General features: G+C 36.9%; 58 protein-coding genes (2 of these 58 cut by a window edge). 36 read left to right on the forward strand and 22 right to left on the reverse strand.

What is annotated here, in order from left to right; translation table 11 throughout:
* From FJ651_RS00525 to FJ651_RS00540, 4 genes are all read right to left on the reverse strand, one after another.
* Nucleotides 1–297, reverse strand: partial view of a rhodanese-like domain-containing protein gene (locus FJ651_RS00525; RefSeq protein ID WP_140988448.1) — the 5' portion only. It extends 105 nt beyond the left edge of the window; only the first 297 of its 402 coding nucleotides appear in the window; the start codon lies at nt 295–297; its stop codon lies off the left edge, out of view.
* Nucleotides 298–303: 6 nt separating this feature from the next.
* Nucleotides 304–621, reverse strand: a complete 318-nt coding sequence (locus FJ651_RS00530) for a rhodanese-like domain-containing protein (protein WP_140988449.1) — start codon at nt 619–621, stop codon at nt 304–306.
* A 102-nt stretch (nt 622–723) separates the two neighbouring features.
* Nucleotides 724–1,335 carry a thioredoxin family protein gene (locus tag FJ651_RS00535; protein ID WP_140988450.1) on the reverse strand — a complete coding sequence of 204 codons (612 nt, stop codon included), beginning with the start codon at nt 1,333–1,335 and terminating at the stop codon, nt 724–726.
* 12 nt (nt 1,336–1,347) lie between these two features.
* On the reverse strand, nt 1,348–1,890 hold the full coding sequence (locus FJ651_RS00540; RefSeq protein ID WP_140988451.1) for a TlpA family protein disulfide reductase: 543 nt from the start codon (nt 1,888–1,890) through the stop codon (nt 1,348–1,350).
* Between the two features lie 130 nt (nt 1,891–2,020).
* Here FJ651_RS00540 and FJ651_RS00545 point away from each other — a divergent pair, with 130 nt between their 5' ends.
* The 20 genes from FJ651_RS00545 to FJ651_RS00640 all read left to right on the forward strand — a co-directional run bounded on the left by FJ651_RS00545 (nt 2,021) and on the right by FJ651_RS00640 (nt 16,281).
* Nucleotides 2,021–2,473 carry a MarR family winged helix-turn-helix transcriptional regulator gene (locus FJ651_RS00545; protein ID WP_140988452.1) on the forward strand — a complete coding sequence of 151 codons (453 nt, stop codon included), beginning with the start codon at nt 2,021–2,023 and terminating at the stop codon, nt 2,471–2,473.
* Nucleotides 2,474–2,490: 17 nt separating this feature from the next.
* Nucleotides 2,491–3,060, forward strand: coding sequence for a YceI family protein (locus FJ651_RS00550; protein WP_140988453.1), 570 nt, complete (start codon nt 2,491–2,493; stop codon nt 3,058–3,060).
* A gap of 308 nt (nt 3,061–3,368) precedes the next feature.
* A complete protein-coding gene (locus FJ651_RS00555; RefSeq protein WP_140988454.1) occupies nt 3,369–4,769 on the forward strand; it encodes an anthranilate synthase component I family protein in 1,401 nt (466 codons plus the stop codon).
* Between the two features lies 1 nt (nt 4,770).
* Nucleotides 4,771–5,340, forward strand: coding sequence for an anthranilate synthase component II (locus FJ651_RS00560; RefSeq protein ID WP_140988455.1), 570 nt, complete (start codon nt 4,771–4,773; stop codon nt 5,338–5,340).
* Nucleotides 5,337–6,332, forward strand: coding sequence for an anthranilate phosphoribosyltransferase (gene trpD / locus FJ651_RS00565; RefSeq protein WP_140988456.1), 996 nt, complete (start codon nt 5,337–5,339; stop codon nt 6,330–6,332). The genes FJ651_RS00560 and trpD overlap by 4 nt, the downstream gene beginning before the upstream one ends.
* Nucleotides 6,333–7,118 (forward strand): indole-3-glycerol phosphate synthase TrpC, encoded by a 786-nt coding sequence (gene trpC, locus FJ651_RS00570; protein WP_140988457.1) that lies wholly within the window; start codon nt 6,333–6,335, stop codon nt 7,116–7,118.
* On the forward strand, nt 7,115–7,753 hold the full coding sequence (locus FJ651_RS00575) for a phosphoribosylanthranilate isomerase (RefSeq protein ID WP_140988458.1): 639 nt from the start codon (nt 7,115–7,117) through the stop codon (nt 7,751–7,753). Before trpC ends, FJ651_RS00575 begins: the two co-directional genes overlap by 4 nt.
* Complete coding sequence (gene trpB / locus FJ651_RS00580) at nt 7,750–8,931, forward strand: tryptophan synthase subunit beta (protein ID WP_140988459.1); 1,182 nt, start codon at nt 7,750–7,752, stop codon at nt 8,929–8,931. Before FJ651_RS00575 ends, trpB begins: the two co-directional genes overlap by 4 nt.
* A gap of 14 nt (nt 8,932–8,945) precedes the next feature.
* Nucleotides 8,946–9,710, forward strand: coding sequence for a tryptophan synthase subunit alpha (gene trpA / locus FJ651_RS00585; RefSeq protein ID WP_140988460.1), 765 nt, complete (start codon nt 8,946–8,948; stop codon nt 9,708–9,710).
* A gap of 374 nt (nt 9,711–10,084) precedes the next feature.
* The gene (locus FJ651_RS00590; RefSeq protein WP_140988461.1) at nt 10,085–10,513 is read left to right on the forward strand and encodes a hypothetical protein; all 429 of its coding nucleotides are present in this window, start codon (nt 10,085–10,087) and stop codon (nt 10,511–10,513) included.
* A 295-nt stretch (nt 10,514–10,808) separates the two neighbouring features.
* Nucleotides 10,809–11,162 (forward strand): cupin domain-containing protein, encoded by a 354-nt coding sequence (locus FJ651_RS00595; protein ID WP_140988462.1) that lies wholly within the window; start codon nt 10,809–10,811, stop codon nt 11,160–11,162.
* A 64-nt stretch (nt 11,163–11,226) separates the two neighbouring features.
* Entirely contained in the window at nt 11,227–11,787 is a 561-nt protein-coding gene (locus FJ651_RS00600; protein WP_216746051.1) for a helix-turn-helix domain-containing protein, read from the forward strand.
* 426 nt (nt 11,788–12,213) lie between these two features.
* Nucleotides 12,214–12,369 (forward strand): lmo0937 family membrane protein, encoded by a 156-nt coding sequence (locus tag FJ651_RS00605; protein WP_140988463.1) that lies wholly within the window; start codon nt 12,214–12,216, stop codon nt 12,367–12,369.
* Between the two features lie 43 nt (nt 12,370–12,412).
* The gene (locus tag FJ651_RS00610) at nt 12,413–12,700 is read left to right on the forward strand and encodes a YtxH domain-containing protein (RefSeq protein ID WP_140988464.1); all 288 of its coding nucleotides are present in this window, start codon (nt 12,413–12,415) and stop codon (nt 12,698–12,700) included.
* A 108-nt stretch (nt 12,701–12,808) separates the two neighbouring features.
* The gene (locus FJ651_RS00615; protein ID WP_140988465.1) at nt 12,809–13,153 is read left to right on the forward strand and encodes a phage holin family protein; all 345 of its coding nucleotides are present in this window, start codon (nt 12,809–12,811) and stop codon (nt 13,151–13,153) included.
* 1 nt (nt 13,154) lies between these two features.
* A complete protein-coding gene (locus FJ651_RS00620; protein ID WP_140988466.1) occupies nt 13,155–13,538 on the forward strand; it encodes a hypothetical protein in 384 nt (127 codons plus the stop codon).
* A gap of 200 nt (nt 13,539–13,738) precedes the next feature.
* Nucleotides 13,739–13,978: a hypothetical protein gene (locus FJ651_RS00625; RefSeq protein WP_140988467.1), complete on the forward strand. Its 240-nt coding sequence runs from the start codon at nt 13,739–13,741 to the stop codon at nt 13,976–13,978.
* 63 nt (nt 13,979–14,041) lie between these two features.
* Nucleotides 14,042–14,230: a type II toxin-antitoxin system HicA family toxin gene (locus tag FJ651_RS00630; RefSeq protein WP_140988468.1), complete on the forward strand. Its 189-nt coding sequence runs from the start codon at nt 14,042–14,044 to the stop codon at nt 14,228–14,230.
* A gap of 4 nt (nt 14,231–14,234) precedes the next feature.
* Nucleotides 14,235–14,627 (forward strand): helix-turn-helix domain-containing protein, encoded by a 393-nt coding sequence (locus FJ651_RS00635; protein WP_140988469.1) that lies wholly within the window; start codon nt 14,235–14,237, stop codon nt 14,625–14,627.
* Between the two features lie 133 nt (nt 14,628–14,760).
* Nucleotides 14,761–16,281, forward strand: a complete 1,521-nt coding sequence (locus FJ651_RS00640) for a carbon-nitrogen hydrolase family protein (RefSeq protein WP_140988470.1) — start codon at nt 14,761–14,763, stop codon at nt 16,279–16,281.
* Between the two features lie 1,074 nt (nt 16,282–17,355).
* Here the strand turns inward: FJ651_RS00640 and alaS are convergent.
* On the reverse strand, nt 17,356–19,986 hold the full coding sequence (alaS, locus tag FJ651_RS00645; protein ID WP_140988471.1) for an alanine--tRNA ligase: 2,631 nt from the start codon (nt 19,984–19,986) through the stop codon (nt 17,356–17,358).
* Nucleotides 19,987–20,118: 132 nt separating this feature from the next.
* On the opposite strand from alaS, the gene FJ651_RS00650 reads away from it, so the two are divergent.
* From FJ651_RS00650 to FJ651_RS00675, 6 genes are read left to right on the forward strand one after another with little or no spacing between them, the layout of a single operon-like run.
* Nucleotides 20,119–21,090 (forward strand): M23 family metallopeptidase, encoded by a 972-nt coding sequence (locus tag FJ651_RS00650; RefSeq protein ID WP_140988472.1) that lies wholly within the window; start codon nt 20,119–20,121, stop codon nt 21,088–21,090.
* 2 nt (nt 21,091–21,092) lie between these two features.
* The gene (locus FJ651_RS00655) at nt 21,093–21,422 is read left to right on the forward strand and encodes a MerR family transcriptional regulator (protein WP_140988473.1); all 330 of its coding nucleotides are present in this window, start codon (nt 21,093–21,095) and stop codon (nt 21,420–21,422) included.
* A 12-nt stretch (nt 21,423–21,434) separates the two neighbouring features.
* A complete protein-coding gene (locus FJ651_RS00660) occupies nt 21,435–22,034 on the forward strand; it encodes a LemA family protein (protein WP_140988474.1) in 600 nt (199 codons plus the stop codon).
* Between the two features lie 9 nt (nt 22,035–22,043).
* The gene (locus tag FJ651_RS00665; RefSeq protein WP_140988475.1) at nt 22,044–22,484 is read left to right on the forward strand and encodes a TPM domain-containing protein; all 441 of its coding nucleotides are present in this window, start codon (nt 22,044–22,046) and stop codon (nt 22,482–22,484) included.
* 5 nt (nt 22,485–22,489) lie between these two features.
* Nucleotides 22,490–23,326, forward strand: a complete 837-nt coding sequence (locus tag FJ651_RS00670; RefSeq protein ID WP_140988476.1) for a TPM domain-containing protein — start codon at nt 22,490–22,492, stop codon at nt 23,324–23,326.
* A gap of 19 nt (nt 23,327–23,345) precedes the next feature.
* Nucleotides 23,346–24,038 (forward strand): sialate O-acetylesterase, encoded by a 693-nt coding sequence (locus FJ651_RS00675; protein WP_140988477.1) that lies wholly within the window; start codon nt 23,346–23,348, stop codon nt 24,036–24,038.
* A 9-nt stretch (nt 24,039–24,047) separates the two neighbouring features.
* On the opposite strand, the gene FJ651_RS00680 is transcribed toward FJ651_RS00675, so the two are convergent.
* Together FJ651_RS00680 and der are read right to left on the reverse strand one after the other, a co-directional pair.
* Nucleotides 24,048–26,831 carry an outer membrane beta-barrel protein gene (locus FJ651_RS00680; protein WP_140988478.1) on the reverse strand — a complete coding sequence of 928 codons (2,784 nt, stop codon included), beginning with the start codon at nt 26,829–26,831 and terminating at the stop codon, nt 24,048–24,050.
* Nucleotides 26,832–26,992: 161 nt separating this feature from the next.
* Complete coding sequence (der, locus tag FJ651_RS00685) at nt 26,993–28,297, reverse strand: ribosome biogenesis GTPase Der (protein WP_140988479.1); 1,305 nt, start codon at nt 28,295–28,297, stop codon at nt 26,993–26,995.
* An 81-nt stretch (nt 28,298–28,378) separates the two neighbouring features.
* Here der and FJ651_RS00690 point away from each other — a divergent pair, with 81 nt between their 5' ends.
* Both FJ651_RS00690 and FJ651_RS00695 read left to right on the forward strand, forming a co-directional pair.
* Nucleotides 28,379–28,876: a GTP-binding protein gene (locus FJ651_RS00690; RefSeq protein ID WP_140988480.1), complete on the forward strand. Its 498-nt coding sequence runs from the start codon at nt 28,379–28,381 to the stop codon at nt 28,874–28,876.
* A gap of 92 nt (nt 28,877–28,968) precedes the next feature.
* Nucleotides 28,969–29,703: an SIMPL domain-containing protein gene (locus tag FJ651_RS00695; protein WP_140988481.1), complete on the forward strand. Its 735-nt coding sequence runs from the start codon at nt 28,969–28,971 to the stop codon at nt 29,701–29,703.
* Here FJ651_RS00695 and era read toward each other — a convergent pair.
* Entirely contained in the window at nt 29,700–30,581 is an 882-nt protein-coding gene (gene era, locus FJ651_RS00700; protein WP_140988482.1) for a GTPase Era, read from the reverse strand. The genes FJ651_RS00695 and era overlap by 4 nt on opposite strands.
* A gap of 133 nt (nt 30,582–30,714) precedes the next feature.
* Between era and FJ651_RS00705 the strand changes: the two genes are divergently transcribed.
* Nucleotides 30,715–32,382 carry a formate--tetrahydrofolate ligase gene (locus FJ651_RS00705; RefSeq protein WP_140988483.1) on the forward strand — a complete coding sequence of 556 codons (1,668 nt, stop codon included), beginning with the start codon at nt 30,715–30,717 and terminating at the stop codon, nt 32,380–32,382.
* Between the two features lie 33 nt (nt 32,383–32,415).
* Here FJ651_RS00705 and FJ651_RS00710 read toward each other — a convergent pair whose 3' ends face one another.
* Complete coding sequence (locus tag FJ651_RS00710; protein WP_246085276.1) at nt 32,416–32,901, reverse strand: transposase; 486 nt, start codon at nt 32,899–32,901, stop codon at nt 32,416–32,418.
* A gap of 188 nt (nt 32,902–33,089) precedes the next feature.
* On the reverse strand, nt 33,090–36,554 hold the full coding sequence (locus FJ651_RS00715; protein WP_140988485.1) for a methylmalonyl-CoA mutase family protein: 3,465 nt from the start codon (nt 36,552–36,554) through the stop codon (nt 33,090–33,092).
* 171 nt (nt 36,555–36,725) lie between these two features.
* On the opposite strand from FJ651_RS00715, the gene FJ651_RS00720 reads away from it, so the two are divergent.
* Together FJ651_RS00720 and FJ651_RS00725 are read left to right on the forward strand one after the other, a co-directional pair.
* Nucleotides 36,726–37,439 carry a DUF4197 domain-containing protein gene (locus tag FJ651_RS00720; RefSeq protein WP_140988486.1) on the forward strand — a complete coding sequence of 238 codons (714 nt, stop codon included), beginning with the start codon at nt 36,726–36,728 and terminating at the stop codon, nt 37,437–37,439.
* Between the two features lie 214 nt (nt 37,440–37,653).
* The gene (locus FJ651_RS00725) at nt 37,654–37,833 is read left to right on the forward strand and encodes a Lacal_2735 family protein (protein ID WP_246085277.1); all 180 of its coding nucleotides are present in this window, start codon (nt 37,654–37,656) and stop codon (nt 37,831–37,833) included.
* Nucleotides 37,834–37,838: 5 nt separating this feature from the next.
* Here the strand turns inward: FJ651_RS00725 and FJ651_RS00730 are convergent, their stop codons facing one another.
* The 10 genes from FJ651_RS00730 to FJ651_RS00770 all read right to left on the reverse strand — a co-directional run bounded on the left by FJ651_RS00730 (nt 37,839) and on the right by FJ651_RS00770 (nt 49,595).
* On the reverse strand, nt 37,839–39,074 hold the full coding sequence (locus tag FJ651_RS00730; RefSeq protein WP_140988487.1) for an outer membrane beta-barrel protein: 1,236 nt from the start codon (nt 39,072–39,074) through the stop codon (nt 37,839–37,841).
* Nucleotides 39,075–39,129: 55 nt separating this feature from the next.
* The gene (locus FJ651_RS00735) at nt 39,130–39,906 is read right to left on the reverse strand and encodes an ABC transporter substrate-binding protein (RefSeq protein ID WP_140988488.1); all 777 of its coding nucleotides are present in this window, start codon (nt 39,904–39,906) and stop codon (nt 39,130–39,132) included.
* A gap of 32 nt (nt 39,907–39,938) precedes the next feature.
* Complete coding sequence (pyrF, locus tag FJ651_RS00740) at nt 39,939–40,769, reverse strand: orotidine-5'-phosphate decarboxylase (protein ID WP_140988489.1); 831 nt, start codon at nt 40,767–40,769, stop codon at nt 39,939–39,941.
* 125 nt (nt 40,770–40,894) lie between these two features.
* Entirely contained in the window at nt 40,895–41,971 is a 1,077-nt protein-coding gene (gene prfA, locus FJ651_RS00745) for a peptide chain release factor 1 (protein WP_140988490.1), read from the reverse strand.
* Nucleotides 41,972–42,057: 86 nt separating this feature from the next.
* Nucleotides 42,058–43,050, reverse strand: coding sequence for a DUF3078 domain-containing protein (locus tag FJ651_RS00750; protein ID WP_246085278.1), 993 nt, complete (start codon nt 43,048–43,050; stop codon nt 42,058–42,060).
* Nucleotides 43,022–44,203, reverse strand: a complete 1,182-nt coding sequence (locus FJ651_RS00755) for an AIR synthase related protein (protein ID WP_140988491.1) — start codon at nt 44,201–44,203, stop codon at nt 43,022–43,024. Before FJ651_RS00755 ends, FJ651_RS00750 begins: the two co-directional genes overlap by 29 nt.
* A gap of 167 nt (nt 44,204–44,370) precedes the next feature.
* Nucleotides 44,371–45,972 (reverse strand): S8 family peptidase, encoded by a 1,602-nt coding sequence (locus tag FJ651_RS00760; protein WP_216746052.1) that lies wholly within the window; start codon nt 45,970–45,972, stop codon nt 44,371–44,373.
* A 216-nt stretch (nt 45,973–46,188) separates the two neighbouring features.
* Nucleotides 46,189–46,854 carry a Curli production assembly/transport component CsgG gene (locus tag FJ651_RS00765; protein WP_246085279.1) on the reverse strand — a complete coding sequence of 222 codons (666 nt, stop codon included), beginning with the start codon at nt 46,852–46,854 and terminating at the stop codon, nt 46,189–46,191.
* Nucleotides 46,855–47,062: 208 nt separating this feature from the next.
* The gene (locus FJ651_RS15830; RefSeq protein WP_262710574.1) at nt 47,063–47,197 is read right to left on the reverse strand and encodes a hypothetical protein; all 135 of its coding nucleotides are present in this window, start codon (nt 47,195–47,197) and stop codon (nt 47,063–47,065) included.
* Between the two features lie 211 nt (nt 47,198–47,408).
* A complete protein-coding gene (locus FJ651_RS00770; protein ID WP_140988492.1) occupies nt 47,409–49,595 on the reverse strand; it encodes a glutamine synthetase III family protein in 2,187 nt (728 codons plus the stop codon).
* A gap of 187 nt (nt 49,596–49,782) precedes the next feature.
* Between FJ651_RS00770 and FJ651_RS00775 the strand changes: the two genes are divergently transcribed.
* On the forward strand, nt 49,783–50,799 hold the full coding sequence (locus FJ651_RS00775) for a glutamine synthetase beta-grasp domain-containing protein (protein WP_140988493.1): 1,017 nt from the start codon (nt 49,783–49,785) through the stop codon (nt 50,797–50,799).
* A 47-nt stretch (nt 50,800–50,846) separates the two neighbouring features.
* On the opposite strand, the gene FJ651_RS00780 is transcribed toward FJ651_RS00775, so the two are convergent.
* The gene (locus FJ651_RS00780; RefSeq protein WP_140988494.1) at nt 50,847–51,797 is read right to left on the reverse strand and encodes a calcium/sodium antiporter; all 951 of its coding nucleotides are present in this window, start codon (nt 51,795–51,797) and stop codon (nt 50,847–50,849) included.
* 153 nt (nt 51,798–51,950) lie between these two features.
* Here FJ651_RS00780 and FJ651_RS00785 point away from each other — a divergent pair, with 153 nt between their 5' ends.
* The gene (locus FJ651_RS00785) at nt 51,951–52,310 is read left to right on the forward strand and encodes a BlaI/MecI/CopY family transcriptional regulator (RefSeq protein WP_140988495.1); all 360 of its coding nucleotides are present in this window, start codon (nt 51,951–51,953) and stop codon (nt 52,308–52,310) included.
* Nucleotides 52,311–54,539 (forward strand): M56 family metallopeptidase, encoded by a 2,229-nt coding sequence (locus tag FJ651_RS00790; RefSeq protein ID WP_140988496.1) that lies wholly within the window; start codon nt 52,311–52,313, stop codon nt 54,537–54,539.
* A 54-nt stretch (nt 54,540–54,593) separates the two neighbouring features.
* Here the strand turns inward: FJ651_RS00790 and FJ651_RS00795 are convergent, their stop codons facing one another.
* Nucleotides 54,594–56,552 (reverse strand): endonuclease, encoded by a 1,959-nt coding sequence (locus FJ651_RS00795; protein ID WP_140988497.1) that lies wholly within the window; start codon nt 56,550–56,552, stop codon nt 54,594–54,596.
* 600 nt (nt 56,553–57,152) lie between these two features.
* Between FJ651_RS00795 and FJ651_RS00800 the strand changes: the two genes are divergently transcribed.
* Nucleotides 57,153–57,305: an SsrA-binding protein gene (locus FJ651_RS00800; RefSeq protein ID WP_140988498.1), complete on the forward strand. Its 153-nt coding sequence runs from the start codon at nt 57,153–57,155 to the stop codon at nt 57,303–57,305.
* 37 nt (nt 57,306–57,342) lie between these two features.
* A protein-coding gene (locus tag FJ651_RS00805; RefSeq protein WP_246085280.1) for a carboxypeptidase-like regulatory domain-containing protein crosses the window boundary here: on the forward strand, nt 57,343–57,671 show its 5' end (the start). It continues 646 nt past the right edge of the window; the window shows 329 of its 975 coding nt (coding positions 1–329); its start codon is at nt 57,343–57,345; its stop codon lies off the right edge, out of view.

Here is a 57,671-nt window from a genome sequence, read left to right on the forward strand (position 1 = left end):
TTCTGCGCTTCTGCGTCCGGTTTTACAATACAATAAAACGGGTCTGTTTTTGTCTAATCTGCTCACTTCGTCATCGAATGTTGGCGAATTAAAATCGATATTCTGTGAGTTAGGAATGGCTTCAAGTGTATGCTCTGTAGAGGTTCTCACATCTACCACCTGAACTGACTTATCATTTTGAAGTTCTAACATTTCTTCGGGCGACACCAGTTGAACCGCTCCTTTATCTTCTTTAATGCAGGAAGCCAGCGAGAACGTCAGAAATAAGATAGTGAGATGTTTTATTTTGAAATACATTTTAAATTATTGTACTGAATCGATATCGCCTTGCCATTCCATAATACCACCCAACAAATTATAAGTTTCCTTGAATCCTAGCTTTTGCATCACATCGCAAGCCTGTGCACTTCTTCTGCCCGATCGACAATACACAAAATATGTTTTATCCTTAGGCAGTTGTTCTAACTCATCAATAAAACCTTGACCTTTAAATATGTCTATATGAATGGCATTGGGAATCACACCTTCAGCAACTTCGTCTAAAGTTCTAACGTCTAAAACCACAGCATTATTACTTTGATTGAGTTGATTTGTCCACTCTTTTTGAGTTAAATCGGCCATATTTTAATAAATTGTTGAACAAAATTAACACTTTTTAATAACTTTAGACGTAAAAAAACCCGAGTTGTTACATTCGGGTTCATAAAAAATTGAAAGCTTTACTTATACTTTAATTGTGCAACCTATGGCTCTGGTTTTGGTTTCCGACACTTCTTTTCCTTTAAGCAAGGCATCAATGGCATTTTCAACATATTTAACCTGTACTGCGGATGCATCTTGATAATTGTCGTCTATAGCACCAATATATTTTACCTGATTGCCTTTATTGGTTTTTTGCAATATGTATACGTGAGGTGTTTTGGTAGCACCGTACTGCGGATAAATTTTTTGACCGGCATCCATTAAATAAGGAAAGGTAAAGCCTTTGGCCTTTGCTCTGGCTTTCATATCTTCCATGCTGTCTTTTGGCTGTACTTCGGGATTGTTGGGCATGATGGCAATTACCGGATAGCCAAGTGAAGCAAATTTTTTGTCTAGCTCAATAATTCTGTCTTCATAGGCAACGGCATACGGACAGGTATTACAAGTAAAAATAACAATAAAGCCTTTGGCGTTTTTGTAATCGGACAAGGACACCATTTTTCCGTCAATATTTTCAAGAGAGAAATCGGTGGCAATGTCGCCAATATCATAACCTTCGTTATCGTTTAAATTAGCAAAAGACAGTGTTGCAAAAATGGCTACAACACCAAGTAATGTTTTAAATACTTTCATAATTTTAAAATTTTAGTTTATAAATTGTTTTAACAGCGTTTGTAATTCTTGCTTGGAAAACGACTTTTCAAAAAATTGTCGTTTGCCTTGCCTGTATATGAGTGTTGCAGGAATGGCACCACTCCAACTTTCGTCTACTTGCGGAATCCAGCTATTCATATCCATATCGTTCAGCGCAATAACTTCAGATTGTAAATTCTTGTCAGCAATGAAGGGTTTTAACTTGCTTTCAAACTGCCTCGGAAAATCAAGACTTACCAAGATAACTTCAACCTCTTTACCTTGATACTGTTTGGTAATCTCTTCAAAATAGGGCAACTCTTTAACACAAGGCGCACACCAGGTGGCCCAAAAATTAATGATGTAAGTTTTATCGTCGGTTTTATTTAAGTAAGGTTTTAACCCTTCAAAGTCAACGATTTTTAATTCCTCAGTTTGAGCGTTAACTGCAACCTGTGCCATGTTTTCCTTTTTATCGTTACAAGAAAAACCCGCCAATAATAAAATTCCTATGAACAGTGTACGCTTAAATAAATCCTCAACTAAATCAAACATTACAATTATAATTTGTACCCATAAAATTAAAGCCTCCTTTGCACTTGTTTAAAAGTTTAACAAAAAATTAGGTTGTTAAATCTTGTTTGAACAGATATTCATCATACATTTGTATATACAAATATTGTACATGCAACAATTAGAAGATATATTGAAAACAAAACAGCCAATGCCGCTTTCGAGAAAAACGGTTTTGAATGTGTTTCATTTAAATTCTATTATAAAAGACAAATTATTATTGAGTTTAAAGCCGTACGATTTGTCAATTGAACAATTTAACGTGTTGCGCATATTAAGAGGTCAGAAAGGTCAACCTGTGAATCTGCAGGATATACAAGACAGGATGATTAATAAAATGAGTAACACCACCCGATTGGTTGATAAGCTTATTATAAAAGGTTATGTAGAGCGTTTTGTTTGTGAAAACAACCGACGAAAAGTTGAAATTTTTATTACCGAAACGGGTTTAAAGCTCTTAAAAAACTTAGATCCTGTTGTTGACGAAACTGAAAAAAGTATTACGGCTGCACTCAACGCCGAAGAACTAAAAATATTAAACACTTTAATCAATAAATTAAAATAAACAGTAAATTAAAAATTATGAACAAGAACATTCTTAAAAGCGCATTTGTTGCCGTATTGGCACTAACATTTTTCTCTTTCACCAACCTATTGGTAAAAGAAGTAAACGTAAAAGACAGTAAAATTACCTGGAAAGGTTATAAAGTAACCGGTGATCACGAAGGCACCATTAACTTAGCATCAGGAACTCTAATGTTTGAGGGTGATAAATTAAATGGTGGTAAATTTACAGTAGACATGACTACAATTACAGTGACCGATTTAACAGATGATTCTAAAGGAAAATTAGAAGGTCACCTAAAATCTGACGATTTCTTTGGGGTTGAAACTTTCCCAACTGCTTCATTCGTAATAACCGGTGTTAAAGGTAGTGCGGGTAAATATGTTGTAACAGGAGATTTAACCATCAAAAACAAAACAAATCCGTTAACTTTTGAAATGACCGTGGCCAACAATCAAGCCAATGCCACTTTAAAAATTGACAGATCTAAGTTTGACGTAAGATATGGCTCACCAAGCTTCTTTAACGACCTTAAAGACAAAGCCATTTACGACGAATTTGATATGAACGTTACTTTAATGTTCTAAAATACCCAAATGATTAATAGCACCACAAAAGAAATCCTGCCAATCGGCAGGTTTCTTTTTTTTTGATTTGTTTTAATTAAAATTCGTTTTATATTTGACCTGCGAATAAAACACATGAAAACAACAATTAATAATACTTGGTGGTGGTACCCAACAAACTTCGGTTCGTGAGGCGCATTGCATTGTATTATTCAAAATAATAAGGCTTGTCAAATCACGACAAGCCTTTTTTAATTCCTGTTAAAAAGGAAAATATAATAACGTATGATGGCAGAAACGAAAGCTTTCAACAAATTTTGACAAAACAAATGAATACATTCAGTTTACACACTCATTACAAACATATCTTAGCAGACACCATTACACCGGTAAGTATTTATCTCAAAATTAGAGATCAATACCCCAACAGCATTTTACTGGAGAGCAGCGATTATCATACCAGCGACAATAGCTTTTCGTACATTTGCTTTAACCCCATTGCTTCCATAGAAGTTAAACATGAGAAAATCTTTCAGTCCTTCCCCGACGGTAGTTTTGAAATTGGCGATACTACAAACGTAGATGTAGTAACTGAAATTCACAAATTCACACAACGTTTCAAAGTACATTCCGAAGCTACTTTTAAATTTATCAACAATGGTATTTTTGGTTTCACGGCTTACGATGCGGTTAAATATTTTGAAGATATTGATATTTCAAAAAAACCAAATCATCTCGACATACCAGATATCTATTACGCCGTTTACCAAAACATCATAGCCATTAATCATTTTAAAAACGAAGCTTATATCTTTGCGCATTGTTTTGATACAGAGCACAATTTAGAGGATATTTTGCAGCTCATTCAATCAAAAAATTATCCAAGTTACGAGTTCAGCACGCATGGTGAACCAAGCTCTAACCTCACTGATGATGCGTACATAGAACTGGTAAACAAAGCCAAAAAACACTGTAATCGCGGCGATGTCTTTCAACTGGTATTATCGCGTAAATTTTCTCAAGATTTTAAAGGCGACGAGTTCAATGTTTACCGCGCCTTGCGAAGTATCAATCCGTCGCCCTATCTGTTCTACTTTGACTACGGCAATTTTAAAATATTTGGCAGCTCACCAGAGGCACAGCTAATTGTAAACGAAGGTCTTGCCGAAATTCACCCTATTGCCGGTACTTTTAAACGCACCGGTAATGACGAGCAAGACGCCGAATTGGCTAAAAAACTCACCGCCGATAAAAAAGAAAACAGCGAGCACGTGATGTTGGTGGACCTGGCCCGAAACGATTTGAGCAGACACGGCAGCCAAGTAACTGTGAATACCTATCGCGAAGTGCAATATTTCTCACATGTGATTCACCTGGTAAGTAAAGTCACTGCTAAAAAACACACTGAAAGTTCTACCATGCAAGTGGTAGCCGACACTTTTCCGGCAGGAACATTAAGCGGTGCTCCCAAACACATGGCTATGCAGCTTATTGAAAGATATGAAAACACCAGTAGGGAATTTTATGGCGGTGCCATTGGTTTTATGGATTTTAACGGCAATTACAACCACGCCATCATGATAAGAACTTTTTTAAGTAAAAACCATCAATTGCACTGGCAAGCCGGCGCCGGTTTGGTAGCCAAATCCAATCCAAACGACGAATTACAGGAAGTATTTAACAAATTGGGCGCCTTAACCAAAGCCATTGAACTAGCAAAAGATATTTAATATGAACGTATTAGTTATAGATAATTACGACAGCTTTACCTACAATTTGGTGCATTACCTGCAGGATTTAGGTTGCCACGTTACCGTTAAGCGTAACGATCAGCTTAATCTGGAAGATGTTAAACCTTTCGATAAAATATTGTTGTCACCCGGTCCGGGTATTCCTGATGAAGCAGGATTGCTAAAACCCATTATTAAAACCTACGCCGCCACCAAAAGTATTTTGGGTGTTTGCCTCGGGCAGCAAGCCATTGGAGAAGTTTTTGGTGGCAGTTTAACCAATCTCGACGAAGTGTTTCACGGCGTGGCCACAAAAGTGCACATCACTGTTGATGATGAGTCGCTTTTTAAAGACTTGGACAAAACCATTGAAGTGGGTCGTTACCATTCTTGGGTAGTCGATGCTAACTTACCGGATGTACTGGAAGCTACTTCCTTTGATGACAACGGACAAGTAATGTCGTTACGCCATAAAACATTTGACATTAAAGGGGTACAATACCACCCGGAGTCGGTTTTAACACCACAGGGCAAACAAATATTAAAAAACTGGATAGAACATAAAGCATGAAAGCCATACTTAACAGACTGATCAATCACGAAAGCATTTCGAGCGAAGAGGCCAAAGAAGTTTTGGTCAATATTTCAAAAGGAGCTTATAACCAGAGTCAGATTGCCTCTTTTCTCACGGTTTATATGATGCGCAACATTACCCTTCAAGAACTTAGGGGGTTTAGAGAAGCACTGCTGGAACTTTGTATTCCGGTGGATTTATCAGATTACAACACCATCGATTTGTGTGGTACAGGTGGCGATGGAAAAGATACGTTTAATATTTCAACACTCGCTTCGTTTGTAACGGCGGGCGCGGGAATTCACGTGGCTAAGCACGGTAATTACGGGGTGTCTTCGGCTTGTGGCTCTTCAAATGTCATGGAATATCTGGGAGTGAAATTTTCAAACAATCCCGATTTTTTAAAATTAAGCATAGAAAAAGCCGGTATTTGTATTTTACATGCACCGCTATTTCATCCTGCCATGAAAAATGTGGCACCCATAAGACGTGAGTTAGGTGTGAAAACTTTTTTTAACATGTTGGGTCCAATGGTAAATCCGGCCTTTCCCAACAACCAAATGGTTGGTGTATTTAATTTAGAATTGCTAAGGCTTTATGCCTATTTATATCAAAACACCAACATTAACTATAGTATTGTACATGCGCTGGACGGCTATGACGAAATTTCGCTCACCGGAAACACCAAAATCGTCACCAATCGCCAGGAACAAATGCTTTCACCCCAAGATCTAGGATTAGACAACCTTGACCAAAATAGCATTCACGGCGGCAATTCTATTGAAAGTGCCGCTAAGATATTTTTAAATGTTATAAGCGGTCATGGCACCGAAGCACAACAAAATGTGGTTTGTGCCAATGCAGGTTTGGCCATTGCCACGGTTAAAGGCATGTCGCATCGGGACGGCTTCGAACTGGCCAAAGAAAGTTTAATCTCAGGCAAAGCCAAAAAAAGTTTAGAAACACTTATTCAATTAAGCAAGAATTAAATGACCATTTTAGATAAAATCATCTTTGACAAACACAAGGAAGTGGCGCTTAAAAAGCAACTGATTCCGGTAAAACAATTGGAAGCCTCTGTATTGTTTAGCAGAAACACCTTGTCGGTTACTCAGCGTATTAAAGAAAGTGACACCGGTATTATTGCCGAATACAAAAGGCGTTCGCCATCAAAAGACACCATTAACAATGCCTTAAACGTTTACGATGTTGCGCAAGGCTATGAGCAAGCAGGCGTTTGTGCCATGAGCGTTTTAACCGACGGGAAATACTTTGGTGGTAGCCTTGACGATTTACTATTGGCACGCGCCAATTGCCAATTGCCGTTATTGAGAAAAGATTTTGTTATTGACCCTTATCAAATTTTAGAGGCCAAAGCCTACGGTGCCAACATTATATTACTGATTGCAGCTGTTTTATCGAAGGATGACATTACTAATCTTTCCAAATTTGCCAAAAGCCTAGATTTAGAGGTATTGCTGGAAGTTCATAATTTAGACGAACTACATAAATCCATCATGCCAAGTCTTGATTTGATTGGTGTTAACAACCGAAATCTTAAAACTTTTGAAGTCAGTTTAAACACCAGCAAAGAATTAAGCACCGAAATACCCGACGACTTTGTGAAAATTTCAGAAAGCGGCATTAGTAATATTGAAGCCATCAAGGAATTAAAAACTTACGGCTATCAGGGTTTTTTAATAGGAGAAAACTTTATGAAAACCAACGATGCCGGCGAAAGTGCTGCAACCTTTATCAAAAATCTCAAGTCATGAAGTTAAAAATCTGCGGCATGAAATATCCCGAAAATATGATTGAGGTAGCATCTGTTGCACCAGATTATATGGGCTTTATTTTCTACGAAAAATCGTCGCGTTATTTCACAGGGACCATACCACAATTACCATCAAGCATTAAAAAAGTGGGGGTTTTTGTAAAAGCTTCAGATACTGAGATTATTCAAAAAATAAACTATTATAGATTAGATGCCGTTCAATTGCACGGCGATGAAACGCCTATGTTTTGCAAAGCCCTACGGCATCAGCTTAAAAGAACATTCCCATTAAAAACTATCGAGATAATTAAAGTATTTTCAGTTGGTAACACCTTTAATTTTGATCAATTAATGCCATTTCAAGATCATTGCGATTACTTTTTATTTGACACCAAAGGAAAGCTACCCGGTGGAAACGGGGAAACTTTTAACTGGCAACTATTAGAACATTACACTTTTACCAAACCTTACTTTTTAAGTGGCGGGATTGGATTAGAAAATATTGAAGCTTTAGAAAAATTTAAAAATAAGGCCATTTCAAAATATTGTTACGCCATTGATGTGAATAGTAAATTTGAAATCGAACCAGGACTAAAAGACAAAGAAAAATTACAACAATTAAAAAACACGCTATGAGTTACAACGTTAATGAAAAAGGTTATTACGGCGAATTTGGCGGTGCCTACATCCCCGAAATGCTCTACCCCAACATTGAAGAGCTACGCCAAAATTATTTAAAAATCACCGCTGAACCTTCGTTTCAAGAAGAATTTCACGCTTTGTTAAAAGATTACGTAGGCAGACCAACGCCTTTGTATTACGCCAAGCGGCTTAGCGAAAAATTCAACACGAAGATTTATTTAAAACGCGAAGATTTAAACCATACCGGTGCACACAAAGTAAACAACACTATTGGCCAAATACTATTGGCGCAACGTTTGGGTAAAACCCGTATTATTGCTGAAACCGGTGCCGGACAACACGGCGTTGCTACTGCCACCGTTTGTGCCTTGATGGGCATTGAATGCGTGGTGTATATGGGTGAAGTAGATATTGCGCGACAAGCACCCAACGTAGCCCGAATGAAAATGTTAGGCGCCAAAGTAGTACCGGCAACGTCGGGCAGTAAAACCTTAAAAGACGCCACCAACGAAGCCATGCGCGACTGGATTAACAATCCTGTTGATACCCATTATATTGTTGGTTCGGTGGTTGGTCCACACCCGTATCCCGATATGGTAGCGCGGTTTCAGGCGGTAGTTTCAGAAGAAATTAAATGGCAGTTACGAGAAAAAGAAGGTCGTAGCAACCCAGACTATGTAATGGCTTGTGTTGGTGGTGGTAGCAATGCCGCAGGCGCTTTTTATCATTATTTAGATGAAAAAGACGTGAAGCTCATTGCTGTTGAAGCCGCGGGCAAAGGCGTTGATACCGGCGAAAGTGCCGCAACCTCGATCTTGGGCAAAGAAGGCATTATTCACGGAAGTAAAACCCTGTTGATGCAAACCCACGACGGCCAAATAACTGAACCATATTCTATTTCGGCCGGTTTAGATTATCCCGGTGTTGGCCCTATGCATGCCCATTTATTTAAAACCGGCAGGGCCGAATTTATAGCTATAACCGATGACGATGCCATGACCTCCGGATTGGAATTAAGTCAGTTGGAAGGCATCATTCCGGCGATAGAAACCTCGCATGCGCTGGCAGTGTTCAATTACAAAAAATTCAAACCAAACGATGTTATAGTGATTAATCTTTCTGGCCGTGGCGACAAAGATTTAGATACCTATATTAAATATTTTAAGCTTTAATTATTTAAGAAGTAATGAACAGAATTATACAAAAACTACAGGAACCTCAAAAACTGCTGTCTATTTACTTCACAGCAGGTTATCCGGAATTAAACGATACAGTCACCATTATTAAATCTCTGGAAGACAACGGTGTTGATATGATTGAAATTGGCTTGCCTTTTAGCGATCCTTTGGCAGACGGACCGACCATTCAGGACAGTTCAACGGCAGCTTTGAAAAACGGCATGAGCAGTAACTTGTTGTTTGATCAGTTGACCAATATCAGAGAAATCGTGAAAATTCCACTAATCATTATGGGGTATTTTAATCCAATATTGCAATTTGGGGTAGAAGACTTTTGTAAAAAGTGTCAGGAAGTGGGCATAGACGGTTTAATTATCCCCGATTTGCCGGCCGATGTTTACAACGAACACTACCGTCATATTTTCGAAAAATACGGCCTTATCAATATTTTCCTGATTACCCCGCAAACTTCGGAAGAGCGCGTTAAATTTATCGATGGTATATCGAACGGATTTATCTACATGGTGAGTAGCGCTAGCGTTACCGGGAGCCAATCAGGCTTTGGTAACGAACAAGAAGCCTATTTTAAACGCATTCACAACATGCAACTTAAGAATCCGCAAATAGTTGGTTTCGGTATCAAAGACAAAGAAACCTTTACTCAAGCCACGCAATACGCAAAAGGCGCCATTATTGGCAGTGCATTTATTAAAAATCTTACGTTTAATGGAGTGAACTCAATAGAACTTTTCACAAAACAATTTAAGGCTTAAAAAAAGGTATTTGAAAGACACTTTTCTCTGTAAAATATTTCAAACTACTTAATTTCAAAGTGATAACCTTGCAATAATCATTTAATTATTTGAAATTAATGTGATATATGTAATCTTTATCAACTCTTGTGTAACATGAGACATGCATTGCTGCCTTAACTTTGCAGTAGTTATTAATCGCATTTAGTTATTAATTACTGTTAATTAGTTATTAGGATTGCAATTTCTCAAATGTAGTAGGGGGCTATATAACACTTAAAGTTTATAGGACATTTGTTGAATTAAAAAAGTATAGGGCTCTCAAACCCTATACTTTTTATTCTAATTAATTAAATTAATGAGACGACAACATAAACAATTTAAAGACAAAAACAATGAAACGCTCACTTTATTACACAACAAGTTTTTTAATGTTAACCTTATTTCTACTTAATTGTAAATCAAATGATAAAAAAGTAGATGATACTAACAACATTACTGAAAGCACCACAGCTCAACTTAATGAAGAGCAACAAAAATTAAATGCCGAGTATAAAGCATTTAAAACTTATGCTTTAGCTGAAATTGAAGAAAACGACGAAAATATTGAAAAATTACAAGCTAAAATTGACGAACCGGGCAAAACTCTGGACGAAGCCAGAAAAAGACGTATTACTGATTTGAAAGAGCAAAATACCGAACTTAGAAATCGATTAAACAATTACAATTTAAATACCAGCGATTGGCAAAGTTTTAAAACAAATTTTAATAAAGATTTAAAGAGTGTTGGAGATTCTTTTAGAGATTTATTTTCAGCAAACTGAAAAACAAAAATCCATTAAATTAGAAAAGTTAAAAGCAATTTCATTTAATGAAGTTGCTTTTTTTTCTTGACGTTTAAATCACCTATATCAATTAAGTATTTGATAATTATCAACTTTAAATCAAATATTTTTCTCATCTTTACATTACATTGACATAGTAAAATAATTAAAAAAAGTTGTAATTTCTCATTTATTGAAATCGAAATAAAGACGAAGCTAACACTGTTTTACCTGTTACCACACTACAATTAAAGGATGTAGATTTTACAAATTGTACTTATACCATTTTAAGCAAATGAAAGCGTTAAAAACAAATATTGAATTAGAAAAGGCGACATCGCATATCATCATTGAGATCATTGAATATCTGCCAAACGCCGTAGTGAGTAAAACCATCATAAAAAAAATAACGGGTAACATTACCGCTACATCTTTTGATGCCGGTGAAGAACTGGAAGAAAAGTTATTACCATTTGATACTTATATTCAAATTATTGATGGCGCCGCATCACTTAACATGAACAAAAAAAACTTTAACCTTATTAAGGGAGAAGGCATCATCATACCCGCCCATACCCAACATCATTTTTCGGCTAAAGAACAATTTAAAATGATTTCTACGGTAATTAAAAGCGGTTATGAAGATTGATCAATAAATGGTATTTTCATAATGCTGTTTAGAATAAATTATAATTAATCAATCCACATAAACTATGAGACTTTACATTAAATACATGGTAAGTCTTCGTTGTAAAATGGTAGTCAAGGAAGAGCTTAAAAAATTAGGGATTCCGTATGCCAGTGTTGAGCTTGGAACTGTTGATCTACTTTCAAAAATCACCCGAAGACAGCGCGAAATACTTAAATCAAGTCTTGCCGGATGCGGACTGCAATTACTGGATGATAAAAAACAAATTCTTATAGAAAAAATAAAAAACGTTATTGTTGAAATGATTCATTACACTGATGAATTGCCTAAGGTAAATTATTCCGATTACATCAGTGAAAAACTTAACCTTGACTACACTTATCTTTCCAATTGCTTTTCTGACGTGAAAGGCATTACCATACAGCAATATATTATTTTTCACAAAATTGAGAGGGTAAAAGAATTATTACTGTACGACGAATTGAACCTTACAGAGATCTCGTACAAGCTTAACTACAGCAGTGTTGCCCATTTATCAAATCAGTTTAAAAAAGTCACCGGACTCACACCTACGTATTTTAAAACTTTAAAGAAAAAAAGAAGACAAAACCTTGAAAATCTGTGATTTTTACAATCTATTACCTGTTTTGTGTAACACATTATTCTTTAAATATCTTCACCTTTGTAATACAAATAAGCCACTAATAAACAGTAACTGTTAGACTTATTTTTAACAACCTAAAGAATAAATTAATCAAACATCAAAGTGAAAAATAAAAAAAGCGACCAATATGCTAAAGTTGGAAAAATCGTAAAAAAGTTAGATGAAATTATCAGAAATCAAGATAATGCATCGACAAAAAATACGATAAAGATTTTGGATCTATCGAAGGCCTTATAAAAAATCGGATCAAAAATATTGCCTTCAGAATTACATATAATTAGTTAGTTGGTGGTTTGATAAGAAGGGTTGTATCCCTTGTGAATGCAACTCTTCTTTAACTAAAAACCAAAACTAAAAACAAAAAAATAATCATTAAAACTTATCAAAATGGGAAATTTATTATACACAATCGCAGTCATCTTACTCATAGTATGGGCTGTAGGGTTTTTTTCTTTCAACGTGGGAAACATCATTCATATTCTTTTAGTTATAGCCGTTATAGCCATAATTTTTAGACTTATTCAAGGCCGAAGACCTCTTTAAAACTTAATTAAATAATATTAAAAATCTACTTAAAACAAATCAAATGGAAAATTCAAACAGTACCGGTAAGATAGTTGGCGCGTTAATGATAGGCACTTTAGTTGGTGCAGCTATTGGCGTTTTATTTGCACCTCATAAAGGAAGCAAAACAAGACACAACATTGCAAATGGAGCTAAAGACCTTGCAAATAGCGCCAAGGATCTTGCCAACGACGTAAAGCACAGAGTAAGTAGTGGCTACGACGAGCTTGTTCATCAAGCTGAGAAAGCCACTTCGTACGCCGATGGCCAAGCTAAAGCCATAACAAACACAAATAAGCAAAAAATGTAAGTGTTCTTTTAAACACTCTATCGAGTGACTTAACCTAATCTATTAATTGGCAATAAGCCGGGAAGCTAAATACTTTTCGGCTTATTCTTTAAAACAAGATACAACCTCATGACAGATACCACAAAAATAGAAGCCCTAACCGAAGATTTAAAAGCGTATTTACAAACTTCAAAAAGTTTACTGCAATCTCAAATCACAGAAAAAATTGCAGTATTAAGTGCTAGTATCATTCAACATGTCATTACCACTATTGTAGTAATCTTTTGTTTACTTTTTTTGAGCATAAGTCTTGGTATTTATTTGTCTATTTTATTTGATAGTTATCTATTTGGCTTTTTGAGTGTATCCGGCGTTTACATGATAATTCTTGTTCTATTACTTCTAATTAACAAACAACTCATACGTAACCCCATCATTAACAGGATTATTTTTAAAATCACAAATAACCAATAAGATGAATATTGATAAGCTCTCACAACACCAATTAATCCTTAAAAACATAGAACAACTTAAAATTGATAAGGACGAAAAAGAAGACAACGTAAAACAATCTTTTGGTAATTTGGTTGATTCACTAAATCCGTTTTCTATTGCAAAAAATTCACTTCACGAATTTGTTACAGATCAAGATGTAAGAACCGATTTAACATCAAGCGGATTGCAACTTGGCTTTACACTTCTCAGCAATAAGCTCTTCGGAAAATACAATAGTACAAAAGGATTTGTGGGAGCCGTAATCACCGAAAATATACTTCAAGGCATTGTAAAACAAAATATTCCTACTTTTATTTTGGCGTTTAACAAATTTTTCTTCTCAGAATCTAAGCGAAATAATTAAGTTTGTGAGCCTCATATTTCGGTAAATTTGAAATCATCAATGCGTTCAAATTTAATCGTTAATTCAACTAAAGCATTCTTTAAACTTTTGATCTGTTCAATAGTTCAAAGTTGAAGGTTATATTTATATCTAATTGAATGGTGCTAATTTTCTTACCATTTAAGAAATTCAAAATTTTTAATAGTAATTTAGCCTTCCAAATGAAGCAAATAATCAACGATTGGAAGTTAATCCTGGTGCTATGCCTGTTTTTAGGCCTAGCACCCTTTACACCCGAACCTCATTTATGGGGTAAAATTAAATGGATAGCCGGTGGCGCTAATGGCATGCAACTTATCGATTGCTTTGATGTTTTGTTTCATGGATTTCCGTTTTTGTTGCTTTTAAGATTGGTAGTTATTAAATTGAGCAGTACAGATAAGAAAAATGAATTTCGTTGATTATTTATTTGCTATAAAGTAAATTATTATTTACCTTTATGGTTTGATTTTTGACTTATCTAAATGAAATGCTCAGAACTCTACCGAATACTAACTAAGGACGGTTGGTATCCTATATCGCAAAAAGGCTCACATATAAAAATGATTCATTCAACAAAAAAAGGAATGATTGTATTTCCTAATCACGGAAGTCAAGAAATTGGCAAGGGACTTGAAAAGAAAATTCTAAAAGATGCCCAAATTAAAAAATAAAGAAATGGCAAAGGAAAAAATTACAATGTTAGTTGAAAAAACAGAAACAGGTTTTTCAGCGTATTCTAAAGACTATCCAATATTTACAACCGGGCAATCTATTCCCGAATTAATCAATAATGCTTATGAAGCTATTAATTTTTATTTTGACGAGACAAGCACTCAAATAAAACCACAAGACATTAAATTTGAAATTGATTTCAAACAATTTTTCAAGTATTATAAGGTTTTAAATGCGAAATTTTTAGCTGAAAAAATTGGCATGAACGCAACCTTACTGTCGCAATATATTTCAGGAACAAAAAAACCATCGGCTAAACAAACCGAAAAAATATTAAAAGGGATCCACCAAATAGGACAAGAATTATCAGGAATTAATTTACTGCAAACCGCATGATTTAACAAATACTACTGTTCAGATCTTGAATTGATAAAATGCTAATTTCAAAAAAGTAGTTAAAAAATCATGGCAAAGCTCGCCATATATTGATTAAATCGTTTACCTTATAATATTTATCCAAACACCACATATGCAACAAATAGAAAACATTGAATTAAAATATTTAAAACTCGAAGACTATCCCGAATTTAAAGAAGCCATGATTGCCGCTTACCCCAATATGCCTGGCGCCTATTGGAGAGAACATCAAATTGAAAAATTAATCACCGACTTTCCCGAAGGTCAGGTTGTCATTAAGGTAAACGATAAAATCGCCGGTTGTGCATTATCAATTATTGTAGATTACAATCAGTTTGACGACCATCATACTTATAAAGACATTACAGGTAATTTTACCTTCAGCACCCATACCAATCACGGCGATGTGATGTACGGTATTGACGTGTTTATCAGACCTGAATATCGCGGATTGCGATTGGGGCGCAGATTGTACGACTACCGCAAAGAACTGTGCGAACGACTCAACTTACGGGGCGTTGCCTTTGGTGGTCGCATTCCCAATTACCACAAATTCTCAGAAACTTTAAGTCCGAAAGAATACATAGAAAAAGTAAAACAAAAGGAAATTCACGATCCGGTATTGAATTTTCAAATATCCAACGACTTCCACCCTACCCGAATTTTAAGAGGTTATCTGGAAGGCGATAAATCGTCTCAGGAATATGCCGTTTTGCTGGAATGGGACAATATTTACTACGAAAAACCCGACCGAAAAGCCGCTACCGTTAAAAAAATTGTGCGTCTGGGATTGATTCAATGGCAAATGCGATTGTATAAAAATTTAGACGATTTAATGCAACAGGCTGAATTCTTTGTCGATGCTGTTTCGGGATACCGAAGCGATTTTGCACTCTTTCCAGAGTTTTTCAACGCACCGCTCATGGCCGATAACAATCACCTGGGTGAAGCCGCAGCTATTAGAGAGTTGGCCAAACACACCGAAGAAATTGTGCAGCGTTTTTCAAAGCTGGCCATATCTTACAATATCAATATCATTACCGGCAGCATGCCTGAAATGGTAGACGACCGCCTTTACAATGTGGGCTATTTATGCAGAAGAGACGGCAGCATGGAACGCTACGAAAAATTGCATGTAACACCCGACGAAGCCAAAGTCTGGGGTATGACAGGCGGTTCGGAACTTAAAGCCTATGATACCGATTGCGGCAAAATAGGCATTCTCATCTGTTACGATTCTGAATTTCCTGAGCTAAGCCGATTACTGGCCGATGAAGGGATGGATATATTATTTGTCCCATTTTTAACCGATACCCAAAACGGATTCTCTCGTGTGCGCCATTGCGCCCAGGCGCGAGCCATAGAAAACGAATGTTATGTAGCCATTGCCGGTAGCGTTGGTAATTTACCTTATGTGGATAATATGGATATTCAGTTTGCGCAGTCTATGGTGTTTACACCTTGCGATTTCGCATTCCCCTCAAACGGTGTGAAAGCCGAGGCCACCCAAAACACAGAAATGATATTAATAGCCGACGTTGATTTAGATTTACTGCGAGAACTCAACCAATTTGGCAGTGTGAGAAATCTAAAAGACCGAAGATTGGATTTGTTTGAGCTTAGAAAGAAATAAAGAGCCTTAAATGATATTATTTCACAAAGATTCGCCGAGAACCACCGAGATTCACTGAGAAAATTTGACACGGATTTCACTGATTTACACGGATTCCATTCTACCTGATTAGAATCTATACATCTGTGATAATCCGTGTAATCTGTGTCTCAAAAAAAATATGTAATTAAAACTCTGTAAAACTCTTCGAAACCTCTGTGAAACTCCGCGGTACAATTCAAGGTTTGATCATTTCACAAAGATTCACTGAGAACCACCGAGATTCACTGAGAAAATTTGACACGGATTTCACTGATTTACACGGATTCCATTCTACCTGATTAGAATCTATACATCTGTGATAATCCGTGTAATCTGTGTCTCAAAAAAAATATGTAATTAAAACTCTGTAAAACTCTTCGAAACCTCTGTGAAACTCCGCGGTACAATTCAAGGTTTGATCATTTCACAAAGATTCACTGAGAACCACCGAGATTCACTGAGAAAATTTGACACGGATTTCACTGATTTACAAGGATTCTACGCTACCTGATTAGAATTTATACATCTGTGATAATCCGTGCAATCTGTGTCTAAAAAAATATGTAATTAAAACTCTGTGAAACTCTGCGAAACCTCTGTGAAACCTCTGTGAAACTCCACGGTACAATTCTATTTTAATTATTTCACAAAGATTCGCCGAGAACCACCGAGATTCACGGAGAAAATTTGACACGGATTTCACTGATTTACAAGGATTCTACGCTACCTGATTAGAATTTATACATCTGTGATAATCCGTGCAATCTGTGTCTAAAAAAATATGTAATTAAAACTCTGTGAAACTCTGCGAAACCTCTGTGAAACCTCTGTGAAACTCCACGGTACAATTCTATTTTAATTATTTCACAAAGATTCGCCGAGAACCACCGAGATTCACGGAGAAAATTTGACACGGATTTCACTGATTTACACGGATTCCATTCCATCTTATTAGAATCTATACATCTGTGATAATCCGTGTAATCTGTGTCTCAAAAAAAATATGTAAGTAAACACCGCATAACTCGCGGCACAAAATCCGCCCGCTAAATGCTAAACATAACTTGCTGCAGCCACCAAAGCCTTAGCAATACCGTCAGGGTTTTTGCCGCCGGCAGTTGCAAAAAATGCTTGTCCACCGCCACCACCTTCAATATATTTACCAAGTTCTCTAACCACCTGGCCTGCATTCAGGTTACGGTTGGCTACCAATTCTTTTGAAATGTAGCAACTCAATAAAGCCTTGCCTTCATTACTGGCGGCTAATAATAAAAACAGGTTGTTCATATTGCTGCCAAGGCTAAAGGATAAGTCTTTGATAGTAGCAGCATCAGCATCGATTTGTTTGGCCAAAAACTGCACCCCATTAATGGTGGTAAGTTCGTTTTTTAATTCGCCTTCAAGGCCTTTGGCCTTTTCCTTCATTAACTGCTCAATCTGTTTTTTAAGCTGTGCATTTTCGTCCTGTAATGCCTGAACGGCTTTAACAGGCTCCTGGGCGTTATTGAGCAAACTTTTTACTTCAGTAAATGTATGTTGTGCATCTAAATAAAACTGTTTTACAGCAAAATTGGTAATGGCTTCTATACGTCTAACACCGGCTGCAACGGCACCTTCGGATATAATTTTAAAATGCCATAAATCGGCCGTATTTTGCACATGAGTGCCACCACAAAGTTCTATAGATTTTCCAAATTTGATGGTTCTAACTGTATCGCCATACTTTTCACCAAATAAGGCAATGGCACCATTTTCTAAAGCTTGTTGAATGGGAATGTTGCGATGTTCTTCTAAGGCAATTTTTGCTTCAATTCTGGCATTGACAAAGTTTTCGACTTGTTCAATTTCTTCACTGCTCATTTTGGCAAAATGAGAAAAATCAAAACGCAGTTGTCTGGCATTAACAGCACTTCCTTTTTGTTCAACATGCTCACCTAATACTGTTCTCAAAGCCTGGTGCAGTAAATGGGTACCTGTGTGATTACAAGCGGTTCTGTAACGAAAAGTCTCGTCAACCACCGCCGTAAACGCATCGTTTAAATGCTTTGGCAATTCTTTGGTGAAGTGAATAATAACGTTGTTTTCCTTCTTAGTATCAATAATATAAGTTACATCACCATTGGTAGATTCTATATAACCCTTATCGCCTACTTGTCCGCCACCTTCGGGATAAAACGGTGTTAAATTAAATACCAGCTGGTACAAAGTACCTTCTTTTTTAGACACCACTTTTCGGTAGCGCGTAATTTTAACGGGAGCTGTTAGCTGATCGTAACCAACAAATTCTTCAAAGGCATCGTTAGCCAATATCGTCCAATCATCGGTGGTCATTTCACCGGCGGCTCTGGAGCGGTCTTTTTGCTTCTTCATTTCAGCCTCAAAACCAACTTCGTCTATTTGCTTGCCTTCTTCCTTAGCAATTAAAGCGGTTAAATCTTTTGGAAATCCAAAGGTATCGTAGAGTTCAAAAACTTTTTCTCCTGATAACACCTCGCCTTTGGTATCTTGTATCATTCGGTTGAGCAACACCAAACCTTGATCTAATGTTCTTAAGAAGGATTGTTCTTCTTCCTTTATCACATTTTTAATAAGCGTTTGCTGTGTTTTTAACTCAGGAAACGCTTCACCCATGGTATTGGTGAGTACTGTAACCAATTTGTAAATAAACGCTTCTTTCTGGTTCAAAAATGTGAATCCGTATCTAATGGCACGTCTTAAAATTCGTCTAATCACATATCCTGCGCCTGTGTTGCTTGGTAATTGCCCATCTGCAATAGAAAAAGCAACGGCTCTTACATGGTCTGCAATGACTCTGATAGCGACATCAATTTTGGTATCATTGCCATAGGTTACGTCTGTAATGGTAGCTATTTCTTTAATAATGGGCGTAAAAACATCTGTATCGTAATTAGATTGTTTGTTTTGAAGCACCATGCACAAGCGCTCAAATCCCATTCCGGTATCAATGTGTTTGGCGGGTAGCATCTCTAAACTTCCGTTGGCCTTGCGGTTGTATTGCATAAACACCAAATTCCAAATTTCAACTACTTGCGGATGGTCTTGATTAACGAGCGTCTTTCCGTCAATCTTTAATTTTTCTTCAGCATTTCTAATATCTACATGTATTTCGCTACAAGGCCCGCACGGACCCTGATCGCCCATTTCCCAGAAATTGTCCTTTTTATTGCCTTTTAAAATACGGTCTTCAGAAATGTACTGTTTCCAAATATCGTAAGCCTCTGTATCCATTGGGATGTTATCGGCTTCGTCTCCTTCAAAAATGGTGACGTATAAAATATCTTTATCGATTTTAAAGACTTCGGTAAGTAACTCCCACGCCCAGGCAATGGCTTCTTTTTTAAAATAACCGCTTTCAGGATGCGCCGGATCCCCAAAACTCCAGTTACCAAGCATTTCAAATAAAGTGTGGTGGTAGGTATCGTAACCAACTTCTTCCAAATCGTTGTGCTTACCGCTAACGCGCAAACATTTTTGTGTGTCGGCAATTCTGTTACTCTTAGGTGTGGCATTTCCCAAGAAATATTCTTTAAACGGTGCCATGCCGGAGTTGACGAACATCAACGTTGGATCGTCTTTTACCACCATTGGCGCCGACGGTACGATTAAATGGGATTTATCCTGAAAAAACTCTAAAAATTTACGACGTACTTCCTGCGATTTCATGGAGGTAATTAACTGCTTTGTGTTGTTAAATTAAATTTAATGCGAAACAATCTTTATATTTGTTCGTTACTTTTGTTTTAAGGGTGTAATTAAAGCACTTTTAAACAGTGCAAAAATAGCATAATTTAGCAAATGAGTAAGGTAAAATACTTCTACGATCCCGAAACCTTAAGCTACAGGAAAATTGAGCGAAAAAAGGGTACAACCTTAACATACGCCGGCTTATTTTTACTGGCATCGGCTTTGTTTGCCTTTTTGTTTGTGTTTATCGCTAGTCAGTTTATCGAATCGCCTCGTGAGCGTGAAATAGCGCGGGAATTAGACAATATGAAGTTACAGTATAAATTGCTTAACAACCGTCTGGATGCCGCTTATGCCGCGCTTGAAAATGTTGAAGACAGAGATAATGCCATTTACCGACATTATTTTGAAGCCAATCCTATTCCTCTTGAACAAAGACGCGCAGGATTTGGCGGTATTAACCGATACAAAAAATATGAAGGTTACGACAACTCTAACCTTATTATCGAAGCCAACAAAAGATTGGACGTGCTGGAAAAAGCTATTGTTGTGCAATCCAAATCTTTAGACGAAATTGCTGTTCTGGCCACAGATAAGGAAAAGTTTTTAGCAGCCATTCCCGCTATTCAACCGGTAAAAAATGAAGACTTAACAAGAATGGCCTCGGGCTTTGGCTATAGAATAGACCCTTTTACAAAGGTTAGAAAATTTCATTATGGTATGGATTTCACTGCACCAAGAGGAACCCCTGTATACGCCACCGGTGATGGTGTGGTTGAGCGCGCCGATAATAATGCCAGTGGTTATGGTAAACATATTCGAATAGACCACGGCTATGGTTATGTATCGCTTTATGCCCACTTGTACAAATACAATGTAAGGGCGAACCAGCGCGTAAAACGCGGTGATTTAATTGGATATGTGGGTAGTACTGGCAGATCTGAAGCACCTCATTTACACTATGAAGTATTTAAAGATGGTGAACGTATTAATCCTATCAACTTCTATTATGGCAATTTAAGCGCCGAAGAATTTAATGAACTGCTACAACAAGCTTCACTTGAAAACCAATCATTAGACTAATCATGCATATTGAATTACCCGAAAAACGCTATTACAGCATTGGCGAAGTAGCCAAGGCATTCAATGTGAATGCCTCCTTACTTAGATTTTGGGAAAAAGAATTTAACGTACTTCAACCTAAAAAAAACGCCAAAGGCAACCGAAAGTTTACTCCCGAGGATATTAAAAACCTCAAACTCATTTACCACCTGGTAAAAGAACGCGGATTTACTTTAGAAGGTGCTAAAATTCACCTAAAAGAAGAAAAAAAAGAAACACTCAATAATTTTGAAATTATCGGTAAATTAGAAGGTATTAAACAACAACTTATCAATATTAAAAATCAACTTTAAAAACACAGCATCATGAAAAAATGGTTAATTCCTGTAATTGTACTTGGCGTAATTGGATTAGGATTATACACTTGGGCTAAAAACTTCAATAATACCGCTGTAACACTTAAAGAAACGGCCACCAAAACCTGGGGCGATGTGGAGAGCAGTTACCAACGCCGAAACGATTTAATTGGCAACCTGGTTAAAACAGTGCAAGGTGCGGCCGATTTTGAAAAAAGTACCCTCGAGGCTGTTATTAAAGCAAGATCTGAAGCTACAAAAACTACTATCGACCCTGCCAATATCACTCCTGAAGATTTGGCGGCTTTTAACCAGGCACAAAGTGGTTTGAGTAGTGCTTTATCCAGATTACTGGTAACTGTAGAGCGCTATCCCGATTTAAAAGCCAACCAGAACTTCCTGGAATTACAAAGTCAGCTCGAAGGCACCGAAAACCGCATCAATATTGCCAGAGACCGCTTTAACGAAGCCGTAGAACCATATAATAAACACATTAAAACCTTTCCTAATACATTGTTAGCAGGTGCCTTTGGATTTGAAGATATGAACTACTTTAAAGCTGAAGCAGGAGCTGAAATTGCTCCCGATGTAGAATTCGATTTTAAATAGAAAAACTTCATGTCTCATATAGAAGATTTTTTATCTCACGAAGCGGAAACCGAAATTGTTGAAGCCATCAGAAATGCCGAAGCTCAAACCTCAGGTGAAATAAGGGTGCATATTGAAAGTAAGTGCGATAACGATCCCTTTGAGCACGCGCTGGAAGTGTTTCACGAACTTAAAATGGACAATACCAGGCTGCAAAACGGGGTGTTAATTTACGTAGCCGTTGATTTAAGACAGTTTGTGATTTATGGCGATAAAGGCATCAACGATGTGGTACCAATTGGCTTTTGGGACTCTACACGAGACGCCATGCTCGCGCATTTTAAAAATGGCAATTACAAAGACGGACTCATAAAAGGTATTGAAGAAGCCGGTAAAATGCTGTCTAAATACTTCCCATGGGAACACGGCAACACCAACGAACTATCTAACGATATTTCTAAAGGTTCTTAGCACTAATGAAGTTAAAACAGTACCATTTTAAAAACAATGTCAGCTTTAACTTGATTAGACAAAGATTACTTTTGTTATTGTTGTTAACTTCTATTCAGTTGGTAAATGCGCAATTTAAAATTCCTCCAATACCCGAAAAACAAACCAGCGTTTACGATTACTACGAATTGTTGAGTCCTACCGAAAAATCGTATCTCGAAGACAAACTTGTTAAATATTCTGATACAACATCCACACAAATTGTCATCGCCATTATTGCCAGCACCGAAGGTGAATACATCAACTATCTGGGCGCACAATGGGCTCATTCCTGGGGCATTGGTCAGGCCAAAGAAGACAACGGTATACTAATTTTATTAGCCAAAGACGACCGCCGCATTGCTATTAATACCGGCAAAGGTGTTGAACATTTACTCACCGATGCCATGAGCCGGCGCATTATAGAACGTGACATCATTCCTTATTTTAAGATAGACGATTATTACGGCGGACTTAACCGTGGTACCGACGCTATTTTTGAGGTGATGCAAGGCGAATACAAAGGCAGTCGAAAACAAGACGAAGCACCGTTTCCGGTAGGTTTTTTTGTAGTATTACTTTTTATATTTATCATACTTATTATAGCTATTTCAAAATCCAAACACAATGGTGGCGGTTCGGGCGGTCAGTATCGCTCAACGGGAAGCTTGCTCGATGCCATTATACTCAGCAATATGGGTCGCGGTACCTATCGCAGCAGATCTTCGGGTAGCTTTGGCGGTGGTAGCTTTGGCGGTGGCGGTTTTGGAGGCGGCTTCGGTGGTGGAAGCTTTGGCGGCGGCGGTGCCTCGGGTGGTTGGTAGAATTTCGAAATCCTAATTCATGAAGTACAAAATAATCTTTGTTTCTTGTTGGTTGAGCATCACCGCAGGTTCATCGCTCTTCTCACAAGGTAAACATCTGTTTATACTATCAGGTCAGTCTAATATGGTAAGACTGAATGTTGAGGAATCTTTTCAACCTATCTTAGAGGAAACATTCGGTACCGAACATATAATCATTGTTAAAGATGCCATGGGCAGTCAGCCAATTAGACGTTGGTATGTAGGGAATGAATCTAACGAAAATCCCGATTTATATCATAGACTAATAAAAAAAGTAACTACCCCAATTAAAGATAAAACGCTTGCCAGTATAACCTTTGTTTGGATGCAAGGCGAACGCGATGCAAGAGAAGCACTGGGTGATATTTACGAGGCAAATTTTACAGGCTTGTACAACCAACTTTGTAATGATTTAAACACGAAACAAATCAATGTGGTAATAGGTCGTTTGAACGATTTTGATATGAATAATAATAGTTATCTGCATTGGACAAAAATCAGAGCAGTTCAAGAACAATTGGCTAACTCAAATCCGCGTTTTGAATGGGTTAACACCGACGATTTAAACGATGGTTTTGATCGCGAAGGTAAAGCCATAGAAAACGATTTGCATTTATCTGCCGAAGGTTATATGGTTTTAGGAAAGCGATTCGCCGAAAAGGCCATTATACTTATCGAAAAGTTTAAATAAATCGCTAGTTTAATCGTAAAAAATAAAATCGCCGCCACTGGTATCTCCCTTTTTACCCAGTGTATTAAACTTCCAGCTAAAGCTCAGCATAAAATACTGGCGTAGCACAGTGCTTTCGGTATCTTGAATAAAATCGCCGTTGGCAACCCTTCTAGCATTGGTATTCTGATTGAGCAAGTCATATATTTTAAGAGTTAAAATAGCCTTGTCTTTCATAAAACTATAAGCTACGGTACTATTCCAAAACCAAGCACTACGTTGAAAACCGTCGGCTACATTGGGATTGTAATTAAAGGCAATGTCGTTACGCCATTCAAATTTTTTGGGTAAAAAAGTGGCTGTAGCTAAGCGCAAGGTATGACTCACAAAACTCTGATTATCTATGGCTTCTAAATCAAATTTATTTTCGGTTAAGTTTAAACTGTAATTAGGCCTTAATTCAAACAAATCTTTCCAGTTAAAGGTGAAACCCACACGCGGACTCACGGTTAAATTAGTGGAATTGTACTTCACCTCATTGTTGAAATTAACTGCATTTCGAAAGGTTGTAAATGCGCCAAAATTAAATTTGATGGTACGCAAAGAATCTAAAGTTGCTTTTTTACCCCAGCTTACATCGCCGTAAACATTGTAATTACCATTAACATTTTCGTAAGTAGTGGTTCTTACCAAATTTTCATCTATTACAGATTTGGTGACTACATCATCAGTTTGGGTACTAAAATTTAAATAACTGTAAAAACCTGAACCACTTTGCCAATCATAATTGGTATAGCTAAACGACACATCATGAGAGTTGGTGGGATTCAATTCCGGATTACCGGTAATGATGTTCAACGGATTATTCACATTTTGAAACGGCTGTAACTGATTAATTGAAGGCGGTCTGTTACTCAGCCTATAATTTACATACACATATGCAGATTCTGAAAGATTGTAATTAACATACGAATTCATTTCTATGGCGTCAAATCTTCGGTTGAGGCTTAAGTCGGGTCTTAACTGGTCACTGTTGCCCAAAGTTCTGTTGACGTAACCAATATTAAAATTAGCCGAAAATTTATCAACCCTGTACTGCAAACCAATACTGGGTTTACTCACGGTGTTGGTATTGGTGAAATCTGAACTCAAATCGGTATTAAAAACATCAAAGTCTTGGGAAATCTCATTAAAATCGAAGGTTGAATTTTGATTTTCACGCCTATTGTTGGTGTATTCATAAGCCAACGATAAAAACAACTTTTTAGCTATTAAGGCTTGTCTAAACGTTACATTTACTCCTAAATCGTTAAAGGTCTCATCTCTTTGGGTGAATTGATTTCTAATCACATCTTCCTGATTGGCATCTTGAAACAAGGCTTCAGACTGAAGAAATATCTCATCATCGGCGGTATTAAACGCTGTGTTAAAACCAAATCTCAGCGAGCTGCCCTTGTTTCCCAAACGTTTGGTTAAATCTACCCGATTACTGAAATTTCTGCGTTGATTATCGCTAAAATTTTCTGCTGAAGACGTATTGATCAACTCATTATTGCTATTGAAGGATTCGGCAGAAGACAGACTGCTGGCTTGCGATTGTCCGTAAGAAAAAGCGGGCCGAATATTCAATAATAAGGTAGAATCAATTTTGATATCTAATCGCGCATTCACCGAATGGTTTTGGTTATCGGTTAGGTCGCTGCTTCTTGAGTTCGAAAAAAACCGGTCGTCTGGCAAAATAGTTTCGCGATTGGTAACTGTTTCGTTTTCTGAGTTGCTATTGCTGTTAAAATAATCTGCAGAAATATCAACCCCTTTACTGATGACATCAGCATAATTAGCGCCAATATTTGAAGAAGTTACAATGCCATCACCACCACCAAAACTCCTACCATCAATATTAAAACTGCCGTTTGAGCTCACCGACATAAAACTGGCATTGCCAAACATTTTTTGAATTTCGCCAAAACTAAAACCCGGTGAATTAATATTATTGCCACCTGCCAAAACGCTCACACGCCGGTCGTTATTAAAGTAGTTGTAGAGACCTGCAAATTCGTAGCGGTCGTCGGTGCCATAACCTGCTGCCAATCGCCCAAAATGTCCTTTATTATTTTCTTCAGAAATGGTAAGGTTAATGGTTTTACTGGTTTGGTCGCCATCTTCACCGGCGTAGGCTTGGGCTTGAGATTTGGTATCTACAATTTGAACTTTCTCTATAATTTCTTTGGTGAGATTTCGGGTGGCAATGGTGGCATCATCGCCAAAAAAGGGTTTACCGTTAACTAAAATTTCAGAAACCGGCTTGCCATTTATGCTGATGTTGCCTTCTTCATCTACCTCAACACCCGGTAATTCTTTAAGCAAATCTTCAACAGTGGCATCTTGTTTGGTTTTAAAAGAGCTCACGTTGAATTCTAAAGTGTCTTTTTTAATAGTCACCGGCGCGCGCGATTTTATCAATACCGCATCCAGTTCGTTGGCGGCTTTCATTGAAATCGATTTTAAATCGGCTCCGCCTTTTTCAAGGTCAATGGTGGTTACAAAAGGTTGGTAACCCAGATAAGAAACTGTTAAGTTACATTGTTTAAAAATGGATTTCCCTTCCAATAAAAATACACCGTTTTTATCTGAAATGGTGTAGCTAATAAGCGTACTGTCTGTAACCGTTTCTAAATAAATAGTGGCCGATTCTAAGGGCAATTGCTCATCTGCCGAAACTACTTTACCCGATATTTTATAGGTATTATTCTGGGCATAATTAAAAGAAATAAAAAAGCATAAAACAAGGGTAATTAAGCATTTACTGTTCATTAATTGATTGATTGATGAATGATTGCTAAAGAAACGATTATATTTTTAGTTTCGTATGAATTTTCTTTAAAAAATTCATTTTTCAGCGTATAATCAATTAATTACACAAAAAAATAAAAAAAGTTAAAAAATTAAGACGTTAATTACAAAAATATCTAATCTTACTTTTTCCGCATATAAATACTAATAGGCACACCGTGAAAGTCAAATTGCTCGCGCAGCTTGTTTTCTAAAAAACGCTTATAAGGTTCTTTAACATACTGCGGTAAATTGCAAAAAAACGCGAACTGTGGTTGGGGTGTTGGCAATTGTGTGATATATTTAATCTTAACATATTTGCCTTTAAGTGCCGGTGGTGGATTGTTTTCTATAATAGGCAACAACACCTCGTTAAGAACGCTGGTTTTAATATTTTTAGATTTGTTTTGATACACCTCAACGGCTGTTTCAATAGCTTTATAAACGCGTTGTTTGGTCAATGCAGAAATAAAAATAATTGGCACATCTGTAAACGGTGCTATTTTTTCTCTGATTTCTTTTTCAAATTCTTTGGCTGAATTGGTCTCTTTCTCTACCAAATCCCATTTGTTCACTAAAATCACAATACCTTTTCGATTGCGCTCGGCCAGCCAAAAAATATTCTGATCTTGACCGTCAAAACCTCGCGTAGCATCCAAAACAAGTAAACAAACATCGCAGTGCTCTATGGCGCGAACACTTCTCATTACAGAGTAGAATTCCAAATCTTCTTTTACTTTAGATTTTCGTCTGATACCGGCGGTATCAACCAGATTAAATTCAAATCCAAATCGGTTGTATCTGGTGTCAATGGCATCGCGGGTTGTACCGGCAATATCGGTAACAATGTAACGCTCCTCTCCTATTAAGGCGTTGATAAAAGACGACTTCCCGGCGTTGGGTCTGCCCACAACGGCAAATCTGGGTAGATCGTCAACTCGAACATCCTCTTTTTCAGGCAGGGCTTTTACCACGTCGTCTAACAAATCGCCTGTACCACTACCGTTAATACTTGAAATTGGATAATATTCGCCTAAACCTAAAGAATAAAATTCAACAGCCTGAGCCAAGCGGTCGTTATTATCTACTTTATTAATCACCAGAAATACAGGTTTATCTACTTTTCTAAGCAAATTAGCCACTTCTTCGTCCATACCTGTAACGCCGCTTTCTACTTCAACCATAAAAATGATGGCATCGGCCTCATCGATGGCCAGTTCAACCTGCTTATCTATTTCAGCCTCAAAAACATCGTCGCTGCCCTTTACATAACCGCCGGTATCAATTACCGAAAACTCTTTGCCATTCCAGTCGGTACGGCCGTAGTGGCGGTCTCTGGTAACACCACTCACAGCATCAACAATGGCTTCTCGGCGCTGTATTAAACGGTTAAATAAGGTAGATTTACCTACATTGGGTCTTCCTACTATGGCAACTATGCTACTCATGGCTTTTAAATTGTTTGCAAAGGTACTATTTAAATTTAAAGAAAAATGTGTTACTTTTCATGCACCTAACATCATCAATTTATGTCAACAGCCAACGATATTGTTTTAAGACCGCGTTTCAAGAAAAATATTCAGTTTCATCATGAAGTTATTCTGAAACATTTCGGCACAAAAAATAAAGAGAATTCGCCTTTTGTAGTTACCCGAATAGACGACCACGTGTTTATTAAATACCCCAAAGCCCAACAAAAATTCTGGACACCTGAGCTTCATCTGGAAATTAATTACAAAGACGAACAATCGGCCGAACTCCACGGACTCTACGGTCCAAGTCCAACAGTTTGGACACTCTTTATGTTTTTACACTTTTTAGTGGGAACCGTATTTGTAATTTTTGCCGTTTGGGCCTACACCAATTGGAAATTAAATTACGACTACTACCTCCAAATGTTGGTTTGTGCCCTGATGGTGATGGCATGGATTGCTCTTTACGTTGCGGGACGTATAGGTAAAACCGTCAGCAAAAGCGAGATGCATGAATTAAAAAATTTCATGGAAACAACCATATCCGAACTTTAATCGTATATGTTAAAAGCTCTGGGGTCTTAATAATCTTATCTTAATACTTCAGTCTTAATACTTAATACTCATATCTTAATACTTTTACCATCATGAAAAAACACCTTTCAGCCATCATTTTCGGAATCGCAATTGTGATCGCCGCGTACTTATTAGGAAATGCCGTTATCAATAGAAATAATGCCCAAGGAAGCATCTCAGTGACGGGTTTGGGTAATGCCGATTTCTCATCGGATTTGATTGTTTGGGAAGGCTATTATTCAAGAGAAAACATCGATTTAAAACAGGCTTACAAAGATTTGGAAGCCGATAAAGCCATCATAACCGATTATCTTACCGGCAAAGGCATTACCAAAGAAGAAATTGTTTTTAAAGCGGTTAACAGCCGAAACAACACGCGCTCAAAATACTCAACCGACGGAAAATACATGGGTGAAGAATTTTTGGGCTATGTGTTAACCCAATCGTTACAAATAGATTCAAAAAACGTTGAAAACACCGAAAAAGTCTCACGAGAAATTACCGAACTGCTCAACAAAGGCATTCAATTTTACTCGCAACCACCACGCTACTACTATACTAAATTAGCCGATTTAAAAATCGAAATGATTTCTAAAGCCACGCAAGATGCCTATACGAGAGCACAAAAAATAGCTGAAAATTCAGGCGCTCAGTTAGGCGAACTGATTACAGCTAAAATGGGAATTTTTCAAATTACGGGGCAAAATTCAGACGAAGAATACGCTTGGGGCGGTACATACAACACCTCATCTAAAGAAAAAACCGCATCCATCACGATGAAATTAGACTATAAGGTGAAAAACTAATTCTGATTATATCCAAAACGTTTCAGCTGGCGCTCATTACTGCGCCAGTTTTTGTTGACTTTTACATACAATTCCAAATGCACCTGCTTTCCGAAAAATTTCTCTAAATCTTTTCGGGCCTCTACACCAACGCGTTTAAGTGCACTGCCTTTATGTCCAATAATGATGCCTTTTTGGGTATCGCGCTCTACCATAATTATCGAACGCATTCTGATAATATTGTCAGACTCGAAAAACTCTTCGGTATCAATTTCAACCGAATAGGGTATTTCTTTTTTATAATGTAACAGTATTTTCTCTCGGATGATTTCGTTAACAAAAAAGCGCTCGGGCTTATCGGTAAGTTGATCTTTGGGGTAAAATGGCGGCGACTCGGGTAATAATTCAATAATACGATTAAACACTTCCGGCACACCAAAACCATTTAAAGCCGAAATGGGAAAAATCTCGGCATTAGGCACCTTTTCTGTCCAATAGGCCACTTGGGCCTCAAGAGTTTCCTGATTGGAATTATCAATCTTATTCAGGAGTAGCAATACAGGAATTTCACTATGTCTTATTTTATTAAAAAAAGATTCATCTTTTAATTCTTGTTCGCCAATTTCAACCATATAAAGCAGTACATCGGCATCTTCAAAAGCCGACTTAACAAACTGCATCATAGATTCTTGTAACTCATAAGCAGGTTTTATAATTCCCGGTGTATCAGATAATAACACCTGAAAATCTTCACCGTTAACAATCCCCAAAATTCTATGTCGCGTAGTTTGTGCCTTAGAGGTAATAATCGATAATCTCTCGCCCACGAAGGCATTCATCAGGGTAGATTTCCCAACATTGGGATTGCCTATAATATTTACAAATCCGGCCTTATGCATCTCTTAATTTTTCGCAAAGTTACAACCTTTAAAGTTAATTGTGCTTCATCTTTTTTAGCATCGCTTTATGATGAAGGTCATAATTACCAACGCTTAAAAATGATAGATTTGTTTACAATGAAAATTTATAGCCATGACCGACTTACAAATTGCCAAAAAAGTTCAATTACAACACATCAACACCATTGCGGAAAAACTGGGTATCAACCCTGACAATATTGATCCCTACGGAAAATATAAAGCCAAATTACCACTAAGTTTAATCAATAGAAAACAAGCCGAAAAAAGTCATTTAATTTTGGTTTCGGCTATTTCACCAACACCTGCAGGCGAAGGTAAAACCACGATTTCCATTGGTTTGAACGAAGGTCTCAATCAAATTGGCAAAAAAAGTATTGTAGTGTTACGCGAACCTTCGCTGGGACCCGTTTTTGGCATTAAAGGCGGCGCTACAGGCGGCGGTTATTCACAGGTGTTGCCCATGGAAGATATCAATCTACACTTCACGGGCGATTTTTCGGCCATAGAAAAAGCCCACAACTTACTGGCAGCCATTATCGATAATAACATTCAAAGTAAAACCACCAGTGTCAATCTTGATCCGCGTACCATTTCATGGAAACGCGTGATTGACATGAACGATCGTGCCTTACGCAGGGTCATCGTTGGCTTGGGAGGAACCACCTCGGGAGTGCCAAGAGAAACGGGATTCGATATTACAGCCGCATCCGAAATCATGGCCATTTTGTGTTTAGCCGAAAGTTTAAGCGATTTAAAACAGCGCCTCGGCAATATTTTTATTGGATACACATTCGATAAAAAACCCATTTATGCAAGAGATTTAAAAGCCGAAGGTGCCATGGCAGTACTTCTGAAAGATGCCATTAAACCAAATTTGGTGCAAACTATTGAAGGCAACCCGGCCATAATTCACGGTGGACCATTTGCCAATATCGCACAAGGCACCAACTCGGTAATTGCTACACTTACCGGAATGAGTCTGGCCGATTATACCGTTACCGAAGCAGGTTTTGGATTTGATCTGGGTGCCGAAAAATTCTTCGACATCAAGTGTCAAAGCGCCAAACTCAACCCAAAAGCCGTGGTGCTCACGGCTACGATCAGAGCTTTAAAATATCATGGTGGTGCCGATTTAAAATCGCTTACTGCACCCAATGTGGAGGCACTAAAAAACGGACTCCCTAATCTGGAAAAACATTTAGAAAATATTTTAAAGTTTAAGGTAACACCCATCATCGCCATTAACCGCTTTGCTACTGATACCGATGAAGAAATTGCAGTCATCAAAAATTTTGCTGCTCAAAAAGATATTCCCGTTGCTTTAGCCGATGTTTGGGCAAAAGGTGGTAAAGGTGCCGTAGAATTGGCGCAACTGGTAGTTAATGCCATTGATAAAAACACCTCACAATTCACACCATTGTACAAGTGGGAAGACAGCGTTACCGGTAAAATAGAAACCATCGCCACCAGAATTTACGGCGCAGAACACGTAGATTACACGTCGCGAGCCAGGGCCGACCTAAAAAAGATAGCCGATTTGGGCTTGGAGGGTCTACCGGTTTGCATCGCTAAAACCCAAAAGTCTTTGTCTGACAATCCGCTGTTATTAGGCCGGCCCAAAGACTTTATCATCACTGTAAGAGAAATTGAAATTGCAGCCGGCGCCGGATTTTTAATTCCGATCACAGGCGATATTATGCGAATGCCCGGACTACCGCCACATCCTGCAGCAGAGAACATCAGTATTGATGATGATGGGGAGATTAGTGGGTTGTTTTGACAGTTTTCTATAATAAAGCCAACTCACTGAAAATTATTTGATTTGCTTATCAATCCATTTTTTAGGATTCAAATCAATGTACCGTGATATATTGTAGTATGCCTTTGAATTTCTTATAATGCTATCATGAAATGATCGTTGCCAAACAAAATTTTCAAAGCCGCTGCCGTGAATTAATTTTGAAGAGGTAGTTTTTAAAGCCCCAATTAAACTTGATAAAGATTTGATTTTTAATTCTTCATCTTTCACTCGCGAACGATCAATTTCGATAATCAAATGAACATGATCCGGCATCACCACATAATTATGAATCTCGATATATGGATATTGATTGGCCAGCCATTTTATCTGCGATTCTACAATGAATCCGAATTGATTTAATTTCAATCCGGGCGATTGATATACGGGCGACTCGCGAGTCGCCCTATCTGTCTCCCCATCAATCGCACCATCCTGAACGGGCAAGTCGCGACTTGCCCCATTCTGAGCTGCCCAAAAGCAGCAAATTCTATCCTTCACGCAAATTGTGACGAAATAGAGACCATTCTTTGAATAATCATAGCCTATCATTCTATTTCGCTTTCTATTTTTCATTATTGATTGATTATCAATTATAAAAATAAAAAAATAATCGAAATATTGAAAGGTGCGACTCGCGAGTCGCCCCTCCTACCCCACCATATGTAGGGGCGACTCTCGAGTCGCCTCTACATATTTCTTCTATACTGCCCACCTACCTCAAACAAGGCATGGGTGATTTGGCCCAAAGAACAATACTTGCAAACTTCCATCAATGCTTCAAATATATTGTCATTATTGATGGCCTTTTGCTGAAGATTTTTAATCATTTCTTCTGTATGATGCGCCTGATGTAAATTTTGAAGGGTTTTTATTTGGTATTGTTTTTCTTCTTCCGTGGCACGAATGACCTCCTTAGGCTGAATGGTTGGTGAACCTTTACTGCTCAAAAAGGTGTTGACACCAATTATTGGAAATTCGCCGTTGTGCTTTAAGGTTTCGTAATAGAGACTCTCTTCCTGAATTTTTGAACGCTGATACATTGTTTCCATAGCACCCAAAACGCCACCACGTTCGGTAATACGGTCAAACTCCAACAATACAGCTTCTTCTACCAAATCGGTTAACTCTTCAATAATAAAAGCGCCTTGTATGGGATTTTCGTTTTTGGTAAGTCCCAGTTCTTTATTAATGATCAATTGAATGGCCATGGCACGGCGCACACTTTCTTCGGTGGGTGTGGTAATGGCTTCATCATAAGCATTGGTATGCAATGAGTTACAGTTATCGTAAATAGCATACAGGGCTTGTAATGTAGTACGTATATCGTTAAAATCAATTTCCTGGGCATGTAAACTTCTCCCCGATGTTTGTATGTGATACTTCAACATCTGCGCACGTTCGTTGGCACTGTATTTATTTTTAAGGGCTTTTGCCCAGATACGCCTGGCCACCCGACCAATTACGGCGTATTCGGGATCTATTCCGTTACTGAAAAAGAAGGATAAATTAGGCCCGAACTGATTGATGTCCATACCTCGCGACAAATAGTACTCTACGTATGTAAACCCGTTAGACAAAGTTAAAGCCAACTGTGTAATTGGATTGGCACCGGCTTCGGCAATGTGATATCCCGATATGGACACCGAATAAAAATTGCGAACTTGATTTTGAATAAAATACTCTTGAACGTCACCCATTAAGCGCAAGGCAAACTCCGTTGAGAAAATACAGGTGTTTTGCGCCTGATCTTCTTTTAAAATATCGGCTTGCACAGTACCGCGAACCTGAGCGATGGTTTTTGCTTTAATTTGGTTGTAAACCTCAGCCGGTAATACCTGATCTCCGGTAACGCCTAAAAGCATTAAACCCAAACCATTATTACCTTCGGGTAAATCGCCATTGTATCGCGGTCTTTCAACACCTTTATCTTTGTAAATGGCGTTAATTTTGGCTTCTACCTCTTTTTCAAGCTGATGTTCTTTGATATAAAGTTCGCATTGCTGGTCTATGGCGGCGTTCATAAAATAACCTAATAGCATTGGCGCCGGACCATTGATAGTCATACTTACCGATGTCATGGCATCTGCTAAGTTAAAACCGGAATAAAGTTTTTTAGCATCGTCTAAGCAACAAATACTTACACCGGCATTACCAATTTTGCCGTAAATATCGGGGCGGTAATCGGGATCGTTGCCGTAAAGCGTTACACTGTCAAAAGCAGTAGACAATCGTTTGGCTGGTAAACCGGCACTTACATAGTGAAACCTGCGGTTGGTACGTTCGGGTCCGCCTTCACCCGCAAACATTCTGGTGGGATCTTCACCGGTGCGCTTAAAGGGATACAAGCCTGCTGTAAACGGAAATTCTCCGGGTACATTTTCCTGCAAAACCCATCGCAAAATATCGCCCCAGGCACTGTATTTTGGTAAAGCTACTTTGGGGATTTGTAAATGCGATAACGATTTGGTATGGGTTTCAATTTTTATTTCTTTATTTCGAACCTTAAAACTGTAAATAGGCTCTTTGTAGCGATTAACTTTGTGGTTCCAGTTGGTTATGACTTCCCAGTTATACGGATCTAAATCCATTTTAACCTTATCAAATTCTTTAAGTAATAAGTCTAAAAAATGTTGATCGGTCTCATTTTTAGCTTGCTTTAAAACCAATTCATGGTTCACGCCCAATTTTTCCAGAAGCGATGCTTCGGTATCTGCATCATTAATTTGTGCTACTGTGACTATCGTTTTAAAAATACCGTATAATTTTTGGGCTACTGCTTCCTGTTCATTGGCGGTTTTGTCGTAAGCGCGGTTGTTTTCTGCAATTTCAGATAAATAACGCGTTCTGGCCGGTGGAATAACATAGCGCTTTTCGCTCATTTCCTTCGAAATTGTAAAGGTAGATGTTAAATCTGCCTTGGTTTTCTCAACCAGCAAGTCCATGACGGCTTTATAAAGCGTGTTCATTCCGGGATCGTTAAACTGCGAAGCAATGGTGCCATAAACCGGCATGGTATCCGGGTCTTCGTGCCATAGGTTGTGGTTACGCATGTATTGTTTTTTCACATCTCTAATAGCATCTAAAGCACCGCGTTTGTCAAATTTGTTGATGGCTACTATATCGGCAAAGTCGAGCATGTCTATTTTTTCAAGTTGCGTGGCCGCACCAAATTCGGGAGTCATGACGTAGAGAGACACATCGCTATGCTCCAGTATTTCGGTATCGCTTTGTCCGATACCTGAGGTTTCAAGAATAATTAAATCGTAATTGGCAAACTTAAGCACATCAATGGCTTCTTTCACATATTTTGAAAGCGCCAGATTAGATTGTCTGGTGGCCAGACTCCTCATGTAAACACGCGAATTGTTAATGGCATTCATTCTAATACGGTCGCCTAACAAAGCGCCGCCAGTTTTTCTTTTAGATGGATCGACCGATACAATACCAATGGTCTTTTCGGGAAAATCGATTAAAAATCGTCTAACCAGCTCATCTACCAACGAGGATTTTCCTGCGCCACCGGTACCGGTAATTCCCAACACCGGACTTGAAGAAACGGAATTTTCTGATGGAGCATTTACCGCCGTAAACAATTGATCAAACTCATCATGTTTATTCTCGGCAAAAGAAATCAACCTGGCAATGGTGGTGACATCTTTATCTTTTAAAGAGTTTTTGAGTTCCTTTCCCTTCGGAAGTTGTAAGGCCGGACTTTCGTAATCAGACTTTTCAACCAAATCGTTGATCATACCTTGCAAGCCCATTTCACGTCCGTCGTCTGGCGAATAAATGCGCGTGATGCCGTAATCCATTAACTCCTTAATTTCAGAAGGCAAAATAACACCACCGCCACCTCCGAAGATTTTAATATGTCCGGCACCGCGTTCCTGCAGCAAATCGTGCATATATTTAAAATACTCGTTGTGACCACCTTGGTAAGATGTCATGGCAATGGCATTGGCATCTTCTTGTATGGCCGTGTTAACAACCTCATCGACACTGCGGTCATGACCCAAGTGAATGACCTCAACGCCCGTTGACTGTATGATACGACGCATAATGTTGATAGCGGCATCATGACCGTCAAACAAAGACGCTGCAGTTACAATTCTGATATTGTGTTTTGGTTTATACGGTGCAATTGGTTCCATGTTCTGTCTAAGGATTTAAAGCCCTGCGAAATTACGGAATATTCAAAAAACCAAGGTTTATTTTAAGAAATTTAAAACTTTTTAAAATGAAAAAGCCGTTTGGTTAATTTTTTAATGTTTACTGAATTGTTTTCCTATTAAGTATCTTTACCGCTTTAAAAATTAAATAAAATGAAAAGAATATTCATAAGCTGTTTTGCTGTATTTACTTTGTACTCCTGTGCCGAATTACAACAAGTATTAAACGAATTTCCTGATACCGGTAGCGTTATCAACAACGCAGACATCGCCGCAGCGCTTCAGCAAGCTCTAAATCAAGGTATTGATAAGCAAGTCACCAAGCTTACACAAACTGATGGTTTTTTTAAAAACGAATTGGTAAAAATTATGCTACCAGCCGAACTTCAAAAAGTGGATAAAGGTTTGCGTGACATTGGTCTTAGTAATTTGGCCGATGAAGGATTAAAAGTACTGAACCGTGCTGCCGAAGACGCCGTAAAAGAAGCTACGCCCATATTTGTAGATGCCGTAAAAGGCATCACCTTTAACGATGTACAAAATATTTTAATGGGTGATAAAAATGCCGCTACCAGCTATTTAACCGATAAAACCCAAATGGCTTTATACGATAAATTTAAACCGGTCATCAACCAATCGTTTGCCAAAGTTGGCGCCGATGATATTTGGTCTAATTTAATTTCGAGATATAACGCCATTCCGTTTACAAACAATGTCAACCCCGATTTAACCGACTACGTAACCAACGAGGCATTGAAAGGTGTTTATACCATGATTGCTGTTGAAGAAGAAGAAATTAGAAATAAAATTTCTTCAAGAAGCACCGATTTAATGCGCAAAGTATTTGCGCTTCAAGATAAAAAATAAGCTATTTAATTAAGGCTTAATTTAATGCTAATGTTTAGATAACATTGAAATCAATATTTCATTGCATCTTTGTAATGCGAATAAAGGAAAATACATTTATCTTTAATTTGGATTAGCAAAAGTTGGTTTTAAAAGTCGGTTATAGTGACCGACTTTTTTTATTAAAGTTTTTTTAAATCGTATTAAAAAAATTACTAAATTTAAAAATACTTTAATGATGGAAACGCTTAAAAACATAAACGAAAGACGCAAACAGTTGCTATACCACTACAAAACGCTTATTGAAGAGTCTTACAATTTGCGCGAAACTGATTGTGCTTTGAGCGATATTCAAGAGTATAATGCTATTAAAACACTTGAGGAGCTTAATATGTTGAATTTTCTTTCGAGATAATAGTGTTATAATATCGTGTAACCAACAATGAAAGAAACACCCGAGTAAGAAGACGTTATAAAGCCAGATTCTTTATTTATATTTCTAGGAGCTGAATATCTGAACTCTAATGAAACTTTATTATTATAATCATATCCAAAACCCAGTAATAAATTACTAGTCGATTTTACATTTAACTCTAAATCGGGTGTTTGAGAAAATGAGAAATCGCTATCTAAATCTATAACCACTGCAATACCAACATTTCCAAATAATCTAGACTTATTATCTAAAAAGAAATAATGCCTAAGGGCGATTGGCATTTCAATATAATTATATTTAAGGGTAACCTCGTTATTTGTTACAACGCCACCTGACGAACTGTTTTGATTTACTCCTGTGGCTTCATAAGATTGATAAGAGGGTTCAACAAACAAACTCCATTTATTTCTATTAAATGGTAAAACATACTCTACTTCACCTCCAATTCTGAAACTTACTTGTTCAGGGAAATCTGCAGATATTAGATCTGACTGTCCAGGTCTTGCTTCAAATTTAAGCTCATTTTTAAAACTAGTAAAGCCTGCTTTTATTTTAAAATTAAAATATCCTTTTCCCTTTTCATCAGCGTAGATAATTGGTGAAATTTTCTTACACTCATTATATTTTTTAAATAAATCAATTAGATTTTTTTTATCATAGCTTAAACCTCTAGTATCAGATGAAGTTAAATCATCACATTTCAAATCGTAGTATAAGGCACTTCTGAATTCAGCATTAACAGCAACATTAGATTGGTCAATCTTATACTTTTTATAAACAAGTGGTTTTATTTCAGTTAGCTCACCCAAGTCGTAAAAAAATCGATTAACATTCTTACCTTCATAATAATACAAATTGGCCCCTCCTTTTACCAATTGCCTTAAAAATATAGTTCTAGTTTCAAACTCAGGTTCCTTTTTATTAGACATGTAAACCATACTGTTTGAAGACATATCTAAATCTACAGTAAATCTTTTGAATACTAAATTATACCCAATTCCAAACTCTTTAATCGTTCCAGTTGTGGCTCGAATTGTTTCGCTGGCATCTTCTGAAATTTTGTAAAAAATTTCTTCTGGATTACCTAACCATTCAGAATTTTTTATTAGGCAATCTACTCGGTTTCCATTATTGTCAATAATATATCCAGGTTCGAATTTAACTTGAGCATTAACGATAGAAATAAAAAGGACATTAATAAAAAATAATTTAATTTTCACAGTCTTAAATTTTAGAAGGGCAATATAAAATTATTGTAAGAAATTTTCTAATAAACTATGCAAAAATTAATTGAATAAAATAATCAAAACATTTAAATAGTCTCGAACCATACCAAGAAAACATTTCGCCATCTGCAATGATGACATCTTTTTCAGGAAACAGGTTTTTAAATTGTTCAAGATGATTTTTTTTAAAAGGAAAAGGTTCTGAAGATAACAAAATAACTTCTGCTTGTTGTAAATCTTTGTCAGTTAATTCTATTTCAGGATAACGACTTCTAAATTTGAACACATTATCAAATCCGGCTTCCTCGAGCATTGCGTTGATAAAAGTGTTATTAGCTACTACCATATAAGGTTGCTGCCAAATAAAATAGGCAGCTTTTTTCCTTTGAATTTGAGTGAGTTTTACTTGGAATTTAGTTCTATTGGCAAGAATTTGTTCAATGAGTTTATTGGCAGATGGGGTTGTATCAAACAATTCACCATAAAACTTTATAAGTTGTAAAGCATCATCAAAAGTGTTGACATCGCTAACTTCAACCCTTGCAATTTTTTCAAGTTCCAACACCATCTCCAAGGTGTTTTCTTCTTTATTACAAAGAATCATATCCGGTTGAAGTGCTTTTATCTTTTCGAAGTGAACTTGTTTAGTGCCGCCAACTACTGTTACTTCTTTTCGCAAATTTTTTGGATGTACACAAAACTTGGTGATGCCAACCAAACTGGATTGCAATCCTAAATCTACCAATAATTCTGTTTGACTTGGCACTAATGAAATGATACGGCTTGGAATATTTTTAGATTGTTTTTCGTTAGACTGATTTTTCATGGTTTCTCGCAAAGACGCGAAGGCGCCAAGAATTATTTACATTTAGGTTGATTTCTTAAAATCACAGTCATTGATTGCTGTAATTTAGAAGCTTGCTCGGCAGCTTTTTCAGCATAATCTTCAGCAGAAGAAGCATAAATAATTCCTCGAGATGAATTAATTAGCAATCCTACATTTTGAGTCATGCCATATTTACAAACTTCTTCTAAGCTACCACCTTGAGCGCCAATACCGGGAACCAATAAAAAATTATCGGGAATAAGCTTTCTGATGTCGGTTAAATATTCGGCTTTTGTAGCACCAACCACATACATTAAATTTTGAGAATTTCCCCAGGATTTTGAAGTGATAAGAACCTTTTTGTATAATTCTGTATGGTCTACAGTCTTAGTTTGAAAATCAAAAGCCCCTTCATTTGAGGTTAATGCCAGTAAAATGGTGTGCTTGTCTTTAAATTCTAAAAACGGCTCCACCGAATCTTTGCCCATGTATGGCGCAACGGTTACACTGTCAAAACCTAAATCTTCAAAAAAGGCTTTGGCGTACATTCGGCTGGTATTGCCAATATCGCCGCGTTTGGCATCGGCTATGGTAAAAATTTCAGGATAATTTTTATTGAGATAATCAATCGTTTTTTCTAAAGCCTGCCAGCCTTTAAGTCCGTAAGCTTCGTAAAATGCCGTATTGGGTTTGTAAGCCACACAAAACTGATGTGTTGCATCTATAATTGCCTTATTAAATTCAAAAATAGGGTCTTCTAACTTTAGTAAATGCTCGGGAATTTTATTTAAGTCAACATCTAATCCAATACAAAGAAAAGATTGCTTTTTCCGAATTTGATCTACTAAAAATTCCTTGGTCATTGATTCTAAAATTGTAATTCAATTGGTCAACCTATATCAGGGACGTACACATTTCTCTTCTCTCTTCTCTCTTCTCTCTACTCTCTTTTCTTTAAAAAGTCAAAGTAAATTAACCATCTCGAAAGTTACATCACATCTTCCGAAGCCTTCAATTTCTCTGTATTCTCAACCAGCATTAATTCGTCTAAAATCTTCTGAATATCTCCATTCATGATGTTTGGTAAATCGTAAAGGGTAAGACCAATTCTATGATCTGTAACTCGACCTTGCGGATAGTTATAGGTTCTGATTTTCGCACTTCGGTCTCCCGAGGATACCATGCTTTTACGCTTTTCAGAATCGGCTGCTTCTTTTTTGGCCAATTCCAGTTCGTATAATCTGGAACGCAAAACTTTTAAGGCCTTTTCTAAGTTTTTATGCGATGATTTTTCGTCCTGACACTTCACTATCATTCCCGTTGGCTCGTGGTGTAATTTAATGGCCGAATAAGTGGTATTTACAGATTGACCTCCAGGACCTGTAGATGTGGTGCGCTCAATTCTAACTTCGCTCATATCGAGTTGCACATCAAATTCTTCGGCCTCAGGTAACACCATTACGGTTGCTGCACTGGTATGAACTCTTCCCTGAGTTTCGGTTTGTGGCACACGCTGAACGCGATGTACGCCGGCTTCAAATTTCAAGGTACCGTAAACATCTTCACCATTGACTTCAAAAATAATTTCTTTGTAACCACCTGAGGTACCTTCATTAAAATCTACTACATTGACGCTCCAACCTTTGCTTTCGCAGTATTTGGTGTACATTCTGTATAAATCGCCTGCAAAAATACTGGCTTCATCACCACCCGTACCTGCCCGCAGTTCAACAACGGCATTTTTAACATCTTCGGGCGATTTTGGGATGAGCATAAATCTGATTTCATCTTCCAAATCGGGTAATTGTACTTTGGCTTCTTCAAGCTGCATCTTGGCCATTTCAACCATTTCGGCATCACTGCCATCGGCTATAATTTCTTCAGCTTCGGTGATATTATTTTGTAAATCGATGTAAATCTCACGTTTTTCAACGATGAGTTTTAAATCTTTATATTCTTTATTAAGCTTGATATAACGCTGCTGGTCTGCCATAATATCAGGCTGTATGATTAAATCACTTACCTCGTCGAATCGTTGTTTTACTATGTTTAACTTGTCTATCATAAAAATTATTAATCGCGCCGCAAAAATACGATATTTTCAGCATAGAAAAAGTACACTATGCGGTAATAGATTCAATAATTAAGAGGTTAAAAATCAATGGCTACACCAATACCCAACAATTGTCGCCACTGTAATTTAGCACCACCTTCTTCGGTAATATTATTTTCTTGGTCAATCACTTTTGTGATTTTTATGTCGTTATCATAGCGCAAATGCGAAATGAATGAAGCTTTCATATAATTATTCACCTTAAAATCAAAAATTATTTCCCAATCTACGTCTATGTTCCCAAATGAATTAATGTAATCTGAATATAAACTTAAAATGTTTCTTACTTTAACATTTTCATAAGGTTCAAATTCGTAGATATTATTCAACAAAAATCCGAATTCCCGCCTCAGCCGTTTGCCTCGTCTTATGATATTTTCTTGATCATCCAAAACTGCCGGTTCAACACCAAAAGCACCCGAGTTGGCCAGCCTTTGGTCTAAAACAAAGGTTGCCTTAAGTGTTAAAGGCGACATATACAAAGAAAAATGTTTTAGTTGTTTACCATACTCTGCCCCTAATCCAAAAAACAAATATCCCGGTGCCATAAACTGAGAAATGGGTGTTGAAGTATTAGGATAGTTAAATCCATTTGAAAATTGGGTAGCAAAACTAAATCTTGCGGTTCCATACCAATTACTCAGTGTATCAGACTGATAACCAACACTTGAAATGATTTCAATAATATCGTCGGTTTTTCTTAAGCCTGTATTTTCTTGTGTATTGATACCGTATCTGGCGTTTATAGAATTGTTCCAAAACATGTATTTATACTTGTAATTGGCAGATCCTCTGGTATACACTGTGGCTGCAATAGAATTAACCCCACCGGCATTCCAATTAGTAAAAGATACCTGATTAAATATTAAACCGGCTTCTTTTTTAACGGTCCATGTTGGAATTAGTAATTTATCATCTTTCGCTTTAAAAAACACGGAATCGGGCTGCGCTTGCACCAACTGCATCACAAATAATAAAACAAAAAATGAAAACCGAAAAACTTTATGCGTATTCAAAAGTACCAAACTCACTATTAATAGTTAATTTCTTTGTTTCTGAAGGTAATACCTTACCAATAATTTGTGCTGCTACGTTAAACGTTGCAGCAATATCAATTATTTTTTGAGCGACATTGGGATTTACGTAAAGTTCCATTCTATGACCACAATTAAACACCTGATACATTTCTTTCCAATTGGTTTTAGATTCCTCCTGAATTAATTTAAATAATGGCGGAATTGGAAATAAATTGTCTTTAACCACATGAAATTTATCTATAAAATGCAAAATTTTAGTTTGAGCACCGCCTGAGCAATGAATAATACCACCAATATCTTTTCGATGTATTTGCGTTAAAATAGCTTTGATAACTGGCGCATAGGTTCTTGTAGGCGACAGTACCAGTTTACCGGCATCAAGTGGCACATTTTCGATGGCATCGGTAAGTTTTCTGCTACCGGAGTAAATCAAATCATCAGGTACGGTGGGATCAAAACTTTCGGGAAATAATGCTGCTAAATATTTATCAAAAACATCGTGCCTGGCCGATGTAAGTCCGTTACTACCCATGCCCCCATTATATTCACTTTCATAGCTAGCCTGACCGTAAGACGACAATCCAACAATAACATGTCCTTCGGAAATATTAGCGTTATCAATGACATCACTTCTCTTCATTCTTGCAACTACTGTTGAATCTACAATGATAGTGCGAACCAAATCTCCCACATCGGCAGTTTCTCCACCGGTTGAATGGATATGAACATCGTGCTTTGCTAAATCAGCAATGAGTTCTTCTGTACCATTGATAATTGCTGAAATAACTTCACCCGGAATTAAATTTTTGTTTCTACCTATAGTTGATGACAACATGATATTATTGGTAGCACCAACACAAATTAAGTCGTCTACATTCATGATGAGTGCGTCTTGTGCGATTCCTTTCCAGACACTTAAATCTCCGGTTGTTTTCCAATACATGTAAGCCAGTGCACTTTTTGTACCTGCGCCGTCGGCATGCATTACCAAACAATAATTGCTATCTCCGGTTAAATAATCGGGTACAATTTTACAAAAAGCCTTAGGAAATAAGCCTTTATCTACATTTTTTATAGCGTTATGCACATCTTCTTTTGAGGCTGAAACACCTCTTTGGGCGTATCTTTTGCTAACCGAATCGCTCATGGCATTAAATTAAGCCACAAAAGTAAACAATGTGATGAATTATTGGCTATTTATCCTGTTTCAATTACTAATTGTTGACATACTTTTTGAAATTTTGATTTATTAAAAAATCCCTGTCAAAAAAATGACAGGGATTAAAATTTAAATAAAATATTTTAATGAAAAAATTAGAAGCTTAAAGTTAAAGTATTTGAACACGTTCCGGTACCTGCCTCGCAAACCTCATAAGTAAGGCTTCCACCACCTCTAAAATTTGTTTGGTCTACATAGGATCCAGAGTTGCTTACAGTTGCTATTTTTGTTCCGTCTCTAAAAATATCAACTTGAGTTGATGTAGCACCAGTCCAGGATAAATCTGCTCTCCAGCGGCCTGATACTTTTGATCCAGAACCACTTAATGCAACAACATTTGTGTCTCCTCCTGTGTCTCCTCCAGTATCTCCTCCTGTGTCTCCTCCTGTATCTCCGCCTGTATCTCCACCAGTGTCACCTCCTGTATCTCCTCCTGTGTCACCACCACCACCAGCTAAACTGTATAGCATATGATTATTAGTAGTTTTACTATTGTTAACTATATTTTTAGTGCTATTTGACGTTAGGAAATCATACACTTGTTGCGGTGTTGCAGATGTATTAGTTTGCAAAAAAAGCGCTGCTGCACCTGCTACATGAGGAGAAGCCATACTGGTTCCACTAATAGTGTTAGTTGCTGTATTGCTTGTATACCAAGCTGCTGTAATACCAGCACCGGGAGCGAATATATCTACACAATCACCGTAATTAGACCATGATGTCTTAGAATCTGTAGTAGTAGTTGCACCTACCGTATAGGCATTTGCTGCCCTTGCAGGTGAATAATTGCAAGCAGGTTGCTCTCGACCTCTTCTATCCCCGTTACCTGCAGCCACAATAACACCTATACCTGCATTATACATTCTAGCAACAGCATCGTCAATTGCTGTACTTGCACCGCCACCTAAAGACATATTAGCAACTGAAGCACCATTAGCGTTTCCGGCCACCCAATCCATACCGGCAACCACACCAGTGGTAGTTCCAGATCCGTTACAATCTAATACACGAACGCCAACAAGGGTTACATTTTTAGCTACACCATAAACTGTACCACCAACTGTACCTGCTACATGCGTACCATGGCCGTTACAGTCTTCACTATTCCCACCAAAAGCATCAAATCCTTGCAGTGCACGGCCGGCAAATTCCTGGTGACTTGTGTTTATACCGGTATCAATAATGTAAGCTTTTACACCGGTACCGTCGGCTTCGTAAAAATAAGTTTGATTTAATGGAAGTTCTCTTTGATCTATTCTATCTAAACCCCAAGTTGCGCCACTTTGAGTTGTACCAAAAGCTTCCATTATCTGATCTTGCTCGATATAATCTATGTTGGGATTATTCTCTAATTTTAACACTTGCTCTTGGGTAAGTTTTGCACTAAAACCATTTAAAACATGGCTATAAACACGTTCTACTTGAACTCCTGCTAGATCGGCACCGGCAAGAAACTCACGTGTGGCTCCTTGCATAAAATCTTGACCTTCTTGGTATTCTAAAGGTATGGTTCTTTCACTTGGCACATTTTTGTATACCACAATATATGTGTCTGCTACAAATTTACTTTCAGCGTCTAGGCCGGTTACAATTTCAGATTGCGTTTGAAAATCTGTTGTTGGCTCGCATGCAAAAAATACAGCCATTAACAACATACCAAACCAACCTAAATTACCCAATGATTTTGTTTTTTTCATAAGATTTTAGATTTTAATAAATAGTAATTAATGATTATTAGATGCCGAACTTAATTTTTAAAATTAACATTTCAAAGAAATTATTAATATTTTTTTAACAAATTATGTTAATTCGAGGTAACTAATAACAAAAAATCTAAGAACGAAAAAATTAGAAAGTAGGCTATTTAGAGGAATATTTTTCTACCACTATATCCAAAAAGAATGATAGAATTATTAACCATCTATCCTGTTTGAATTGATAACAGTTGGGAGGTTTTTCATAAGTTTGGCCTTTTTACGGGCACCACCAAAATAAAAATTAACTCCGAATGACATTCTAAAAAAGGTGTCGTTTGAGTCGCCAAACTCCAAACCATCTAATGTATCATCAAATTGATAGTTATAATCAGAGGATAATGTTAAACCAATAAAATCAACCACCATTACTTCTATCCCTGCTCCAGCCTGAACTTTTTGCGAAGTTTGTTCAAAATAATTTGAAGCTGTTAAGCCAGAACCAAAAAACACATAAGGTGAAAATCTTTTATAAGGTGTTAAAAAAATATGGGCATTTAAATCAAAAGACATAAACCCATTATTTGGCAAATCTTTATTGGCCAGATTGAATTTATGATAATCTAATCCCAAATAAATATGGGGTGTAATGTATCTTTTATAGCCGCCTCTAAAATAAATCTCGAATTGCGGATTAGGAAAGTCGTTATTAGGCACTGCGCTGCCCACACCTATATCTATAATATTTGTGCCTCTCATATCTAAAAGTGAGGCCTTTTTAAATGTTTTGTAGGCTTCTTGATCGAGAGATTGAGAATACATACCAAAAGCTAAAAACAACAAACAAACAATTGATAAGAATATCTTTAATTTTGAATTTCTCATGGCTATTAATCGTACTAATTTAAATAAACTATACCATCCATCTATTAAGCTTTCAATCTATCTGGCATAAACTTTATGCAAATAAATAAATTATAAACGAAATTAACGAGACTTCTCTCCAACAAAAAAGACGATAGGAAAGATTCCCTATCGTCTTTTTTATGTAGTGCTAATTTTGCCGCTTGGCAGGATAGCATTCAAATCTTGACTAAGACTGTACCAAAATTTCCACTCTGGCAATTGCATCCTGCGAATCGTTTTTGTCGACGTTTTCTCTTTCGTCAAGTGTTAACAAAACCGTCGCAAAAATTAAAGCCGCTACACTAAGTAGTAACTTTTTCATTTTTACAAATATTGATTAATAGCATTACAAAGATAACAATTTAACCATCTGCTAATGAATGAACGGAGTTAATTTTTGGTAAAATCTAGGTAAACTCGATAAGTTGCAAAAATGTTAGGTTAAAATACCTATCCAACAAATTACGTCAATGAATTTTAACAAAAAACCGCCAAAAAAAAAATTTGACGGCTTTATAATTAAGCGAATTTAACTATTTGGTAAATAATAATTCTCTGTATTTGGTGAGTGGCCAGATTTCGTCATCAACCATTAATTCCAGCTTATCACAGTGATATCTAATTTCCTCAAAAAACGGTTTTACTTTAAAACAGTAGGCATCTGCCTTTTTATCAACCGAGACAATATTATTGGCCACTTTTCTGGCTTCAACCATCTCGGTAATTTTGGTATTGATGGTTTCAATATGCTCTGATATGTTTTCAATCAAACTCATTTGTTCCTTGGCCAGCTTTTTAAACGAAGTACCGTAAACTTCTTTTAAGCCCCGCACATTTTCTATCAACATATTTTGATATCTCACGGCTGTAGGTACCACATGGTTTCTAGCAATATCACCTAATACACGGCTTTCAATTTGAATACGTAAAATGTATTCTTCCATTTCTATCTCGTACCTGGCTTTAGATTCCACTCTGTTCATCACATTGAGTTCTTCGAATAGCGACAGTGCCCTTTCTGAAATTTTCGCTTTGAGTGCTTCAGGTGTAGTTTTATTATTGCTTAACTTGCGTTTCTTGGCTTCTTTTTCCCATTCATCGCTGTAGCCGTTGCCTTCGAATAAAATGCGTTTAGATTGCTTGATGTATTCTCTTAAAATATTAAAAATGGCATCGTCCTTTTTCATGCCTTTAGACTCTATTAGCGCATCTACTTCAGCTTTAAAATCAATAAGTTGTTTGGCAACAATAGAGTTTAAAACGGTCATGGCACTTGCACAGTTGGCACGTGAACCAACAGCTCTAAATTCAAACTTGTTACCGGTAAAAGCAAAAGGTGATGTACGGTTTCTGTCGGTATTATCCAATAAGATTTCCGGAATTTTTCCAACTACGTTCAATTTTAAATCGGTTTTTTCCTCAGGCGATAGTTTACCTTTGGTAACCGTTTCCAGATTCTGTAATACTTTGGTTAGTTGCGCACCTATAAAAACTGAAATGATGGCAGGTGGCGCTTCGTTGGCTCCCAAGCGGTGATCGTTACTTGCAGATGCTATTGAAGCTCTTAACAATTCTTCATTTTCGTTAACTGCTTTAATGGTATTGATAAAGAAAGTTAAAAACTGAAGGTTACTCATAGGCGTTTTGCCGGGGCTTAATAAATTAACGCCCGTATCTGTACTCAAACTCCAGTTATTGTGTTTACCACTTCCGTTAACCCCGGCAAATGGCTTTTCGTGAAATAAAACAACGAACTTATGGCGTTCGGCTACTTTTTTCATGACATCCATTAACAGTGAGTTGTGATCGACGGCAAGGTTAGCCTCAGAATAGATTGGTGCCAGCTCAAACTGATTTGGCGCTACTTCATTATGTCTGGTTTTTACAGGAATGCCAAGCAACATGCATTCATGTTCCAAATCTCTCATATATGCCATAGCGCGATTTGGAATGGTTCCAAAATAGTGGTCGTCTAATTGCTGCCCTTTAGCTGATGAATGACCTAAAAGTGTTCTACCCGTTAGCATTAAATCGGGTCTTGAATTTGCTAAGCCACTGTCAATTAAAAAATACTCCTGTTCCCATCCTAAAGATGCGTTTACTTTTTTAACGTTTTTATCGAAATACTTACAAACGTCTACAGCAGCTACATCAACAGCCTGAAGCGCACGCAACAACGGTGTTTTGTAATCTAGCGCTTCACCTGTATAAGCAACAAATATAGTTGGAATGCAAAGTGTTGTACCATATATAAAGGCCGGCGATGTTGGGTCCCACGCGGTATATCCTCTGGCTTCGAAAGTATTTCTGATACCACCATTTGGAAAACTTGAAGCATCAGGTTCCTGCTGCACTAACTGACTGCCTTCAAATTTTTCAATAGCAGTTCCGTTTCCGATTGGCTCGAAAAAAGCATCGTGTTTCTCTGCAGTTGCACCGGTTAATGGCTGAAACCAATGAGTATAATGTGTAGCACCTTTGGCAATGGCCCATTCTTTCATACCTGTAGATACATGGTCTGCCAAATATCTATCAATTTTTGCACCTGTTCGTATTGCAGATAAAACACTTTGATACGCCTCCTTTGTGACATATTGTTGCATGACATGTTCATTAAAAACATTAAAGGCAAACAGCTCGCTACGGCGTTTAGTTTCTTCTATTTCTATTGGTTTTGCGTCAAGAGCTTTCATGATGGCCTGAAAACGTAGTGTAGACATAATTGTTAAGATTTTAAATTAAGATGTAAAATTACACATTTTAATGCATAAAAATTATCAACCCCTAAAATTAAAGGGGTAAATTTTATTAATATAATATTTTTAATTCATATACCTATATTTTTATATAGGCTTATCCTAAATTCTTATCTTTGCATCGCTATTGACCTAATTAATACTAAATACAATGAGCAAGGCGAAATTAGAATACATTTGGTTGGATGGGTACTACCCCACACAAAACATGCGTAGTAAGACTAAAATTGAAGAAAATTTTAGCGGAAAGTTAGAAGATTGTCCTATTTGGTCCTTTGATGGCAGCTCTACCAGACAAGCCATCGGACATTCATCAGACTGTTTATTAAAACCTGTAGCCATTTATCCCGATCCGGGAAGAGAAAACGGTTACTTGGTAATGACCGAAGTCTTAAATCCTGATGGTACACCTCACGTATCAAATGGTAGAGCCACCATTGACGACGATGATAACGAATTTTGGTTTGGCTTTGAACAAGAATATTTTATCATGGACAGACATACCCAATTGCCATTGGGCTTCCCGGTTGGTGGTTATCCTGCTCCGCAAGGTTTATATTATTGTTCTGTAGGTGGCAGAAACACCCATGGCAGAGAATTGGTTGAAAGACATGCCGATTATTGCATTGCGGCCGGATTAAATTTTGAAGGCATCAATCAGGAAGTGGCTTGCGGACAATGGGAATTTCAATTATTTGCAAAAGGTGCTAAAAGAGCAGGGGATGAAATTTGGGTAGCCAGATATTTACTGGACAGATTAACTGAAGATTACGGCTATTATATAGAATACCATCCAAAACCATTAGGTAAAGAGATGGATTGGAATGGTTCTGGTATGCACGCAAATTTCTCAAATCACACCTTAAGAACCTGTGGTTCAAAAGAAGTTTACGCAAAAATATGTGAGGCCTTCAGACCTGTAGTAGAAGAACATATTGCCGTTTATGGTGAATACAACGATTTACGTTTAACCGGCCAGCACGAGACTGCTTCAATACACGACTTTAGCTATGGTGTTTCAGACCGTGGTGCCTCGATAAGAATCCCTATTATTACAGTTGAAAAAGGTTATAAAGGCTGGTTGGAAGACCGTCGCCCGGCCTCTAATGCAGACCCATATAAAGTGGCTGCAAGAATTATAAAGACTGTAAAAAGCGTTGATGTTTAAGTTTTTGTTATTTATTTGGAAAAGAGACTGTCTATTGGCAGTCTTTTTTATTTAATCGAAATGTAAATAAAAACCATATAAGCCCCAAATAACAAAAACCCTTTATATCTCGAAAGCTCATAGCGTTTGGGCAAAAACACCAAGGGTAACATAACAGCTGCAATACCAATCATCCAAAAAATATTAGAGGCAAGAATTTCCGGAGTATTCGGGTTTACAGCAATAGGTTTAATCATGGCTGTTAAACCAAGTACTGAACAAATATTGAAGATGTTTGAGCCTATTAAATTTCCTAAAGAAATTGCTTTTTCTTGTTTAATAGCAGCTATAATAGAAGCCGCTAACTCGGGCACCGAGGTACCAATGGCAATTACCGTAACCGATATGGCGTAATCACTCACCCCAACCGACTGTGCCAATTGCTGTGCACCTTTTACCAGCCATTCCGATCCAAAATACAAAGCCAATGCACCAATTATCAACCAAATAGTAATTTTTATTCCTGACACAAACTGAAGTTTATCGTCTACCTCTTCTACATCTACATTTTTACTTTTTAATGAAGATCGCACCAAAATCACTAAAAACACAATGAGTGCAACCATTAAAATAACCCCTTCCAGTAAGCTAAGCACGTTATCATTTTTTAGGAAAAAATACAATACAATCGACACCAACATCATCATTGGCCAATTAAGCCTGTAAAAACTACGATCAACTACCAAAGGAGAAATCATGGCTGTGAGACCTAAAACCAAACCGATATTAGCCACATTTGAGCCTATCACATTCCCAAGAGCTATATCTGAATTTCCGGCCAGCGCTGCTTGTAAACTCACCAATAACTCCGGTGCAGAAGTGGCAAATGATACAATGGTCATACCAATTACCAACTTCGAAATATTAAACTTAAAAGATAAAGCTACAGAAGATCGTACCAAATACTCGCCACCAACTACCAATAAAACCAACCCAGCCAGAACCAATAAAATACTCATATCTAATTATTATGCGTGTACGAAGATAAAACATCTCTATTATACCCAATATTTTTTATTAAAATATTAAATTCCTGTCATTATAGTTATTTAACTATTTTTTTAGTTATAAAACGGTATTTATAGTTAATTTTGAAACAAACAATAGAACTCATGCAAAAATTAACCAACAAAGAAGAAGAGATCATGCACATTTTGTGGCGGTTAGAAAAGGCTTTTGTCAAAGATGTATTAGCCGAAGTAAAAGATGAACAGCCACATTATAATACACTTTCAACCATCATTAGAAATTTGGAAGAGAAAGGCTACGTAGCACATCTCGCTTATGGCAAAACACATCAGTACTACCCTATTGTTGCCAAAGAAGATTACAAAAAACGATTTATGACCAATGCCATTGAAAACTATTTCAATAATTCCTATAAAAATGTGGTGTCGTTTTTTGCTAAAGAAGAAAAAATTAGTGCCGACGAACTTAGAGAAATTATAGACTTAATTGAAAAAAGCAAGTAAATGAATTACCTATTAAAAATAAACATACTCATAGTTGCTTTCTTTTTGTTTTACCTATTACTGTTAAGACCAACAACATTTTTTAAAAGCAACAGATGGTATTTACTCACAGGATTAATATTAAGCGCCATCTTGCCTTTTGTGGTTCTAACCAACTATCAATATTATCAACCTGTAGAATTACAGAACTTTACCATTCAATATTCTGAAGCACCGGTAAAAATTAAACAAGTTCAAGATATACCTTTTAATTATCTACCGTATCTTTTTGGAGTTTATATTGTTGGAGTCATTGCACTTGTAATCAAGTCGGGCGTTAGTTTATTCTCGGTTGTAACATTGATTTTCCGATTAAAACAACATGCACAGCACACTATTTTTACGAATAAAACCAATGCAGCATTTTCTTTTTTCAAATTCATTGCTGTAAATCCTGAAAAATTCACCCAAGAAGAACTAAAATTGGTTTTAGACCACGAGCAGATTCACGTCAAGCAATGGCATTCGTTAGATATTGTAGTTGCTCACCTATTTGCTGTTTTACTGTGGTTTAATCCGTTTGTGTGGTTGTATAAAAAAGCCATACAAGAAAATTTAGAATTCATCACCGACAGTGAAGTTATAAAGCATTCCGCTTCAAGAAAAACCTATCAAAAATTATTGCTTAAAACTTCGTTACCGGATTTACAACCCATTTTTTCAAATACATTTTATAAATCATCCATCAAAAATCGAATTGTTATGTTAAACAAACAAAAGTCTCATCAACTACTTCAACCCAAGTATGCTTTACTTATTCCTGTCATTGCTGTTTTCCTGACAAGTATGAATACTAAAACGGTCTATGTACCGATAACGAATGAAATCGACTCTGATGTCATTCAATCTCAAAAAGACATCAGGATAGTTTTTGACAAATCGCTCACCGGTGAGCAGTTAGAAACCATTAAATCCGATTTAAAAAACGATGGTGTTACTATGGTTATCAAAAAAATAGCCAGAAATTCCAAAGGCGACATCTCTGAGATTAGTATAGATTTTGAAACTGTAAACGGCACCGCCAGTTACGCTGTTACTGAGCCCGATGGGATTGAACCTTTTTATTTTGAGATGTCTGCTGAAGATGGTGGTTTTGGGGTTTATTCGATTGCATCTGATAAAAATACCAAATGGAGGCTGAAGCAAACTAAACTAATAAAAAACCATTCTAATAACCCAGATACTTTGGTGTTTAGTCTAGATAGTTCTAAAACACTAAAAAATATTCAAAAAATAACAAATAATTTACTACAAACAGATAGCATGACAACTATTGGTTTGTCTTATAAAAGTGCCAATTCAACCAATTCTAACGAGAATGTCGCATTTTACATCAATGATAAAATAGCCAATGCTGAAGCATTGAAAAATCTTCAACCCGACAATATTGAAAGCATCACGGTCATTAAGGACAAAAAAGAACTTAAAAAATTAAATCACGAAGACAAAGATGGTGTTATTAAAATTGTGATTAAAAACCCATGGTCGATTAGTGTTAATCCTATAAGTATGTCAGAAATTCCACTAAAGACAAACTTTGAAAATGATACAACAAATCTCTTATCATTCAAAAAAGAAATGATAAAACACAGTTGGTTTCTTGATAATTTTAATAGTGATATCAATGCCTCTAATTATTCAATTAATCCAAATAATATTCACTCTCCGACAATTGTTGTTTACATGTTGAATGGAAAAATTGTAGATGAATCTAAAATTAAAAATCTTAAACAACAACAGATTCAATCAGTTGAAATTCATAAAAAAAATAAGAAACTTGATTCTATGGGATTTTCAGGAAAAGATGGATTGATAGAAATTAAAACCCAACCCCTATCCAACCATCTGCTTCAAAATCAAAAAAACAGCAGTACTTATTATCGGGTTGATAGTGCGCAGTACACAGACGATAAAGACGCCTCAAAAAACAGCATTACCCAATATCTTTATAAAGAAACCACCAATCAGGATTTACAAGACCAAATCAAGAAGCTTAAAGAAGTTGGCGTCACCATGAGTTATTCAAAATTAAAAAGAAATAAAAGCGGACACATCACCAATATTAAGGTGAAACTTCAAAATGAAGACGGACAAGAAATTGAAGACACCTTTTCTGAAAAAGATGGTGCTGTTGTCATGGAATACGGCATGAGTAACGGCAAATTAAAAATTTCTAAACTTACCGAATAACCGTATTTGATCAAACAAATAATTGACGCCTTAATTCGATATTAAGGCGTTTTTTTATTGTATTAAAATCTTTTTAATAACAGACGAGCCCTGACTCGATAGCCTAATTAAGTACATTCCTGAGGACAAATCTAAATTAATAGTACTGTCATTAGAAATTTGTTCAGTTTTGAGTTGTCTGCCTTCAAGCGTTAACACTGTAATTTCAGTTTCGGCTGTAATTCCTTTAATTTCTAAATAATCTTTTGCCGGGTTTGGATAGATGTTTAAGGTACTAAAACTGCTATCTGAAATACTTAATTCCTGATTCCAAACTTCACCTACCTTATTTCCCCAGATGTACTCCACCAACTCTGGCAGATCTATAAATGGATTCCGATTGCGTTGCCATTCGTAAACAATATTGTTGCGGTTCATTTCAAAATCATCGGGAGCGTCGTTTCTATGCCATGTTAAAATGGTTTGTAAATCTCCCATTTGTCCAACCACTGACGGGAAACCATTTTCTATGGTTAAGCCGTTATATCTAATTTCCAAATAAAGAACGCCTCTTGCAACATCTCCTTTAAATCCGCCTAAGGTGCCGCTTGGACCATTATATTGACCATAATGCTGATTACCGCGACTACTATTTTCAGCAGCATCAACAGCGCGCAAGGCATGAGCATCTGAATTGCCATGTCTTAAAGAGTCGGCATTGGTCATCCAGAAAAACTCGATACCATCGGCAATTTCATCGTCTTCAATGCTATTAAAACCGCCCAATGATCTTGGAAAGGTATGTTCTCTATTCCATTTACCAACGCCACTTGAGCCGGTTTGAAAATCTAATTTGGGCTTACCTTGCTCGGTATATACCAGCCAGACCTCATTACTGTTAAGAGGATTTTGGTCGGCTGCTTTTAAAATATCAATCACATCGGCGTAACTGTGAATTCTTACTGTATTTTGATCGGCAATGATGTCTTTCAAAGCCTGACGTAGATCTTCGCCGGCAAGTCCGTTTAATGATTCGTAATAGCCTTCCGGCTGTGCACTTTCAACAATACCATACGTAGGATTAATTGGTGTACCCCATGGCGCCACTGTAAAATCGTTATCTACAATTCTAACCTCAATTGCTCCATTGTTAGGTATGTATGGTTCTTGCAGATTTAAAAATCTGATGAGGGCTACCTCATCACCTTCATCTAAATCATCGTCAATTATTGTAATGGTTGAAGACACTGTAGTTTGCCCATTAGGAATGGTAAGTGTGGTGTTTCCTGTAAAGTCAGATTCATTAAAACCTTGGTTATTCAAAGAGAATTCAAAGGTGAAATCTTCACTTACCGGGAAATCGGCTGTGAAAGTAATATCAAATGTATCGCCTTCATTATAGGTTGTTTGAGGAACTGAAATTGAAATACCATTAAAAACAATACCGCTACCATCATTATTTTGTCTTGGAGTTGGTGTTGTAGCCTCATAAAACACATTTCCTTCGCCATCAACAAAACGTTGAATTGAATTGGTATTATTATTTGGACCTTCGTTAATTTGCTCATCTAATCCCAACAATTCAAGTAAACCGGTTGCAATAGGATCATTAGTTCCATAAACCAATGCATCTACTAAATTTTCTTGTGTTGCAAGGGTTTCTCCAGGAAAATCATCGATACTCGCTTGGTAAATGGCCACGGCATCTTCGCCATTTTGTATAACACTTACAGGAATGATATACTGCGGAAAAGGCACCACTGTGGTACTTCCTATTAATAACAAACCATTACCGTCAGTTACGTAACCGGCCAAATCTAACGCCAGATAACTGCGATTCCCTCCTGAAGAAGATCCATTAAAAAACACAACTATGTAACCGTCTAGTGGAAAATTGGGTGTTTCTGACTTTAATTCTAAAAATTCTTTATCGTCTACTCCGGGCGTATCACTATCTAATTCATTTATTACTAAAACTTGAGCAAACATAAAACTACCTAAGAAAAAGGCAGCACAAGACAAAAGATACTTCATAAGATACTATTAATTTTTAGGGAGTGCCATTAATGTGAATGCAAGCATTCTAAACAAACAGCAATGCAAATATAGAAATTGTAGACTCTTTGAGCTATTTTAAAATATTACCAAATAGTTAGTAAAGTCTAAGCCTCTACTAAACAGGAAACTCGATTAAAAAAATTTAGCACAAAAAGATAAACAGTCTTTAAATAGTCTTTTTCATGATAAAAAGTCCCTTGAATTTTAAAAATGACACAAAAAACACCCTTCAAAAGTTATATTTACAAACCATTAATAGTTATATAAATTACATTATACAACTATTAATAAGGCAAAGTATAAAAGATTAAAACAGTTATCCTTAATTTACTTATATGTTTAAATTCAATTTCATAATTTTCTATATTTTGATTTGGAAGCAAAAACAAAAATCTAATATCTTCAAAATTCAATAAAAAAAGTAAAGCCATTAACTCCACAAAATCTGTAATTATGATCACACTTGTTTCTATGTTTGTAACAGTTGTTTTTGCTGTTGTTTTTTAAAAAAAGTGAAGTAAGACTTAGTTCTAGAATAAGTTTTACTACTTTTAAACAACATAACCAATTATAGAAATGAGTAAGGCAATTTTCAAGATTTTGGCAAAGGTTAATAAAGCGCTACTGCCAAGTTACACAAAACAGCAGTTAGACCTTGCTAAGGCAAAAAAATGGCAATTGGCCATAATTGGCTGGCGTTATTATGTCACTAAAAATGCCTTAGATTGAAAATGTGTAACTTTAGCACTACCTAAAAAGCAAACAATTGAAAAATTTATCGACAGTAGTTTTAATTTTAATAACGGTTATAAGTTATTCACAAACCCAAATTGTTGATTTAGATACCAAAGCACCGGTATCGTTTGCCACAGTCATATTTGGTAATGGTCAAGGTCTCTTTGCAGATGATGAAGGGATGTTTGTTTTTAATGAAAAACTCTATCCCGGCGTTGACAGTTTAACCTTTTCTGCCTTAGGATATTCAAAACTAAAAATAGCTTCGAAAGAACTTACCGAGACTATCTTTCTAAAAGCCGAAATAGCCGCATTAGACGAAATTGTATTAACAGCCAACACTAATAAACCATTTAAAAA

This window comes from Paucihalobacter ruber (assembly GCF_006494535.1).
GTDB classification, from domain to species: Bacteria; Bacteroidota; Bacteroidia; order Flavobacteriales; family Flavobacteriaceae; genus Paucihalobacter; species Paucihalobacter ruber.

Bases quoted from the DNA above. Each gene is read 5' to 3' on its own strand.
- FJ651_RS00535 (WP_140988450.1), bottom strand. From the start codon at position 1,335: ATGAAAGTATTTAAAACATTACTTGGTGTTGTAGCCATTTTTGCAACA.
- FJ651_RS00660 (WP_140988474.1), top strand. From the start codon at position 21,435: ATGAAAAAATGGTTAATTCCTGTAATTGTACTTGGCGTAATTGGATTA.
- FJ651_RS00765 (WP_246085279.1), bottom strand. From the start codon at position 46,854: ATGAGAAATTCAAAATTAAAGATATTCTTATCAATTGTTTGTTTGTTG.
- FJ651_RS00715 (WP_140988485.1), bottom strand. From the start codon at position 36,554: ATGGAACCAATTGCACCGTATAAACCAAAACACAATATCAGAATTGTA.
- FJ651_RS00770 (WP_140988492.1), bottom strand. From the start codon at position 49,595: ATGTCTACACTACGTTTTCAGGCCATCATGAAAGCTCTTGACGCAAAA.
- FJ651_RS00540 (WP_140988451.1), bottom strand. From the start codon at position 1,890: ATGTTTGATTTAGTTGAGGATTTATTTAAGCGTACACTGTTCATAGGA.
- FJ651_RS00800 (WP_140988498.1), top strand. From the start codon at position 57,153: ATGAGTAAGGCAATTTTCAAGATTTTGGCAAAGGTTAATAAAGCGCTA.
- trpA (WP_140988460.1), top strand. From the start codon at position 8,946: ATGAACAGAATTATACAAAAACTACAGGAACCTCAAAAACTGCTGTCT.
- FJ651_RS00775 (WP_140988493.1), top strand. From the start codon at position 49,783: ATGAGCAAGGCGAAATTAGAATACATTTGGTTGGATGGGTACTACCCC.
- era (WP_140988482.1), bottom strand. From the start codon at position 30,581: ATGCATAAGGCCGGATTTGTAAATATTATAGGCAATCCCAATGTTGGG.
- FJ651_RS00630 (WP_140988468.1), top strand. From the start codon at position 14,042: ATGAAATGCTCAGAACTCTACCGAATACTAACTAAGGACGGTTGGTAT.
- FJ651_RS00675 (WP_140988477.1), top strand. From the start codon at position 23,346: ATGAAGTACAAAATAATCTTTGTTTCTTGTTGGTTGAGCATCACCGCA.
- FJ651_RS00785 (WP_140988495.1), top strand. From the start codon at position 51,951: ATGCAAAAATTAACCAACAAAGAAGAAGAGATCATGCACATTTTGTGG.
- FJ651_RS15830 (WP_262710574.1), bottom strand. From the start codon at position 47,197: ATGAAAAAGTTACTACTTAGTGTAGCGGCTTTAATTTTTGCGACGGTT.
- FJ651_RS00665 (WP_140988475.1), top strand. From the start codon at position 22,044: ATGTCTCATATAGAAGATTTTTTATCTCACGAAGCGGAAACCGAAATT.
- FJ651_RS00705 (WP_140988483.1), top strand. From the start codon at position 30,715: ATGACCGACTTACAAATTGCCAAAAAAGTTCAATTACAACACATCAAC.
- FJ651_RS00550 (WP_140988453.1), top strand. From the start codon at position 2,491: ATGAACAAGAACATTCTTAAAAGCGCATTTGTTGCCGTATTGGCACTA.
- trpD (WP_140988456.1), top strand. From the start codon at position 5,337: ATGAAAGCCATACTTAACAGACTGATCAATCACGAAAGCATTTCGAGC.
- FJ651_RS00655 (WP_140988473.1), top strand. From the start codon at position 21,093: ATGCATATTGAATTACCCGAAAAACGCTATTACAGCATTGGCGAAGTA.
- FJ651_RS00780 (WP_140988494.1), bottom strand. From the start codon at position 51,797: ATGAGTATTTTATTGGTTCTGGCTGGGTTGGTTTTATTGGTAGTTGGT.
- FJ651_RS00620 (WP_140988466.1), top strand. From the start codon at position 13,155: ATGAATATTGATAAGCTCTCACAACACCAATTAATCCTTAAAAACATA.
- FJ651_RS00575 (WP_140988458.1), top strand. From the start codon at position 7,115: ATGAAGTTAAAAATCTGCGGCATGAAATATCCCGAAAATATGATTGAG.
- pyrF (WP_140988489.1), bottom strand. From the start codon at position 40,769: ATGACCAAGGAATTTTTAGTAGATCAAATTCGGAAAAAGCAATCTTTT.
- FJ651_RS00735 (WP_140988488.1), bottom strand. From the start codon at position 39,906: ATGAAAAATCAGTCTAACGAAAAACAATCTAAAAATATTCCAAGCCGT.
- FJ651_RS00755 (WP_140988491.1), bottom strand. From the start codon at position 44,203: ATGAGCGATTCGGTTAGCAAAAGATACGCCCAAAGAGGTGTTTCAGCC.
- FJ651_RS00640 (WP_140988470.1), top strand. From the start codon at position 14,761: ATGCAACAAATAGAAAACATTGAATTAAAATATTTAAAACTCGAAGAC.
- FJ651_RS00610 (WP_140988464.1), top strand. From the start codon at position 12,413: ATGGAAAATTCAAACAGTACCGGTAAGATAGTTGGCGCGTTAATGATA.
- FJ651_RS00680 (WP_140988478.1), bottom strand. From the start codon at position 26,831: ATGAACAGTAAATGCTTAATTACCCTTGTTTTATGCTTTTTTATTTCT.
- FJ651_RS00605 (WP_140988463.1), top strand. From the start codon at position 12,214: ATGGGAAATTTATTATACACAATCGCAGTCATCTTACTCATAGTATGG.
- FJ651_RS00555 (WP_140988454.1), top strand. From the start codon at position 3,369: ATGAATACATTCAGTTTACACACTCATTACAAACATATCTTAGCAGAC.
- FJ651_RS00695 (WP_140988481.1), top strand. From the start codon at position 28,969: ATGAAAAAACACCTTTCAGCCATCATTTTCGGAATCGCAATTGTGATC.
- FJ651_RS00545 (WP_140988452.1), top strand. From the start codon at position 2,021: ATGCAACAATTAGAAGATATATTGAAAACAAAACAGCCAATGCCGCTT.
- prfA (WP_140988490.1), bottom strand. From the start codon at position 41,971: ATGATAGACAAGTTAAACATAGTAAAACAACGATTCGACGAGGTAAGT.
- trpB (WP_140988459.1), top strand. From the start codon at position 7,750: ATGAGTTACAACGTTAATGAAAAAGGTTATTACGGCGAATTTGGCGGT.
- FJ651_RS00625 (WP_140988467.1), top strand. From the start codon at position 13,739: ATGAAGCAAATAATCAACGATTGGAAGTTAATCCTGGTGCTATGCCTG.
- FJ651_RS00595 (WP_140988462.1), top strand. From the start codon at position 10,809: ATGAAAGCGTTAAAAACAAATATTGAATTAGAAAAGGCGACATCGCAT.
- der (WP_140988479.1), bottom strand. From the start codon at position 28,297: ATGAGTAGCATAGTTGCCATAGTAGGAAGACCCAATGTAGGTAAATCT.
- FJ651_RS00635 (WP_140988469.1), top strand. From the start codon at position 14,235: ATGGCAAAGGAAAAAATTACAATGTTAGTTGAAAAAACAGAAACAGGT.
- FJ651_RS00690 (WP_140988480.1), top strand. From the start codon at position 28,379: ATGTCAACAGCCAACGATATTGTTTTAAGACCGCGTTTCAAGAAAAAT.
- FJ651_RS00560 (WP_140988455.1), top strand. From the start codon at position 4,771: ATGAACGTATTAGTTATAGATAATTACGACAGCTTTACCTACAATTTG.
- FJ651_RS00725 (WP_246085277.1), top strand. From the start codon at position 37,654: ATGATGGAAACGCTTAAAAACATAAACGAAAGACGCAAACAGTTGCTA.
- FJ651_RS00615 (WP_140988465.1), top strand. From the start codon at position 12,809: ATGACAGATACCACAAAAATAGAAGCCCTAACCGAAGATTTAAAAGCG.
- FJ651_RS00795 (WP_140988497.1), bottom strand. From the start codon at position 56,552: ATGAAGTATCTTTTGTCTTGTGCTGCCTTTTTCTTAGGTAGTTTTATG.
- FJ651_RS00790 (WP_140988496.1), top strand. From the start codon at position 52,311: ATGAATTACCTATTAAAAATAAACATACTCATAGTTGCTTTCTTTTTG.
- FJ651_RS00720 (WP_140988486.1), top strand. From the start codon at position 36,726: ATGAAAAGAATATTCATAAGCTGTTTTGCTGTATTTACTTTGTACTCC.
- FJ651_RS00650 (WP_140988472.1), top strand. From the start codon at position 20,119: ATGAGTAAGGTAAAATACTTCTACGATCCCGAAACCTTAAGCTACAGG.
- trpC (WP_140988457.1), top strand. From the start codon at position 6,333: ATGACCATTTTAGATAAAATCATCTTTGACAAACACAAGGAAGTGGCG.
- FJ651_RS00670 (WP_140988476.1), top strand. From the start codon at position 22,490: ATGAAGTTAAAACAGTACCATTTTAAAAACAATGTCAGCTTTAACTTG.
- FJ651_RS00530 (WP_140988449.1), bottom strand. From the start codon at position 621: ATGGCCGATTTAACTCAAAAAGAGTGGACAAATCAACTCAATCAAAGT.
- FJ651_RS00600 (WP_216746051.1), top strand. From the start codon at position 11,227: ATGAGACTTTACATTAAATACATGGTAAGTCTTCGTTGTAAAATGGTA.
- FJ651_RS00590 (WP_140988461.1), top strand. From the start codon at position 10,085: ATGAAACGCTCACTTTATTACACAACAAGTTTTTTAATGTTAACCTTA.
- FJ651_RS00760 (WP_216746052.1), bottom strand. From the start codon at position 45,972: ATGAAAAAAACAAAATCATTGGGTAATTTAGGTTGGTTTGGTATGTTG.
- alaS (WP_140988471.1), bottom strand. From the start codon at position 19,986: ATGAAATCGCAGGAAGTACGTCGTAAATTTTTAGAGTTTTTTCAGGAT.